This is a genomic window from Cypionkella sp. PAMC25878, from assembly GCF_058135695.1.
Window position 1 is genome coordinate 1,493,404 of the sequence record NZ_CM176871.1, and the last position, 54,230, is coordinate 1,547,633.

A 54,230-nucleotide genomic window follows, 5' to 3' on the forward strand; every position below is an offset into this window, starting at 1 on the left:
GCATTGGGGTGAACCACGCACGGAAAGCTGAAACACGCAGGACAGCTGCTTTCCTGCGCTGCGATTTCATGCCAATCTTCTCCGATGACCGATATGTTCGAAGACACACCCGCGCCCTCCAATTCCCCCGAATTCACCGTCTCGGAACTCTCCGGTGCGGTCAAAAAGGTGATTGAGGGTGAATTCGGCCTTGTCCGCGTGCGCGGCGAGGTTGGCCGGGTCAGTCGCCCCGCCTCGGGCCATCTGTATTTCGCGCTGAAAGATGACCGCGCCTCCCTCGACGCCGTGTCGTGGAAGGGCCAAGTCGCCAAAATGCAGGTCCGCCCCGAGGAAGGCATGGAGGTGATCGCCACCGGGCGGATGACCACCTTCCCCGGCCAGTCAAAATACCAACTGATCGTTGATGATGTGGCCCCGGCAGGTGCTGGCGCTTTGATGGCGATGCTGGAAAAACGCAAGGCCGCCCTCAGCGCTGAAGGCCTGTTCGACCCTGCCCGCAAAAAGCCGATCCCCTACCTGCCGGAAGTGATCGGCGTTATCACCTCGCCAAGCGGCGCGGTGATCCGCGACATCCTGCACCGCCTGCGTGATCGTTTTCCCCGCCATGTGCTGATCTGGCCCGTCGCCGTGCAAGGCCAGAACTGTGCCACCGAAGTCGCAGCCGCCATCAAAGGCTTCAACGCCATCGCGCCCGGCGGCCCGATCCCGCGCCCCGACCTGATCATTGTCGCGCGTGGCGGCGGCAGCCTCGAAGACCTCTGGGGTTTCAACGAGGAAATCGTCGTCCGGGCAGCGGCAGCGTCAGAAATCCCCCTGATCTCGGCCGTCGGCCATGAAACCGACACCACCCTGATCGACTACGCGTCAGATCTGCGCGCGCCCACCCCCACCGCCGCCGCTGAACTCGCGGTGCCCGTGCGCCTAGACCTGATCGCCAGCCTCGATGCCCTCACCGCCCGCCAATCTCGCGGCGTCGCCCAAACCCTGCAACGCCGCGACCAACGCCTGCGCGACCTAACCCGCGCGCTGCCACGCTTGGAGAGCCTGCTCGCCACCCCCCGCCAACGCCTTGATACGGCTGGACAACGCCTCGGTGGCGCGCTGGGCATCGCCGCCGCCAAGAAACGCGGCACCTATGCCACCATTGCCTCACGCCTACGCCCCGAAGCCCTGCTGGCCCTGATCGCCCGCCGCGCCGAGGCACTCAGCAACGCGGATCTGCGCCTGAACGACCGCACCGCTCGGGCACAAGAACGCAAACACGCCAGCTTCGACAAATGGGCCTCGCGCCTCGCCCCCGCGCTCACCCGACTGATCAGTGACGCCACCCGCAAAACCGCCGAAGGCCGCGCCAAACTGGCAGCCCTCGACACCCGCCTGCAAGTCGCCCCGACCCAACGCCTCGTCCGCCTGTCGCAACGTCTCGACGCGCTAGACCGCACCCGCACCACGCTGGGTTATGCTGAAACCCTCAAACGCGGCTACGCCGTGGTGCGCGGCGACGGCCATGTCGTCACCAGCAAAACCGTTGCTGAAAAAGCCCTGGCCCTAGAGATCGAATTCGCCGACGGCCGAGTCACCTTAGGCCCGCGCGCGGCGAAAAAATCCAAACCGGGTGGCCCAGAGCAAGGCAGTTTGTTTTAAGCATCGGCTCACCAGCCGAATTTCAAGCGCGAAATTCTAGCGCGGAGCCGTAGGGGCCCAAGTCTGAAATCAGAGGTATGGCTACGAGGTAGGACCCTCCGGGGGGAGTATTTCAAAAAGAGCAACTGCTTCAGGTTTGCTCTTTTTGAAATACTCGCGCCGCAGGCTTCTGCCGCTGCAACTCAAACCCAAGGTAGCCAATCATCCCCCGGCAGCGCCGCAGAGCGGGGCCTCGATGGCCCCCGAGGCGGCCTCACTGCTCAGATCAAACCCCGACCTGCGGCCCCATACAGCCCATCGGCCCGGCACTTTGCGCCACCTCGGACAGATCAGACCCCACACCATCCCCGATGAACTCGGCCTTCATCCCGGCGCTGCCCATGAAGAACAGCCAGCATTGCGGATCATTCGGATCTTCATAGACAAAGCAAATCTGCGGGCCCTTCTCGTACCAATAGCCCTCGCGGCATTCATCCTCGGTGAAGGCCCAAACCACCTTACGATCCGGTTTATACTGTTCAGTGCCGTACACCGTGCCGTCCAGCGCATAGGTCAAGGTTTTTCCCGTCACATAGGCTTCAAACGCCGCTGCGGTCATGGGGGGGTTAGGCGGGACAACCCTGGGTGGGGGGGGCGTTTCGGCCAAAACCGGGGCGGCAAACGCGAGGAAGGCGAGGGCGAGGCAATGGCGCATGGTAATCTCCGTTGCAGTGATCCTGCCCGCAGCCCAGCGAGAAATCCAGTGACAGCTTCGTGTCCGCTACTGCCAGTGCTTCAGATGCGGACGGATCGCGCGCTTCCAGAGCGGAGGACACAGCGCGATCATACAGGCCAGCGGCAGCGGCCATGGCAAATGCGGCGCGTCCGCAGCCCTCTGCAGTCGCAAGGCAGGGTAGGGGCGGGCGGGATGCGCATGGTGATCGGAATGGCGCGGCGCGTTCAGCATGAAGGCCGAGGAAAACCAATGCGGCGCGTTCCAACTGTGCCGGGCTGAGACCGGCTCCAACCGCCCAGCCGCCTTGACCGCTCGCGTCAGCCCATAATGCTGCACATAATCCGACAGCATCAACTGGCTTTGCGCATGTGCCGCCAGCGCCGCCCAAGCCAATGCCCCCCAAGCCCCGGCAATCGTGAAACCCAAGGCCAGACACAGCCCGGCCACCCCAATATAAACCGCATAAGGATGCAGCCCGTTCTTTTGCAGACTGGCCTTGCCGCGCCCGCGCAGGGCATCCTCCGCCGCCCAGCCGTGCCGAAAACTGCCCCCCCAGGCCCGCACAAGAAACGCATAATAGCCCTCACCCGATCGTGCGGTGTTCGGGTCTTGCGCTGACGCCGCATGGCGATGATGCACCAAACGGTGCGCCGAGGTGTGATGGCCGAACAGCAGCCAGCAATACACCAGCGCCCCCAGACGAAACAGCCCGCGCCCGGGCCGATGGATCAACTCATGCGCCGCCGGGTTCGCGACTTGGCCCAGCCACAGCCCCGCGCCGACAAACACCGCCACCCGCGCGCCAGCCGAAAGCCCGCTCTGCCCCGCCACCGCCCAGACGGCGGCAGGCATCAACCCCAGCGCCCCCACAGCCAGCACCACCAACAACGCATCCGCCGCCGGAAACTCCGCCCCCTCCGGCGCGTCGCCCAGAAACCAACCGCTGATCTGGTCCAAACATGCGGCAAATCCGGTCATATAGACCAGCCCCGCCATGCACCACCACGCCCCCCACACCACACCTGCGCCCAACAGCACCAAAGGCAGCAGCGAGGCCAGCGCGAACAGCACCATTGGCAGGGGACGTGAGGTTACGGCTTGCATAGCCCGCAATCTAACAGGAGAAATCACGGGGGCCAGAGCCAACAACGGCCAGAGCCAAGGAGCCGCAGATGCCAGACGACCCGCGCCTGTTGCTCATCCTGTTGGCCTTTGTCTGTTTCCTGACCTATTGGGTCATCTGGGCCGCCCGCGACGGCATCGGCGGCCCCGGTCCACAGGTCAAAACTGCATCGACTGGCCTGCTCGCCGTCGTCGCCTTCACCCATCCGGCGAGTTCCTTCCAGTTGATCGCCCTCGGCCTCGCTTTCGGCGCGCTGGGCGATTTCGCCCTGACCCGGCGCAGCCAGACCGCGTTTCTGCTCGGAATGGCCGCCTTTGCCGCAGGCCATCTCGCCTATATCGCCGCATTCTGGCTGCGCGCTCAAAGCGTTGCCGACGCCGTACCACCCGCCGCTCCGTCCGGTCTGAGCCTCGCTGCCCTGATCGCTCTTGCTCTGCTGCTTCTGTCCACCGAACTCTGGCTGGCCCCCCGCACTGGCGCGTTGCGTTGGCCCGTGCGCGGCTATGTCATTGTGATCGGTCTGATGGGCCTGACATCCCTTCTGCTGGTGCCGCATCCCGAAACCGCCGGGGCGACATATTTGCAAATCGGGGCCGCCCTGTTCATCCTGTCCGACCTGCTGCTGGCACTACGGCTGTTCGTGTTCCCCACCGGAAAGACCGCGCAAAAGCTGTCGATTGCACTCTGGCCCGCCTATTGGTGCGGGCAACTGCTGATCCTGCTCGGCGCTGGTCTCTATTGGCTGCCTTTCGGTGGTTAACCCTGCAGCCGCCCTTTTCCCGACCCGATAAATCCCTTAGGTGAGGGGAAACCAGCCAAAGGCCCAAACCCCATGTCCTTCTTCAAAAAGCTGAAAGACCGGATGTTCCGCTCCTCCGACAAGATCGGTGAAGGGCTGGAGGCTTTGGTGGCCGAACCCGAAGCAACGCCGGAAGCCACGCCGGAAGCCAAACCCGGCCTGATCTCCCGCCTGATCGGCCGCAGCGATGAACCGCGTCGCCTGCTCGACGATGCCATGCTCGAAAGCCTTGAGGAACTCCTCATCACCGCCGATATGGGCGTCGACACCGCCACCCGCGTGACTGCCAATATCGCCGAGGGCCGCTTTGGCAAACGCATCTCCACCTCGGAACTCCGCGACGCCTTGGCCACGGAAATCGCCCGCATCATGACCCCCGTTGCCCGACCCCTGCCGCTCTACCCACAAAAGCCGCAGGTTGTGCTGGTGGTGGGAGTCAACGGCTCGGGTAAAACCACCACCATCGGCAAGCTTGCGTCGCAGTTCAAAGCTGCTGGCAAATCCGTGGTGATCGCCGCTGGCGACACCTTCCGCGCCGCAGCCGTGGAACAACTGCAAGTTTGGGGCACCCGCGCAGGCGTCCCCGTGCTGACCGCGCCGGAAGGCTCCGACCCCGCCTCGCTGGCTTTTGACGCGCTGACCAAAGCCCAGGCCGATGGTGCCGACCTTCTGCTGATCGACACCGCAGGCCGCTTGCAAAATCGTCAGGATCTGATGGAGGAGCTGTCGAAAATCGTCCGCGTTATCCGCAAGAAAGACCCGACCGCCCCGCATAACACCATCCTCGTGCTGGATGCCACAACCGGGCAAAATGCCATCAACCAAGTCGAAATCTTCCGCAAGATCGCCGATGTGAGCGGCCTTGTGATGACCAAACTCGACGGCACCGCCAAGGGCGGCGTCCTTGTCGCATTGGCCGATAAATTCGGCCTACCGATCCACGCCATCGGTATCGGCGAGCAAATCGACGACCTAGCCCCCTTCGACCCCGACGATTTCGCCCGCGCCTTGGTAGGCCAACCCGACTAGGTCATCCTCTGTGCTCAAATATCCCGGGGTCCGGGGCTGGCCCTGGCGGTTAACCCCAAGCGCAGCGTGAATAATGTCAAACTGGCTCGTCTCCATCGCAGGCACCCCCACCGGCCAGCACCTTGCCTTGGCCCTCGCCCTGCTAGCCGCCGTCCTGCACGCGCTTTTCGGCGCGCTGCAAAAGGGCAAGCACGACCCGTGGCTCTCGCGCGCCGTCATTGACCTCACCTATGGCGTGATCGCCGCCCCCTTCGCTTTGTTTGTCGTGCCGTGGCCCGAAGCGCATATGTGGGCGATCTTCGCCGGGGCCTTCGTGATCCACGCGGTCTACAAACTGCTTCAAGCCATGACCTACGACCGTGGCGCCTATACCGTGGTCTATCCCGTCGTCCGCGGCACTGGCCCACTTTTCACCGTCATTGGCGCAGGGTTGGTCTTCGGTGAGCACTACCACCCGCTGCAATGGTTCGGCGTCTGCCTGCTGGTCGCGGGTATCCTTGGCCTTGCCGTCTACAACCTGCGCCACCTCACCGCTGAACGTGATACCCTCGTCTCCGCCCTATGCTTCGCCGCAGCCACCGGGGCTTTCGTAGCGATCTACACCACCTATGACGCTTGGGGCATCCGCGCCACCGCCGACCCGTTCACCTTCCTCGCGTGGTTCTTCATGCTCGACGGCATCTTCATCCCCGCCCTGATGGCCCGCCGCATCGCCGCACTTACCAAAACCCAAGCCATCCCGCTGTTCAAACGCGGCCTGATTGGAGCCTTCGTCGCCTATTTCTCTTTTGGCTCGATCATGATCGCCACCCGTCTCGACCGCGTCGGCGAAGCCGCCGTCCTGCGTGAAACCTCCACCGTGTTTGCCGCTTTGATCGGCTGGTTGGTGCTGGGTGAAAAGGTCGGGCTTGTCCGCACTGGCCTGATGGCGCTGATTGCGTTAGGAGCAGTCGTGATGGAATGGGCGGGGTAAACCAATGGCCAACACGAAACTAAATCCAATGGTCAAGCTGGGCCTCGAACTTGGCCCGATCGTGCTGTTCTTCGCGGGCTTCCGGTTTTTCAAAGACAAAACCTTCCACATCCTCGGCACCGATTATTCCGGCTTCATCCTGATGACGGCGATTTTCGTGGTGCTGATCATCGCCACCACCGCGATCCTGTGGAAACTCACGGGCACGCTGTCGAAAATGCAGCTGATGACGCTGATCTTGGTGATCGTCATGGGCGGTCTGTCGGTCTGGCTGAAGGATGAGCGTTTCATCAAAATGAAACCGACGCTGCTCTATCTGGCCTTCGGCATCACGCTTGGCATCGGCCTTCTGCGCGGCGAGTCCTATCTAAAGCTGGTGATGGAAGAAGCCCTTCCGCTGCAACCCGAGGGTTGGATGATCCTGACCCGTCGCCTCACCGCCTTCTTCTTCGCGCTTGCCTTGGCCAATGAAGTGATCTGGCGGACGTTCACCACCGACACTTGGGTGACCTTCAAAACCTTCGGCCTGACAGCCGCGCTGTTCCTGTTCTTCATCAGCCAAAGCGGCGTGCTCAGCCGCTATGCGGTGGAACCGGACGCCACCCCCGATAACGAATAGCCCGCCATCAGCCCCGCCGTTTGGTTAACGGTCGCAACTTCTCCACAATCCAGCCCCACCCCGGCCCGATTGCGCCTTGAGAAACAGCGCAGGCAACCGGGGGGTGCGGAATGTTTGAAGCTACACTGGACAGCATCGCGCAGTTTTTCCGCAGCTTTCGCCGCACCACTCCGTTTCCGGTTGAAATCCTGCTGCCCGGCCTGTTGATCTTGTTCGCATGGCCCTTGCTGCGGATATGGCTCGACGATGCAAGCACCACCTTCATGGTCGCCTTCGTGCTGGGCATGGGTCTGCGACTGGCGATGAAATCCCGGCTGATGATCACCCGCACGCGGGCACATGTCTCCGCCCCCGTCACGGTCGCGCTGATCCTGCTGGCGGGCCCCGGCGTGCTGGCCCTGCTGATCTGGTCGGCAGAACCCTTGCTTTGCCAACGCTTCCTCAGCCTCTACTTCGTCTTTGCCGCAGCGCTTTACATCATCGACGTGGTGGACGGCTCTTACGCCATCAACCGCTTCCGCTGGCCGCAGCCGGAAATGCGTGGCACCGACGCCGTGATGACCCGGGTGATGGTGATCTATAACCTTGCGATGGTGCTGGCGAATGAGACGCTGATCCACCACGCCTCGCAAACCACATGGCTGCTCTACTTCGGCCTGTTGCCCTTGGTGTCCAACCTGATCCGCACTGCCTTGGTCCGCACGGTGCAGGAGGGCTACGCGTCGGCCTAAGCCCGCTGCATCCGGCCAACCAACGACCAAGGCCATCCCGCCAGCAAGCGTGACCAACGCGGATCGCGCCGCTCTGGCAGGGCAGACCGCAACACCCCAAGCGGCAAGGAGCCGTCCAAAATCGCCCGATACAGCCCCAACGCCCCTGGCCTCAGATAAGGTGACCAATGGCTGATCCGTGCCGGGGCCTCGGGCAAAGCATGGCCCAACCGCGCCAGTGCCGCCAAACTCGCGGGTTGATCCAACTGCAGATCCAGCCAATTCGCCGGAGTTTCCCGCAAGCCCTGCCCAATCGCGGTATCCAGACCCGCGCCCGCCAACCACTCAAACAGAAAATCAAACACATCATTCTCGCGCGTGGTGACATTGACCACCTGCACCGAGCGTCCCGCAACCGAGCCCATCGCCCGCATCGCCGGACGCCTTGTCTCTGCCGCCGCCAGCAAAATCAGCCGCCGCAGATCGCAGGGCTGCGCGTAGGGCAGGGCGGCCAGCGCCACCCTTGCCCCCAAACTATGCCCAATCACATCAAACGCCCGCCCCGGATCAAGCATCTGCACCAAAGCCGCCAACTCCGCCAAAGCCCGTCCGGCAATGCGTGCCCGTACACAAGCGCCGCGAAATCGCCCCCGCGCAGGCCAGCCAAAGCCAATCGCCAAAGCCCGCCCGCCGCTCAGGCCCAGATGCCGCGGCCAAGAGATCGCCGTCCAATCCTGCACCGGCGGCTGCATCGAGAAAATATGCGTATGCGGGCAATTCCCGCCCCGCGCCCCCGGCGCAAAGCGATAGCCGTGGATCATCACAACGACAGGCGCGCCCGCAGGCAAAGCCGCCAGTGCCACCGCCAAAGCGCTACCGTCCACCCGCAACCCTGCACGGCCCATATCGACTCGGAACACCGCCTGATCCGGCATGACACAGCCTCCTCATGACGCCCAAAAGCTGCCACAAGGCTGCAACAAAGCCATGAACGCGGAGTTACAGCTGCGTAACGGTTACTTTTTCTTCCAGAACTCCATCAGATCAAACTGGAACATGATCGTGGTCGGCTTCGTCCCGCTTTGCAAAAACTGCGACTCCGCCTCAACCGTCAGCCCCGGCACCGGCAGCGGCACCGTCACCCCCGCTCCCTCATCCAGCAGCTTGATCTTGTAGCCGTCCAAACCCGGCACCGGCAGCCATTTGTCCTTGATCAGCCCGAACGCCATCAACCGCGTATCGCGCACCGCCAAAATCGGCGCAATAAACGACCCTGCCACGATGACCGAGCTGGTGACGATCAGCGCTTTCTCTCCGGTTGGAGCCGCCTTCCACTCGCCCTTGAAAATCCCCCATTGCCGCTTGGCCTCGTCCTGCACGATGCCGACCTGCTTTTGCACGATCTCCAGCTTGTAGACCGCATCCAGCACGTCCTTGGCCTCGCCCGCGTGCGGGGTCGCAGGGCCCGGATTCGGCGCAGTCGGTCCTGCCCCAGCCGGAAGCGGCACCAGCCATGCGGCAGGCGCACCCGCCACCGGGCCCACCACCACCGGGCGCAACGTCGTAAGTTGCAGCGTGGGAATGAGATCGGCCCATTTCGGCGCCAGCATCGCCTCCATCCAGGCCCGCGCCGCCATCTTCGCCTCAATCTCGGCGATCATCGCTTGGGTTTCGGGCGACAGCGTCAGCTTGCCCGTCATTAAATTCAGCGGCTTAGGCTGATAGCCATATCCAGACATCGGAATCACCTCGCGGAAAAATGTGCGATAATCCGGTCAGCCTACGCCCTTTTCACCGCAATGCGCGCAAATTCTGCCGCTCACCGTTGACCTCGCCGTGGCGACAAGCTATCCAACCCGCGTGGTGCTTTATTCCGAATTGCGGGCCACGTTAAACATTCCGCTAAAGAGGGTCCGGGTCAGCAGCCCCGAAGCCCTTTGGTTTCGGGGTTTTTCTTTGGACCGGAGGGTCTTCGCCATGACCAAAGACTGGAAAATGCGCACCAAGCTGGTGCATGAGGGATCGCGACGCAGCCAATATGGCGAGATGGCCGAGGCGATCTACCTCACCCAAGGCTTCGTCTACCCCACCGCCGAATCCGCCGAGGAACGCTTTATCAAGGCCGGTGAAGACGAATTCATCTACGCTCGCTACGGCAACCCGACCACCCGGATGTTTGAAGAACGCATCGCGGCGCTGGAAGGCACCGAAGACGCCTTTGCCACCGCATCGGGCATGGCCGCGGTCAACGGCGCTTTGACCGCCATGCTGCGGGCGGGCGATCATGTGGTGTCGTCGAAAGCCCTGTTCGGCTCCTGCCTCTATATCCTCGAAGAAGTCCTCACCCGCTACGGCGTCAAGGTCACCTTTGTCGATGGTGCAGACCTGAGCCAATGGCGCGCCGCCTGCACCCCCGCCACCAAAGCGGTGTTCTTTGAGAGCATGTCGAACCCCACCCTAGAACTCGTCGACATCACCGAAGTCTCAAAAATCGCCCATGCCGTCGGCGCTTTGGTGATCGTCGATAACGTCTTCGCCACCCCGGTCTTCTCGCGCGCGGTCGAGCAAGGTGCCGATGTGGTGGTCTATTCGACCACCAAACACATCGACGGCCAAGGCCGGGCTTTGGGCGGCGTGATCTGTGGCACCAAAGACTTCATCCGCAAGGTGGCAGAGCCTTACCTGAAGCATACGGGTGCGGCGATGAGTCCGTTCACCGCTTGGATCATGCTGAACGGCATGGCCACTTTGGATCTGCGCTGCCGTGCAATGGCGGACTCTGCGCTAAAAATCGCCGAAGTGCTGTCCACCGATGACCGCATCTCCAAGGTGATCTTCCCGGCGCTCACCTCGCATCCGCAACACGCATTGGCGATGGCACAGATGGGCTCGGGCGGCACTTTGGTGACCTTCGATATCAAAGGTGGCAAAGAAGCCGCGTTCAAATTCTGCAACGCTTTAGAAATCATCAAGATTTCCAATAACTTGGGCGATGCCAAATCCATCGCCACCCATCCCGCCACCACCACCCACCAGCGCCTGCCACAGCCGCAAAAAGACGCTTTGGGCATCACGCCGGGGCTGATCAGGCTCTCGGTCGGGCTTGAGGATGTCGATGATCTGATCAGCGATCTGCAAACCGCGTTGAGCGCGATCTGACCGAAACGGCGGGGCGCGCAGCCCCGCCGAACCAGCCAAATCCGGCATTGTTGTTAATCCAATGTCGCCTTTCGCGCGTATTGCTTCGGACAGGCTTGGGAAATTGGGAAAAATCCCCTATATCCTGACTCTGCGACCAATTTGGGGAGCGCTGCCATGAACATTCACATGATCGGCCTTGAAGAAAAATCAGGCCTTGATCAACGCCCCGGTCGAGCCGAGGCCGAAGCCGCTTTGGCGACCCTGCGCGCTTGGGCGCAGCGGGCCTCTGATGCCGAAATCGCAGGCCTTGCGCCGGGTGCAGGCGCACTTGTGGGTGAAACCTATCCAGTGCTGTCGCGCGAATATCCCGCCGATTTCGTGGTGTCCGACGCCTATAAAGACTCGATGCCCGATCTGCAAAATGGCCCCGCCAGCCTGATTGTCGGCGCGAAACAAGTGATCCAGCACGTCGGGATTTCCAACTTCCGCCTGCCGATCCGCTACCGCACCCGTGATAACGGCCCGCTGACGCTGGAAACTTCGGTGACCGGCACCGTGTCGCTGGAAGCCGAGAAAAAAGGCATCAACATGAGCCGCATCATGCGCTCGTTCTATGCCCATTCCGAGCGGGATTTCTCGTATCAGGTGATCGAACACGCGCTGGAAGATTATCTGAAAGATCTGGGCAGCTTTGACGCCCGCATCCAGATGCGGTTTTCCTTCCCGGTGAAGGTGGAAAGCCTGCGCTCCGGCCTGTCGGGCTGGCAGTACTATGACATTGCGCTGGAATTGGTCGATAAAGCGGGCGTGCGCAAACGCCTGATGCACCTCGATTTCGTCTATTCCAGCACTTGCCCGTGCTCGCTGGAGTTGTCTGAACACGCCCGCCAAACCCGTGGGCAAATGGCGACGCCGCACTCGCAACGTTCTGTCGCGCGCATCTCGGTGGAACTGACCGGCGACAAATGCCTGTGGTTTGAAGACCTGATCGAGATCGCCCGCGCAGCCGTGCCGACAGAGACGCAAGTGATGGTGAAGCGCGAAGACGAGCAGGCCTTTGCCGAGTTGAACGCCGCTAACCCGATCTTCGTCGAAGACGCCGCGCGCAGCTTCTGCCAAGCGTTGCAGCAAGACAGCCGCATCGGCGATTTCCGCATTGTGGCAAGCCATCAGGAAAGCCTGCACAGCCACGACGCCGTGTCGGTGCTGACCGAGGGCGCGACCTTTGCCGCCGACAGCCTGGACCCCAAACTGTTCGCGAGTCTTTATCACGTTGGGTAAGGAACGGTGCGTGAAACACGCACCCTACGAAACCAAAAGCGATGCCGCAAACTGGAAAGCCCAGTTTGCGGCATCGGCGTTTTCAAAGCTGAGTATTTCTCAAAGAGCAACTCAAGAACCGTCGCGCTTAGGTCATCCTCTGCGTAAAAACATCCCCGCCGGAGGCATCTACAGCGTCACAAACACTCAGGTGCAAAAGTTAAAATTCTGCTAATGCCCACCCCGTAACCCATTGAAAATCCATGCGCGCAGCCCCTGTCCACGCGTGGACCACGCCCATCATTCCCAGCAAGACACCAGAACCGTCATCCCCAGCCCCGCCGCATTCAAAGCGTCAGGTGTGGCCAAATCCGTCGAAGTGGCCGGGCTCACAACCACCCCCGCTGCCGTCAAAGCCTGCCCAATCACCCCGGCTTGCGCGGCAAAAGCCACCCCATCGGGCAGCAGTTTCGCCCCCTTCACCGCAGGCGGCAACAGCATCCCCAGCACCGCCCCGGTGCCGTCCAAAACCGGCCCGCCCGCATCACCGGGCAGCACAGGGACGGCCAGTCGAGACAATCCCGCCTCGCCATTCAGCCCCTTTTCTTCCTCCAGCGTGCCGAAGGTCAGCACCGGGGCAGGCAGCTTATCCTCATAAGAATACCCCGCCACCGCGATCTCCGACCCCAACCGAACCGCCCCACTCGCAAATCGCGCGAAAGCCTGCGGCGCCAGTGGCGTGATCGGCCGCAGGATTGCCACCCCCGTGGCCTGATCCTGCGCCACCACCCGCGCATCGGTCGCGTGATCAATTGTCACGCGGCCACATTGCGCGACGGCCTCAGTGGTCGTCACAACTGTTCCCGCCGCATCGACAAAGAACCCCGAGCGCGACAGTTTCGGCAGCTTTACTTCCATCCCCGCCAGCAATCCCGACCGCGTCGCTTCATCCATCGGCACCAAACCGGGGTCCAAGGCCTTATCGCCCACGCCCCGGAAACTGGCTTTCAACGCGGGCAAAATCCGGCTCATCCGCTCCGCATCGGCTGGATTCCAGACCACCAGATAGCCCTTCACCATGCCATTCTTGACCTCGGCATAGGCAAAGCTTTGCACGCTGCTCGATGCCGCATTGATGGTGAAGCTTTTCTCCGACTTGCTGCGCTCGCCCTCGGCAGGCACCACCTCCAAGGTTTGCAGGATATCATACAGCCCCGACAGGCTGTCCTGATTGCCCGGTTCGGAAATCAGGATCACCTTCAACCTGGAACCCGCCTTCTCATTGTAATGCACGAACGGCGGCTCGTAATGGTCGAACTGCAGCAAGGCCATCGGCAGGGTAATCTCAATCCCCGCCTCCGGCTCCGACACAGAAGCAAAGCCAAACTCCGCTTGATCCGCCTGATAATTCGCCACCAAAGCCGTGCGCTGCTTGGTCGTCAGCACCCCGGTCGCCTCAAAGCCATTCGCCTCTTGCCACGCCGCCATCGAATTGCGGGTGCCGGGGCCAAACGCGCCGTCGATGCCGCCCTCGTAGAAGCCATACCAAGTCATCGCGGTTTGCAAGGCCTTGCGGCCTCCGGCATCCAACGCCGCCTCCGAAGTCTTCGCCTCACGCACGGTTTCTTCGGCGGGCATCACCTCGACCACCGGGGCCACCGTATCCAGCGCCGGATCAACCACCACCGGATCGGCCGGGGCCAGCCCCGCAATCGCCCCCACTGGCCAGAATTGCTGACGATGCGTGCCGCCGTCCGTTACAAAACTGTCGCGTGGGATCGCGCCGTCGCTGCGCAGATCGGCCAGAGCGCCCGCAGCGGCTTCCGGCGCATAGGGCCCCAGTACGATCGCATACCAGCCTGACGAAATCTGGTATCCCGCCACATTCGGAAACTCGGCGGCATAGTCGCGTGCACGCGCCTCTGCCTCGGTCAAACTGGGCTGGGCTTCAACCTGCACCCAAGCTTGCTGTTGCGCCAAAGCCATCGGGCTGAACCCAAGCACCGCCAGCAGCGCCAGCAAAACCATCCGAAGTCTCATAGAACCGTCCAATCTTCTTCTATCGCAAAGCTTACACATTTCGGCGAACCTAGCAGAGCACCCCGTAGATGCACGCGGTTTCCACCCTCAACACACGCCTTGCATTGACCCTTGGCTGCCTCTTGCCTATGGAGTGGCAACATTTCAAGAGGTCCGTCATGGCTGATGCCCCCAAAGCCCCCCGCAGCTTTCAGGAAATCATCCTGCGTTTGCAGAATTACTGGGCCGCACAAGGCTGCGCGGTGCTGCAACCCTATGATATGGAGGTGGGGGCTGGCACCTTCCACCCGGCCACCACCCTGCGTTCTTTGGGATCGAAGCCTTGGGCCGCTGCCTATGTGCAACCCTCACGCCGCCCAACTGACGGTCGGTATGGCGAGAACCCGAACCGCCTGCAGCACTATTATCAATATCAGGTGATCATCAAACCTTCGCCGCCCGACCTGCAAGACCTTTACCTTGGGTCACTCAAAGCCATCGGCATTGATGCGTCTTTACACGACATCCGCTTTGTCGAGGATGATTGGGAAAGCCCAACCCTCGGCGCTTGGGGCTTGGGCTGGGAGATCTGGTGCGACGGCATGGAAGTGTCGCAGTTCACCTATTTCCAGCAGGTCGGCGGCCATGATTGCCGTCCGGTTTCGGGCGAGTTGACCTACGGCCTTGAGCGTCTTGCGATGTATGTCTTGGGCGTCGATCACGTCATGGACATGCCGTTCAACGATCCGCAATCGCCCATCCCGCTGAGCTATGGCGACATCTTTCGGCAGACCGAGGAAGAATACTCGCGCCACAACTTCGACGGCGCCGATACCGCGCAACTGCTGCGGCATTTTGAGGATGCCGAGGCCGAATGCCAGCGCCTGCTGGACTTCCCGCCGCTCGATCCGAAATCCGGCAAGACCATCATCATGGCCCACCCGGCCTATGACCAGACCATCAAGGCCAGCCATCTGTTCAACCTGCTCGATGCGCGTGGGGTAATCTCGGTCACCGAACGTCAAGCCTATATTGGCCGCGTCCGCGCGCTGGCGAAGAAATGCGCCGACGCCTTCCGGCTGACTCCGGCAGGCCAAGATGCAGAGGTTGCACTGTGAATGGAAAATACGTCGCAGGTTTCATCGTGATCACCGCCGCCATCGCAGGCATCGCCATGTATTGGAAGCTGCAAGAGAGCACCCACTACACCCCGGCGAGCTTCCAGAAGGGTGCCGAGATCGAACTTACCCTGATCGAATCCGGGCAACCCGAGCCCATCCTTGTCGATCAGATCGAAGGCATCACGGCGGAAGCCTCGCCCTTGGGCTACCGCGCCTGTTTCCACACACCACTGTCGCAAGCCATGCTGACCGAAACCTATAAGGTCTACGAAAAGCCCACCCCGCTGATCGCGCCGTCATGGTTTGGCTGCTTTGACGCCGATGCGATTGGTGAGGCGCTGGAAAAGGGCGATGCCATTGCCTTTCTGTCTAAGGCCAATGTGAGCCCGGTCGATCCCACCAAGCCAGCCGCCCCCGAAATCGACCGTGTCGTCGCGGTTTTCCCCGATGGCCGCGCCTATGCGTGGCACCAGCTTTCTCCTGTAGCGGAGCAATAAATGTCCGACCTGCTGATCGAACTCTTCTCCGAGGAAATCCCCGCCCGGATGCAAGCCCGCGCCCGTGACGATCTGAAATCCATCATGACCAATGGCTTGGTCGAGGCTGGCCTGACCTATGCTTCGGCGGGTGCGTTTTCCACCCCGCGCCGTCTGGTGCTGTCGATCGAAGGGCTTTCCGCCGAAAGCAAACCCGTGCGCGAGGAACGCAAAGGCCCCAGCGCCAGCGCGCCTCCGGCTGCGATTGAGGGCTTTTTGCGCTCCACCGGCCTGACGCTGGATCAGCTTGAACGCCGCGCCGATAAAAAGGGCGAAACCCTCTATGCCGTGGTCGAAAAGCCGGGCCGCTCCGCAGCCGCGATTATTGCCGAAATCCTAGAATCCACCATCCGCAGCTTCCCATGGCCAAAATCCATGCGCTGGGGCAGCGGCAACTTGCGCTGGGTCCGCCCGCTGCACTCTATCCTCTGCCTGCTGTCGGATGAGGCGGGCGCTGAAGTCGTCGCCTTGAACATCGACGGCATCCAATCCGGCAACACCACCGCAGGTCACCGCTTTCTCGCCCCCGCCCGCTTCCCGGTCACTGGCTTTGACGACTATGTGGTGAAGCTAAAACGCGCCCATGTCGTGCTGGATTCCGCCGAACGCGAAGCCGCCATCTGGCAGGGTGCGCAAAACCTCGCCTTTGCCGCAGGCATGGAAGTGGTTGAGGACAAAGGCCTTCTGACCGAAGTCGCGGGCCTTGTCGAATGGCCCGTCCCGCTGATGGGCCGCATAGCCGAGACTTTCCTCGCTCTGCCGCCCGAGGTTCTGCAAACCTCCATGAAGGAACACCAGAAGTTCTTCTCGGTCCGCAACCCGAAAACCGGCCGGATCGAAGGTTTCATCACAGTCGCCAATACCGAAACCGCCGACCACGGCGAGACGATCCTCAAAGGCAACCAAAAGGTGCTTTCCGCCCGCCTGTCGGATGCGAAATTCTTCTGGGAAAACGACCTGCGCGTAGCCAAAGCCGGGATGCAGGAATGGCTAGACGGTCTGAAATCCGTCACCTTCCACAACAAACTCGGCTCCCAAGCCGACCGCATCGCCCGCATCGCCGCACTGGCGCGTGAAATCGCCCCCTTGGTCGGTGCCGATCCCGCTCTGGCCGAACAAGCCGCAAACCTCGCCAAAGCCGACCTCCGTTCCGCCATGGTCGGCGAATTCCCCGAACTGCAAGGCCTGATGGGCATGTACTACGCCCGCGCGGCTGGCCTGCCCGAAGCGGTGGCCCTCGCCGCCCGCGACCATTACTCCCCCCTCGGCCCCACCGACAAAGTGCCCAGCGACCCGGTTTCCGTCGCCGTGGCGCTGGCCGACAAGATCGACACGCTGACCGGCTTCTGGGCCATCGACGAGAAACCCACAGGCAGCAAAGACCCCTTCGCCCTGCGCCGCTCTGCATTGGGGGTTATTCGGTTGGTCTTGGGAAATCAGATTAGAGGTCGGATGGCAGGCATGCTTCTGGTCGCAATAATGTCGAATGAAGTTCGCATTATGCAGTTGAGGCTCGAGCGAACTGATGAGAAATTGTTTGACGCACTGAAAGAACAATCAAAATACTTGGATGCTGCAGCAGTAATAGCGTCATCTGCCGCTCACGGTGTTTTGTATCGGCAAGCCAAAGAAAACGAAGCAAAAATTGGCAATTCTGAAGCTGACGCCATTCGCGCAAAGAACATCGCACATTGGACGGTTTTGATAAACGACCTCCTCGCCTTCTTCCACGACCGCCTGAAAGTCTTCCTGAAAGACCAAGGCATCCGCCACGACGTGATCGACGCCTGCCTTGCCATGCCCGGCAATGATGACCTTACCCTGCTGGTCAAACGCGCCGAAGCCCTCGCCGCCTTCCTGAAAACCGATGACGGCCCCAACATGTTGGCCGGCTTCAAACGCGCCAACACCATCCTAAGCCAAGCCGAGGCCAAAGACGGCGTAGAATACTCCTACGGTGCCGATCCGAAATTCGCCGAAACCGACGAAGAACGCGCGCTGTTCGCCGCCCTCGACACTGCCGAAGCCCAGATCACCCCCGCCATGCGCACCGAAGATTTCGCCGCCGCCATGGCCGCGATGGCCAAGCTTCGCGCGCCGATCGACGCCTTTTTCACCGCCGTTCAGGTCAATTCGGATAACCCGATCATCCGCCGCAACCGCCTGAATCTGCTGCACCGTATTCGCGCCATCTGCTCGGGCGTGGCTGATCTGACCAAGATCGACGGCTAACGCTTTCATCTTGGCATAAATATCCTTGGGGGTGTGGGGGCTAGCCCCCACCCTTCACACATCGCCCAATAAGCTTGCACCACGCCGCACCAAGTGTATCCTGCGCCCGCAAAGTAAAGGTGCCGCAGTGCAGAAAATCGCCGAGTTCGCAGAGATCACCCCCAGTGCCGATATCCGCACCGCAGCCCATGGGTGGCGCGCAAAATGCCTGCAACGGCTGGTCAGGCTTGAACTTCCCGTGCCAGAAACAGTGGCTCTGCCCGCCCAAACCGTGCGCGCGATTGCGGCGGGCCATCCGGTGGACGTCAAAGCGATCCTGACGCATTTTGGCGCGATGCCTTTGATTTCCGTGCGGCCTTCGCCGGAGAATCCCGATTGGGGTGGCCCTGGCACTGTGCTGAATATCGGCATGAACGCCGCCCAGCATGACCGCTTGGTGGAAACCAACGGCCGCGAAGCCGCTGACGCGCTCTACCTGCGGTTTGTGCAAGCCTATGCCACCCATGTCGCCCGCCTCGACCCCGATATGTTCGATTCCGGCAAGCCCAATGCGGATAGCCTCCGCGATGCTTTGCGGCACTATGAGCGGGAAATGGAAGAACCTTTCCCGGAAGATCCCGCCCAGCAACTGTCGGAAGTGCTGCGTTCGATGGCCCGCGCATGGGAAGGCACCTCCGCCCGCTTGCTACGTCAAGCCAAGGGTGCGCCAGTTGAAGCCGCTTTGGGCCTTGTGGTGCAAGAAATGGCGCAGGGGATAGGGCAGGGGATTTCCGGCTCGGGTGTGATGCAATTCATTGATCCTGTTACAGGATTGGCTTTGGTGAAGGGCCGCTATCTGGGACAATCTCAAGGCCGCGATGCGCTGAAAAAGACCGAAGCGATCTACCTCACCCGTGACAAACGCGGGCCGTCTTTGGAAGACATTGCGCCCGAGATTTTCGCCGATCTGATCCGCCACGGCGCGGTCTGTCGGCAAAAACTGCGTGAAGAAATGCAGATCGAGTTTACCATAGAGGACGGCAAACTCTCGGTCCTCGACGCGATCAAAGTACAACGCTCGGCCCGCGCGGGGCTGAAAATCGCGGTGGCTTTGGCCGATGACGGTGTGATCAGCCGCGAGGAAGCCGTGCTGCGGGTGGAACCCCGCGCGCTGTCTGAGCTGCTGCACCCGCAAGTCGATATGCGCGCCGCCCGCGACGTGTTCGCCAAGGGCATCGCCGCAAGTCCCGGCGCGGCTGTGGGGCGTATCGTGTTCTCATCCCAAGCCGCGCAAGCCTCGGCGGCGCGCGGCGAGCCCTGCATCATGGTGCGCCGCGAAACCGCGCCTGAGGATATTCGTGGCATGCACGCGGCGGTTGGCGTCGTCACCGAACGCGGTGGCGTGACCTCTCATGCCGCCGTGATTGCGCGCGGTTTGGGCGTGCCTTGCGTGGTGGGCGCGTCCGGTCTGCGTTTGGACCCGAAGGAAAAACGCCTTGTCGCAGCCGATGGTCGCATCTTCAGCGAAGGCGATCTGATCACCGTCGATGGCACTACGGGTGACGTGCTGGCGGGCGCTGCCGAGATGCTTGCTCCCGCGCTGGACGATGCCTTCCGCAAGCTCTTGGGATGGGCCGACAGCTTCCGAGATATTGGCATCCGCGCCAATGCCGACACCCCCGCCGATGCCATTACAGCGCGGCAGTTCGAAGCGCAGGGCATTGGCCTCTGTCGCACCGAGCATATGTTCTTCGAGGAAGACCGGCTTGTGGTGATGCGCGAGATGATCTTCGCCGACACCTCGAAAGACCGCGCCGCTGCCCTTGCCCGCCTGCTACCGATGCAGCGCGCCGATTTTGTGCAACTGTTCGAGATCATGGCGGGCCTGCCGGTTTGCATCCGGCTGTTCGACCCGCCGTTGCACGAATTCCTGCCGCACTCGCGTGAAGGCTTGCGCGAATTGGCCGAGGCGCTGGACAAGCCCTTGTCCGATGTGGTCCGCCGCGCCGAGGCTTTGGCCGAGTTCAACCCGATGCTGGGGATGCGTGGCGTCCGCTTGGGCGTGGTGCTGCCGGAAATCTACGCCATGCAGGCGCAGGCGATTTTTGAAGCCACCGTCGTGCTGGCCCGTAAAGGCACGCCCGTGGTGCCGGAAATCATGATCCCGCTGGTCTCAGCCCGGCGCGAGGTGGAACTGGTCAAGACCCATATCGACGCGGTGGCTGCCTCAGTTCGGGTGAAATCTGGCGTGGCGTTTGCCTTCAAACTTGGCGTCATGGTGGAAACCCCGCGCGCCGCTTTGCGCGCCGGAGAGATCGCGCAGCACGCCGATTTCCTGTCGTTCGGCACCAATGACCTCACGCAGATGACCTATGGCCTGTCGCGCGACGACGCGGGCCGCTTCATGAGCACCTATGTTCAGCAGGGGGTTTTCCCTGAAGATCCGTTCCACATTTTGGATGTCGATGGCGTCGGAGAACTGCTGTTGATCGGCTGTGAACGCGGGCGCGCGACGCGGCCAGACCTGACGGTTTCGATCTGCGGCGAGCATGGTGGTAACCCCGAATCGATTGGGTTTTGCCGCAAGGCGGGCTTCGACTATGTGTCTTGCAGCCCCTACCGCGTGCCTTTGGCGCGTCTGGCGGCGGCACATCTGGCATTGGCTGATCGTGTGGATACCCAGAAAACCACCACAATATCATGAATTTGCAAGTCGAAGTGAATGTAACGCTTTAAGAGTTTGCGCGGAAATCCGCTCAAATGTACGAAAATCCCGTGGTAATTTTGCCACGCGGGTGGACCGATGCAGATTCGTTCTCTAGGCCAGTTCCTCGTCGCTTGAGGCTGCTCTCATCCGGCGTTGCTGAAACAGACCGGGATACTGATATATGCGCTTCCACCAAGCCTGGACGAGTGCCGCTGCGGCGCTTTGCGTCCTCAGCGGGGCGGCCTTTGCCGATGTGACGGTAAGCCATTCCAACGACCCCACCTTGCTGATGGGCTCGCAAATGGCGTCCTTGTTTGGGGCGGAACACAAGGCGTTCGATGCGCTGCCAGAGGGCAAACTGACGGCGATGGCGGTGGGGCCGAAAGCGGTCGTCCCCGAGGCGCAGAAGCCCGTCAAGGCGGCGAAGGCTGACAAGAAGACCGAACTGCAAAACCCGGTTCTGATCAGCTACACTGCCGATTGGCTGATGGCGCAACCCGCGCCTATCGGCGACGCGCAATGGCAATGTCTGAAAACCGCGATCTACTTCGAGAGCCGTGGCGAAACCCTGCAAGGTCAGTTCGCGGTGGCCGAAGTCGTGCTGAACCGTGTCGACAGCCCGCGCTATCCCAAAACCATCTGCGGCGTCGTGCAGCAGCGCGGCAGTGGGTCTTGCGCGTTTTCCTATTCCTGCGATGGCAACAAAGACGTGATGACCGAACCCGGTCCCGCCGATGTGGCTGGCCGCATCGCCCGCGTGATGCTGGATGGTGCCCCGCGTCAGCTGACCGCTGGGGCCACCTATTTCCACACCCGCGCCGTCAGCCCGTCGTGGTCGCGCCAGTTTGCTCGCACCGCCGCCATCGGCTCGCATCTGTTTTATCGCCAGCCGTAAGCTGGACTTCACGGATCCATAAGTCGCGCCCCTTGCGCTTCCTGTCGGGTTCGGACTAGGCGCTGTGCGGGGCAGGCTATAGCTTGCCCTGAACGCGTTTCGCCTTTCGGGGGCCCCATGACCAGCGACATTGACCAAGCCTTCGCCCACCCAGAGGAGCGTTCCATCGCCTCGGCCACCGCCGATCCGCGTGATCGCATCAGCCTGCGCGATCATATCGTCGAGGTGGATATTGGTGCGTTTCAGAAAGAACGTGGCCACACCCAGCGTGTGCTGTTCAACATCGTGGTCGAGGTCCGTCCGGCGGTGGAGCCGCTGAACGACGACGTTGATCTGATCCTGTCCTATGACACGCTGACCGAAGCGATTGCGGCGGAACTCGCCGCTGAACGTCTGAATCTGCTGGAAACCCTCGCCGAACGCCTTGCCGAACGCATCCTCGCCGAGCCGCAAGCGATGCGCGTCTTCGTGCGGATCGAAAAGCTGGATGTCGGCCCCTATAAACTCGGTGTGGAAATCGTGCGCAGCCGCGCCGAGACCGCCGTCAAGGTGATGGGGCAGGATGGCGAAGAAGCCGCCGTGCATCCGTTGGTGGTCTTCCTCGACAATGCCGCGATCATGGCGGCTGATCTGGAAACCCGGTTGGATCATTGGCAGGCGCAAGGCCGCCCGGTGATCCTGACCGTGGGCCTGCCAGATATGGCGCGCCCGCAAACCGGGCATAAGCCGACGCAGCGCCGCGTTGACTTGTTGGCCATTGAGCAGAACGCGTGGGTTCTGGCCGCCCGCGATCCGCGCTGTGTGGTGATGGCGACGCGCACCGAAATCGACTGGGCGATCAAGCGCGGGCAGATGGTGGTGTGGGCACCGTCGAAACTGGTGCTGGACGCCGTTGATGGCCCGCACAGCCGCGAGCCGGTGGCGCTAGCACTGTGGCTGGCGGAATTGATGGCGGCGGATCGTTTGGTGGTTCACGGCGATGTTGCACTTCCGGCGGGAAGCCGCGTGCGGGTGGAACAGGCCTGAAGCTTCCCCCTTGCGACACAAGGTTCAGAGTTTTACCACAGGGTCATGACCTATATCCGCCCTATCCCGATGACCGACCCCGCCCGCCCCGCTGACGCTTTGCCGATTGCAGGCGGTTGGTGCTGGTTTTCGCATGTTGAAGTGATCGACCGGGACGCGCTGCCGATGCTGGTGCCGGTGTCGGATCTGGATGATGAGACCCGGCGCAGGCTTTCCGCCAAGCGCCCCGATTTCGGCGGCTTGTCGATGGACCGCCCGCGTATCATGGGCATCCTGAACGTCACTCCCGACAGTTTCTCTGATGGCGGGTTGTTCCTGCGCCCGGAAGCGGCGCTGATGCAGGCGCGCAAGATGGCGGCAGGGGCGGATATTCTCGACATCGGCGGCGAAAGCACCCGCCCCGGCGCAGTTGAAGTTTTGGCCGATGAAGAAACTGCCCGCACGGCTCCCGTCATTGCGGCGTTGCGCGACGGTGGCCTTGATGTGGCAATCTCTATCGACACCCGTAAGGCATCCGTTGCCAAGGCGGCTTTCGCGGCTGGGGCGACGATCCTGAACGATGTGACGGCACTGCAATTCGATCCTGCGATGGCGGCGGTCGCGGCGGCCTCGGGCCGCCCGGTGATCCTGATGCACTCCATCGCCACGCCGGACAGGATGCAAATTGACCCGCATTATGACGATGTGCTGCTGGACGTGTACGACGCCCTCGCCGCCCGTCTGGCAGAGGCTGAAGCGGCAGGTATCCCGCGTGATAAGCTGGCGATTGACCCCGGCATCGGCTTTGGCAAAACCCTGCAGCATAACCTGACCCTGCTGTCGCGGCTGTCGCTGTTTCACAATCTGGGCGTCCCGGTCTTGCTGGGGGCCTCGCGCAAACGTTTCATCGGCACGATCAGCGCCGAGGCCGATGCGCAAAAACGCCTGCCCGGCAGTCTGGCCGTGGCCCTCGCCGGGGTGGCGCAGGGGATGCAGATGATCCGCGTGCATGATGTGGCCGAAACCCGGCAGGCGCTATCCCTATGGCAAGCCGCAACAACAGGAGGAGCAGCATGACCCGCAAACTTTTCGGCACCGACGGCGTGCGTGGCACCGCCAACACCTATCCGATGACCGCTGAGATGGCCTTGAAACTGGGAGCCGCAGCGGGCCAGTTTTTCCGCCGCGATGGATCTACGGCCCATCGGGTGGTGATCGGCAAGGACACCCGGTTGTCAGGTTATATGCTGGAGAACGCTTTGACTGCGGGCCTGACCTCTACCGGCATGAACGTGCTGCTGCTCGGCCCGGTGCCTACCCCCGCGGTGGGCTTCCTGACCCGTTCAATGCGGGCTGACCTCGGCGTGATGATCAGCGCCAGCCACAACCCACATTATGACAACGGCATCAAGTTCTTTGGCCCGGATGGCTTCAAGCTGTCCGACGCCGCCGAGGTCGAGATTGAAGCGATGGTTGAGGCCGATCCGAAACTTGCCCCACCCGAGAATATTGGCCGCGCCAAACGGATCGACGATGCGGTGGGGCGCTATCAGGAGTTCGTCAAGACCACCTTCCCCGGTGGGCTGCGCTTGGACGGCTTGAAAGTGGTGATCGACTGCGCCAACGGGGCTGCCTACAAAGCAGCACCGGAAGTGCTGTGGGAACTGGGCGCCGAGGTGATCCCGGTTGGGGTCAGCCCGAACGGCAAGAATATCAACGAGCGCTGTGGCTCGACGTATACCCAAACGGCGGCAGAGGCTGTGGTGGCACATGGCGCGCATGTTGGGATTTCGCTGGACGGCGATGCTGACCGGGTGATGATCTTGGACGAGATGGGCCGGGTGGCTGACGGCGATCAGATTATGGCGCTGCTGGCGGGGCGCTGGGCGGATGAGGGGCGGTTGCAGGGCGGCACTCTGGTTGCCACCGTGATGTCCAATCTGGGGCTGGAGCGGTTCATGACTGGACGCGGCCTGCGGTTGGAGCGGACCTCCGTTGGGGACCGGTATGTGGTTGAGGCGATGCGGCGCGGCGGGTTCAATCTTGGCGGTGAGCAGTCGGGGCATATCGTGATGACCGATTATGCGACGACTGGCGATGGCTTGATCGCGGGCTTGCAGTTTCTGGCCGAGATGGCGCGGTCGGGGTTGGCGGCCAGCGCATTGGTGCGGCAGTTTGAAACTGTGCCGCAGATGTTGAAAAATGTCCGCTATGCGCCGGGGTTGGAGCCTTTGAAGGCAGCGGGCGTCAAGGCGGTGATTGCGGCGAAGGAAGCCGAGATCAAGGGCAAGGGGCGGATTTTGATCCGCAAATCCGGCACCGAACCGCTGATCCGGGTGATGGCGGAATGTGAGGATGAGGCGATGCTGCGTTGCGTGGTCGATGAGATTGTCAGCGCGGTTCAGGCTGCGGTGTAAGGGTGGTCCCGAGTTGGGACCGTTTGTAAAATATAGTAATATCAATCGCTTGATGATCTGCGTTAACTCCATCTTCATCAGTGTTAATCCGATCTTAGAGCGGTTTGCGTTGATCTTGGATCACAATTCGCGCCAAGACCTGCGCGAATTGTGATCCTCCTTCGGTCAGATAAATCGCAAGCCGTTTTAAACATTCGGCTCATGCAAGATGCGTGAATCCGTCGGAGCTTCAACTCGGTTCATCAAGCCATAGTCGCGCTGCACTTCGGCCACGCGCAGGCGGTAATCGGCGAAGATGCCAGCGCGGCCCTCGGTTTGGGATTGGCGATGCTGCGGCAGGGCACGCCAGCGGGCGACGGCGGCTTCGTCGGCGAAGAACGACAGCGACAGCAGTTTGTCGAGGTTTGTCAGGCTGCGAAACCGCTCAACGCTGAGAAAGCCTGCATCAGCCTCCAACAACGGGCGCAACAGAGCGGCATGGGCGAGGTAATCGGCCTCGCGGTCCTCGGCCAGTTCCACCTCAAAAATCACCGCGATCATGCTACGGCTCCATGCGGGGTGGAAACGCAGCGCAGGAAGCTGCGGTCTTCGCGCAGCAGGAATTTCTCGGATTGGGCAAATTCATAGTTGGCGCGGCCCAACGGATCGTCGGCCAACCGCGCCCGATAGGCCTCATAAGCGGCAAGCGAGGCAATGTTGTAGATGCCATAGGCGAGGGTCGATGAGCCTTCATGCGGGGCATAGTAGCCGATCAGATCGGCACCGCAGCGCGGAATGGCTTGGCCCCAGTTGCGGGCATATTCGGCGAATTGCGGCTTCTTGGTCGGGTCGATGTGATAGCGGATGATACAGGTCAGCATTGTGGTCTCCTTCTTACGCTTTCCTAGCATATTGACGCACGCGAATGCTTCGGCCAAAATCAAACTATGAAGGAAGGTCCAGACATATCCCGCATCGCGGCGCTGATCGGCGATCCCGGCCGCGCCAATATCCTGACCGCTTTGATGGCGGGCAAGGCGCTGACGGCGAGCGAATTGGCAGAGGAGGCCGGGGTCAGCCTGCCCACCGCCTCGGGCCATTTGGCGAAACTGGCTGACGGCGGGCTGATCGCGGGCGACAAGCAGGGGCGGCACCGCTATTTTCGGCTGGCTGGACCAGAGGCGGCGCAGTTGCTGGAGGCGCTGATGGGCTTTGCCTCGGGTCAAGGCTTGTTGCGGCTGCGCACCGGGCCGAAGGATCAAGCGCTGCGCGAGGCACGGGTGTGCTACAACCATCTGGCCGGGCGGCGCGGGGTGCAGATGTTTGATTTCCTGCGCACATCCGGCTTTGTTACCGAGGGCGAGACAGTGGCGCTGACCGCAGCGGGCGCGGAATTTGTGGCTGGGTTTGGCGTTGATCTGACGCGCTTGCAGCTGGGGCGAGGGGCTGTCTGCCTGTGTTGTCTGGATTGGTCAGAACGTCGCAGCCATCTGGCGGGCAGCTTGGGGCGGGCCTTGCTTGCAGCAATGGAGGCGAAAAGCTGGCTGAAGCGCGAACCTGCGGGCCGCGCGGTGGTGTTTAATCCGGCGGGGGTGGAGAGGTTTGAGGCGGTATTTGGGGTTTAGCGCTGCGCTGTAAACGCAAAAGGCCGAAGCAATGCTCCGGCCTTTGTCATTATCGTAGGGCTGGGCTCTACCCCGTCGCCCGATCAGTTCCGTGCGCGGTCGACCATCTTGCCTTTGGAAATCCACGGCATCATGTCGCGCAGTTTTTTGCCGACCAGTTCGATCTGATGCTCGTCGTTGGAACGACGCGACGCTTTGATCGTCGGCTGGCCAACAGCGTTTTCCAGCATGAAGTCGCGGACGAATTTGCCGGATTGGATGTCGGACAGCACGGCTTTCATGCGGGCCTTGGTCTCGTCATACGGCAGGATGCGCGGGCCGGAGACGTATTGGCCGTATTCTGCGGTGTTCGAGATCGAGTAGTCCATGTTGGCGATGCCGCCTTCATAGATCAGGTCGACGATCAGTTTCACTTCGTGCAGGCATTCGAAATAGGCCATTTCCGGCTCGTAGCCAGCTTCGACCAGGGTTTCAAAGCCCATACGGATCAGTTCAACCAAACCACCGCAGAGAACGGCTTGTTCGCCGAACAGGTCGGTTTCGCATTCTTGGCGGAAGTTGGTCTCGATGATGCCGGAACGACCGCCACCGATGCCCGAGCAATAGGACAGGCCCAGCTCCATCGCCTTGCCGGTTGCGTCGGTGTGTACGGCCACCAAACAAGGCACGCCGCCGCCTTTGGTGTATTCGCCGCGCACGGTGTGGCCGGGGCCTTTGGGGGCCATCATGATGATGTCGACGCCCTTTTTCGGCTCGATCAGGCCGAAATGGATGTTCAAGCCGTGGGCGAAAGCAATAGCCGCACCTTCACGGATGTTGTCGTGGACGTATTTCTTGTAGGTTTCAGCCTGCAATTCGTCGGGCATGGTGAACATGATCAGATCGGCCCAAGCGGCGGCTTCTGCGATGCCCATGACCTTCAGGCCTTCGCCTTCGGCTTTTTTGGCGGAAGGCGAGCCTTCGCGGAGTGCCACGACAAGGTTCTTCGCACCCGAATCGCGCAGGTTCAGCGCATGGGCATGGCCTTGGCTGCCGTAGCCGAGGATGGCGACTTTTTTGTCCTTGATGATGTTCACATCGCAGTCACGGTCGTAATAAACGCGCATTTGGGCGCTCCTTCTTGGTTGATGGGGCGGAGCATAGGGATTTTTGCGGTGTTTCGCGTGCATTGTTTGACTAATTTTGCAGTTTAGTGGATGGATCATGCGTCATATTTCGAATTGGTGATGAAATCATGCAGCTTGACGAGGCCGACCGCAGGATTTTGCGTCATCACCTGAGCGAGCCTACGTTAACGCGCAGCGCGTTGGCAGATCGGGCCGGGGTGACGCAGGCCACCTTGTCGCGCCGGCTGGAACGGTTGGCTTTGGCGGGCGTGATCGGGGTTGCGCAGGCGCGGATTGACTGGCGCAAGCTGGGCTATGAGGTGGAGGTTTCGCTGCGCTTTACGCTGGATAAGACCAATCCCCGGGCGTTTGACGAGTTTATCGCCGCCGCGCGTGAGGTGCCGGAGGTGGTGGCGATAGAAACCTTCTTAGGCCGGGTCGATGTGCGGCTGAACGTGATCGCGCGGGATATGGCGCAGTATCAGGCGGTGTATCGGCAGCGGATTCTGGCTTTGCCGCATATCGCCGAGGTCGATGCGCTGATGCTGATTGCGACGATTAAAGATAGCGAGGGGTTGCCGCTGTGATCGACCTTGATGACTTGGACCGGGCGATTTTGCGTGCTTTGGCGTTGGATGCCGGGGTGTCGGCGGGTGAATTGGGCCGACGATTTGGGCTGTCACAGCCAGCGACGTGGCGACGGGTGAAGCGGCTGGAGGCGGCGGGGGTGATCGCAGGCGCGCGGGTGGATGCGGATCGCGCGGCTTTGGGCTTTGGCGTGACGGTGTTTCTGGGGGTGAAGCTGGCGACCAAGGGACGGGTATCCTTGGAGGATTTTGAGCGGGCGGTGATGGCGATCCCTGAAGTGCAGGTGGTGCAGCATGTGCTGGGCCTGTTCGATTACCGATTGCGGGTGGTGGCGCGGGACATTGCGGATTTTGAGCGGGTTTTGCGTCGTAGGATCATGACTCTGCCGGGGGTGGGGCAGGTCGAGGCGAATGTGTTGTTGACCGAGGAGCGCAGGCCGGGGCCGTTGGGGTAGCGCATTGTCGCGATTTTCAGCAAACTGCCTTCGGTCAAAAGCGAAAGAATGCTGTCGGTTTTCATACCGCTTTGGCGGAAATTGGCGCTAGATTGCGCTTAAAGCTTTGCAAGGAGTGCCGCGATGAAACTGCCACATGCTCATGTCGACCCGGATGGTTTGGAAGAATTCTCGGTGGTGTTCACCGACCGCAGTCTGAACCACATGTCGGCGAAGTTTCAGGGCGTGATGCGCGAGGTTTCGGGGCTATTGCGCGAGGTCTATAACGGGACGGCGGTGGCTTTGGTGCCGGGCGGCGGCACCTATGCGATGGAGTCGGTGGCGCGGCAGTTCGGGCAGGGCTCTGCTTTGATCGTGCGGAATGGCTGGTTTTCGTATCGCTGGAGTCAGATTTTTGAGGCGGGTGGGTTTTCGGAGCCGACGGTGGTGATGGCGCGGGCCTCGGGGAATGGGGCGCAGGCGGCTTTTGCACCGCCGCCGGTGGAGGAGGTCTGTGCGAAGATCCGCGAGACGAAGCCCGATGCGGTATTTGCGCCGCATGTCGAGACCTCTTCGGGGATCATTCTGCCGGATGATTATATCGCTGCCATGGCGGCGGTGGCGCATGAGGTGGGGGCGCTGATGGTGCTGGATTGCATCGCCTCGGGCTGCGTTTGGGTGGATATGGAAGCGACTGGCGTGGATGTGTTGATTTCCGCGCCGCAGAAGGGGTGGTCGGCTTCGCCTGCCGTGGGGATTGTGGTGATGAGCGCGCTTGCGGAGGCTCGGCTGGCGGAGACGAACTCGAACAGTTTTGCGCTGGATTTGAAGAAGTGGCGGTCGATCATGGCGGCTTATGAGGGCGGTGGCCACGCCTATCATGCCACGATGCCGACGGATGCCATCGTTGGGTTTCGCGATGCGATGCTGGAAACGCGGGAGATGGGGTTTGCGGAGGCAAAGGTGGCCCAGTGGGAATTGGGGAGCGCTGTGCGGGCGATGTTGGCCGAGAAGGGCGTGGCTTCGGTGGCAGCGGCGGGATTTCAGGCTCCGGGTGTGGTGGTGAGTTTCACCGAGGATCCGGCGGTGCAGAATGGATCAAAATTCCGGGCTTTGGGGATGCAGATTGCCGCCGGGGTGCCGTTGCAGGTGGGGGAGGGGGCTGAGTTCCGCACCTTCCGGCTGGGGTTGTTTGGGCTGGATAAACTAGCGGACGTGGCGGCGACGGTGGCGCGGTTGCGGCGCGGGGTGGACGCGGTTTTGTGAGTGTCCACGCGTGGACAGAGGTGGGGTTTGTTATGAATCAAGGAGTTAATGGGGGAGCGTTAACGCTTTGGTAAGTATTCGGCTGCCACGGCGCCGATTTTCGGGAAGGCCGAAAATCGTGGTCTTGTGGTGCGGGTCTGCGGGGTTCTGGGCCGTTGTTTCGGATGCGGCGGCGGGAGTGCTCCGCACGGGAGTATTTCGAAAAGAGCAAGTCCGGGGGTGGTGCCCAAGTGGACAGGCCGCGTGCTGCGGCCTGCTGGATGTGTGGAGCGTTTGGGCCGGGCCACGATTTTCGTGTTGAAAATCGTCCTGGAGGCCGCCTCAGGTTTGCGAGCCGCCGATTGTCAGGCCGCCGATCAGCAGGGTGGGTTGGCCGACGCCGACAGGCACCCATTGGCCGGCTTTGCCGCAGTTGCCGATGCCGGGATCTAGTTTCAGGTCGTTGCCGATGGCGCGGATTTGCTTGAGGGCGGTGGCGCCGTCGCCGATCAGGGTGGCCCCTTTCACCGCTTCGCCGATCACGCCATTGCGGACGCGGTAGGCTTCGGTGCAACTGAACACGAATTTGCCGTTGGTGATGTCGACTTGGCCGCCGCCGAAGCCGACAGCGTAGATGCCGTCTTTGAGCGACGCCACGATGCCTGCGGGGTCGTCTTTGCCCGACAGCATATAGGTGTTGGTCATCCGGGGCATAGGGATATGGGCGTAGCTTTCGCGGCGTCCGTTTCCGGTGGCGGCAACCCCCATCAGGCGGGCGTTTTGGCGATCTTGCATGAAGCCGACCAAGCGGCCGTCTTCGATCAGGGTGTTTTTCTGCGAGGGTGTGCCTTCGTCATCGACAGAAATGGAGCCGCGACGGTTGGGGATGGTGCCGTCATCCAGCACCGTCACACCGGGGGCTGCGATCATTTGGCCCATCAGGCCTGCGAACGCAGAGGTTTTCTTGCGGTTGAAATCGCCTTCAAGGCCATGGCCGATGGCTTCGTGCAGCAGGATACCGGGCCAGCCGGGGCCGAGGACCACGTCCATCATGCCAGCGGGGGCGGGGACGGCATCGAGGTTCACAAGCGCAATACGCAGGGCTTCTTTCAGCATCGGCTGCCAGTGGCTGGGTTCCATCAGGCCTGCGAGGCCGTAGCGGCCACCGCCGCCGGTGCCGCCTTGCTCGCGTTTGCCGTTGGATTCGATGATCACCGAGACATTCATCCGGGCCATTGGGCGCACATCGGTATAGCGCAGGCCTTCGGGGCGCAGAATTTCGACCTCTTGCAGACCAGCGGCGATGGTGGCCGAGACTTGCACGACGCGGGGATCAAGCGCGCGGGCGTAGGCGTCGATCTCTTTCAGGAGGTCGATTTTCACGGCGAAGACCGCGTCGGCCATCGGGTCGGCGTCGCTGTAGAGTTTGATATTGGTGCGTTTTGGGGCATCAGCGAGGGTGCCGCCGCCATCACCTACGGCAAGGCGGGCGGTTTCCGAGGCGCGTTTCAGCGCGGACTCGGAGATCTCAGTCGAATGGGCGTAGCCTGCAACTTCGCCGCGCACGGCGCGCAACCCAAAACCTTCGGAGGCGTCGTAGCTGGCGTTTTTGATGCGGCCATCGTCGAGCACGATGGCTTCGGAGCGGCGGCGTTCAAAGAACAGCTCGCCATCATCCGCGCCTGCGGTGGCTTCGCGCAGGGTGGCGAGGGCGGTGGCTTCATCGAGATGAGATTCAAACGGGCGGAACGGGGCGTCGGTTGTGGCGGTGGACATCAGGACAGGGCCTTTCAGGGCGCGATTTGGCCCGGTTGAAACGAACTTAGGCGGCGGGCAGGGGCATCGCAAGGCGGGGTTTGGGGTTTTCGTAGCGCGCCCCGCGCGGATGGCCAGCGCCAAGCCGTGGGATTTTTGCTTTGATCTTGGTCAACTGGCGCGGTTTTGCCGCAGCTTACTCTTGTCGGGAAGCGGCTAATATGGTTTCACAGGCCAGAGATAACGGGATTCTGCCCCCTGTTTGGGCATGGTCAAAAAGGTGGCGTGAAAGCTGCCCTTGGATACGGGAAATGAACATGCGTCTTAAGTCGACTTTCAACGCTGTTGCGGCTGCCAGCCTTGGTCTGCTTATGCAGCCTAGCTTCGCCTTGGCGCAAGCATTGGAAACCGTGGGGGCTCCGGTTCCGTATGGCACCGAGCATCAGCCAGCGGCGACCAACATCGCCCGCGATCTGCAGTGGCTGGATCACATGATCTTGGTCATCATCACGGTGATCGTGGCGTTTGTGACCCTGCTGTTGGTCTACATCATGATCCGCTTCAACCGGAAGCGGAACCCGGTGCCTGCGACCTTCACGCATAACTCGCCGTTGGAAGTGGCATGGACGATCATTCCGATCCTGATTCTGGTGTTCATCGGCTCGTTCTCGCTGCCCGCGCTGTTCACGCAGCAGGAAATTCCGGTGGCGGACATCACCATCAAAGCGACGGGCAACCAATGGTATTGGTCGTATGAATACCCGGATGTGAAGGTGGGTGAGGCGGATACGCTGAAGTTTGATGCCTTCCGCATTGATGGCGCAATGAAGATTGACGACGCGGCAGCGGGCTGGGGCGATGATCAGCCGATGTCGACCGCGGGCGTGATGAGCGATGTGGCGGTGAAGAAGCTGGCTTACTACGGCTACACCAAAGAAGATTTCCTGTTGGCCACCGACAATGCCGTGGTGATTCCTGTGGGCAAGACCGTGGTGATGCAGGTGACGGGTGCGGATGTGATCCACGCTTGGGCGATGCCTGCGTTTGGTGTGATGCAATCGGCGGTTCCCGGTCGATTGGGCCAGTTGTGGTTCAAGGCGGATCGTGAGGGCATCTACTTTGGCCAATGCACCACTTTGTGCGGCAAAGACCATGCCTATATGCCGATCACGGTGAAAGTGGTCAGCCAAGCGGCGTATGATGCGTGGATCGCGCAAGCCACCACGACGGGCAATCTGCGGCTCGCGTCGAACTGAGACCCAAGCTACGGCACAGCGGGCCTCCGGTTTTGGGGGCCCGCGTTAGACCAGAAAGCCAGGACGTTATGACCGATATCCGGTCTTTTGAGGCCCCGAAAGAAGCGGGATTTGGCGATTTCGTGCAGCTGTTGAAGCCGCGCGTGATGTCGCTTGTGGTGTTCACTGCGATGGTGGGGCTGTTGGTGGCGCCTGTGCATCTGCATCCGGTGGTCAGCTTTACCGCGATCCTGTTCATTGCTTTGGGCGCGGGCGCGTCTGGGGCGCTGAATATGTGGTGGGATGCCGATATTGACGCGATCATGCGGCGCACCAAGGGGCGTCCGGTGCCTGCGGGTCTGGTGCAGCCTGGGGAAGCTTTGGCGATTGGGCTGGCGTTGTCGGGTATCTCGGTGGTGATGCTGGCGCTGGCGACAAATATTCTGGCGGGCGCGCTGTTGGCGTTCACGATTTTCTTTTATGCCGTGGTCTATTCGATGTGGCTGAAACGTTCGACGCCGCAGAATATCGTGATTGGCGGGGCGGCTGGCGCGTTTCCTCCGATGATCGGCTGGGTGGCGGCAACGGGTTCGATCTCGGTTGAGGCAGGCCTGATGTTCATGCTGATCTTCATGTGGACGCCGCCGCATTTCTGGGCTTTGGCTTTGTTCATGAACGAGGATTATTCCAAGGCGGGTGTGCCGATGCTGACGGTGACGCATGGCAAGAAAGTGACCCGCAATCATGTGCTGGTCTATACTTTGGCGCTGATCCCGTTCGCGCTGGGCTTGGGCTTCACCTCAATCGGCGGGCCGGTCTATCTGGCGGTGTCGGTGTTGCTGAACGCCGAGTTCCTGCGCGGGGCGTATCGGATCTGGAAGCGGGATGAGGTTATGGCTGAGGCGGATAGCTATAAGGTGGAGAAAGCGGTATTCCGCTTTTCGCTGCTATATCTGTTCCTGCATTTTACCGCACTTTTGGTAGAGGTTGTGCTGCACAGCTCTGGCATGGGGGGCTGGTGATGGCGTTTCCGGCACCGGAACATGAGATTCACCGCAGGCGGTTTTCGCGCAATCTGGGCGTTGGGCTGACGCTGGTCTGCTTTGTCGCGCTGGTGTTTGCGCTGACCGTGGTGAAAGTGACCAACGGCGATCTGGGCCATGCCAATGACGCGCCGGGGATGCTGGGATCGACCCAGCCGATTGCGCCGGAATTGCCTGCGCCTGCGCCTGCCGCTCCAGCGGTGAGCCCATGAGAAAGTCTGTCGACGCGCAAAAGAAAACCGCCGCCCTGCTGGCAGGGGTTGCGGTGGTGATGCTGTCTTTGTCCTTCGCGGCGGTGCCGTTTTACAACTGGTTCTGCCGGGTGACGGGCTATGCGGGCACGACTTCGGTGGCAGCAACGGGCGCGGATGAAATTCTGGATCAAACGGTGAAAATCCGCTTTGACGCTTCGCTCGAAGCCGGGATGCCTTGGCAGTTCCGCGCGGTGCAGCCGTCGATGGAACTGCGCATCGGTGAGACGGGCCTTGCGTTCTTTGAGGCCTATAACCCGACTGACAAAGCGGTGGGCGGGCAGGCCAGCTATAATGTCACGCCAGATCAATCGGGCGGCTATTTCACCAAGATTGAGTGTTTCTGCTTCACCGAGCAGATTTTGCAACCCGGTGAGCGGGTGCAGATGCCGGTGAGTTTCTACGTCGATCCGTCGATTGTGAAAGACCCGGAAGCCAGTCTGATCAAAGAGATCACACTGTCTTACACCTTCCACGTCGCCGATATTCCGCAAAAGCAGGCTGCCAATACGGTGGCCCCGGCTCTTGCCGAGACGCCTACCAAGCTTATAGAATAAAGACAAGAAAACCGAGGGAACCCGACCATGGCCCACGCCAAGAACCACGATTACCACATTCTTCCGCCGTCGATCTGGCCGTTTTTCGGGGCTGCCAGCGCGTTTGTCATGCTGTTTGGCTTCGTGCTGTGGATGCACGGCTCGCACCCATTCGTGGGGTTGATCGGCCTCGCGGGCGTGCTTTACACCATGTATGCGTGGTGGTCGGAAGTGGTGCATGAGGGCCAGACTGGCGATCACACGCCCGTCGTACGGATCGGCCTGCGCTATGGCTTTATCCTGTTCATCATGTCGGAAGTGATGTTCTTCTCGGCGTGGTTCTGGACCTTCTTCAAACACGCGATGTATCCGATGGGGCCGCTGTCGCCGCTGAAAGATGGCGTTTGGCCGCCAGAAGGCATCGTGATGTTCGACCCGTGGCATCTGCCGCTGATCAACACGCTGATCCTGCTCTGCTCGGGTTGTGCCGCGACTTGGGCGCACCACGCTTTGGTGCATGAGAACAACAACCGCGCGGCGATGAAGCAGGGCTTGATCCTGGCGATTGTGCTGGGGATGCTGTTTACCTTCTTCCAAGCTTATGAATACAGCCATGCGGCTTTTGGCTTTGCGGGCAATATCTATGGCGCGTCGTTCTTCATGGCGACCGGGTTCCATGGTTTCCATGTGGTGATCGGCACGATCTTTTTGACGGTCTGCCTGATCCGCACCTACAAGGGCCATTTCACCCCGGAACAGCATGTCGGCTTTGAAGCCGCGGCTTGGTACTGGCACTTCGTCGATGTGGTCTGGTTGTTCCTGTTCGCCGCTGTCTACATCTGGGGCAGCGCATAACGATCTAAGACTATGCGCGGGCCCCGGTGGCCCGCGCAGCTTTTTCAGGGTTTGCTGATGAAATTCCGTCTGATGTCTGCGCTGTTGCTGGGTTTGGCTGGCGTGGGATTTCTGTGCAGCCTTGGCCTCTGGCAAGTGCAGCGCATGTATGAAAAGCGCGCGCAACTCGATGAGATGACGGCGGGGATTTCCGAGCCTGCGGTTCCGGTACCTGCGGTGTTGGACCCAGAGCGGGATCGCTATCGGCCCGTGCTGGCGGCGGGGCGGTTTACCGGCGAGACGCTTTATGTTCTGTCTGGCCAGCCGATGATCGGCGCCGGGGTGCAGGTGATCTCGGTTTTGCAGATGGCAGACGGGCGGCGTTTGCTGGTGGATCGCGGGTTTTTGCCGGATGAGGCCAAGCACAAGGCATTGCACGTGACCGATCTGACGGTGCAGGGCAATCTGATGTGGCCGCGCGACAGCAATCAATATACCCCGCCCCCCGACGCCAAGACCGGCATGTGGTTTGCCCGCGATGCGGTGGCGATGGCGGCGGTTTTGCACACAGAGCCGACATTTATTGTCGCGCGCGCGCCAACGGGTGACGGGATCGAGGCGATGCCGGTGGATACTTCGTCTATTCCCAATGACCATTGGGGCTATGCGATCACCTGGTTTTCGCTGGCCTTGGTGTGGGCGATGATGACAGCGGGGCTGGTCTGGCGTATCAGGCGGCAAATCTAGGGGGGACGGATGCGGTATATCTCGACGCGGGGACAGGCTCCGGTTTTGAATTTCAGCGAAGCGATGATGACGGGGCTGGCGCGCGATGGCGGGCTGTATGTGCCCGAGGTCGTGCCTGCTTTGTCGAAGGCGGAAATCGCGGCGATGGCGGGGCTGTCCTATGAGGAGATCGCGTTTCGGGTGATGCGGCCGTATTTGGGGTCCACGTTTACCGATGCTGAGTTCAAGGGGCTGCTGGCGAAGGCTTACGCTGGCTTTGGCCATGCCGCGCGCGCGCCTTTGGTGCAGTTGGGGCCGAACCATTTCCTGCTGGAGCTGTTCCACGGCCCAACCTTGGCGTTCAAAGACTTCGCCATGCAGTTGATCGGGCAGATGATGCAGGCGGCACTGGCCAAGACCGGTGAGCGGATTACGATTGTTGGGGCGACTTCTGGCGATACCGGGTCGGCGGCGATGGAGGCGTTTCGGGGGTTGGCGAATGTCGATCTGTTTATTCTCTATCCGCATGGGCGGGTGTCGGATGTGCAGCGGCGGCAGATGACCACCCCTTCTGAGGCGAATGTTTACGCCTTGGCGATGGACGGAGATTTTGACGATTGCCAAGCCCGTGTGAAGGATATGTTCAACGATTTCGCCTTCCGCGATGGCGTGCGGCTGGCGGGGGTGAATTCGATCAACTGGGCGCGGGTGTTGGCGCAGGTGGTGTATTATTTCAGCGCGGCGGTGTCGTTGGGCGCGCCGGATCGGGCGGTGAGCTTCACTGTGCCGACGGGCAATTTCGGTGACATTTTCGCGGGCTATATCGCGCGGAAAATGGGGCTGCCGATTGATCAACTGGTGATCGCGACCAATCAGAATGACATTCTGGATCGGGCGATGAAGACCGGGGATTATGTGCAGAATGGGGTGACGGCCTCGATCTCACCGTCGATGGATATTCAGGTGTCGTCCAACTTTGAGCGGGCGTTGTTTGACGCTTATGGCCGCGATGGCGCGGCGGTTTCGGCTTTGATGGAGGAGTTGAAATCGGGCGGTTTCCACATTTCGCAAGGGGCGATGGGGATGCTGCGCGAGACCTTTGCTTCGGGGCGATGTTCGGAGGAGGAGACCACGGCGACGATCCAGCGCGCCTTTGCGCAGACCGGGGAAATCCTTTGCCCACATTCCGCCGTGGGCGTGAAGGTGGCAGAGGAGCATCTTGGGGAAGCGCCGATGATCACCCTCGCCACGGCGCACCCGGCGAAGTTCCCAGATGCGGTGGAAGCGGCGATGGGCACACGGCCCCAGCTTCCGCCACGCATGGCGGACTTGTTCACGCGCCCGGAACGTGTCACCCGTGTTCCGAATGATCTGGGCGCTTTGCAGGCGCTGATCCGCGAAAGGATTGCCCGTTGAGCCACGCATCTGCCGGTCTGCGCCTGACCACTCTGCCGAACGGCTTCCGCATCGTCACCGAACATATGCCGGGGCTGCTGTCTGCCAGCGCCGGGATTTGGGTGATGGCGGGTGGGCGGCACGAGAAGCCAACGCAGAACGGCATCGCGCATTTTCTGGAGCATATGGCGTTTAAGGGCACCAAGCGGCGCACGTCTTTGCAAATTGCCGAGGAAATTGAGGATGTTGGCGGCTATATCAATGCCTATACCTCTCGGGAAATGACCGCTTATTATGCGCGGGTGTTGCAGGCTGATGTGGGACTCGCCCTCGACGTGATTGGCGATATTGTGCTGAACCCGGCCTTTGATAAGAAGGAAATTGAGGTTGAGCGGCATGTGATCTTGCAGGAGATCGGTCAGGCTTTGGATACGCCCGATGATATCGTGTTCGATTGGCTGCAAGAGGCGTCTTACCCGGATCAAGCGTTCGGGCGGACGATTCTGGGGCCGGAGGAGCGGGTTTCTTCCTTTACCCGCAAGGATTTGCAGGGCTTTGTGGCGGAACACTACGGGCCGGGGCAGATGATTTTGGCGGCGGCTGGCGCTGTCGATCACGATGCGATTGTGAAGCAAGCCGAGGCGATGTTTGGCAGCATGAAGGCCAAGCCCGCGACCACGTTTCAGGCGGCGACGTTCAAAGGGTCGGAACGCCGTGAGGTGAAGGATCTGGAGCAGGTGCATTTCGCCATGGCGTTTGACGCGCCGGGTTATCGGCATCCGGACGTCTATACCGCGCAGGTTTATGCGATGACGATGGGCGGCGGCATGTCGTCCCGTCTGTTCCAGAAGGTGCGGGAAGAGCGGGGCCTCTGCTATTCGATCTTCGCCCAGTCGGGGGCTTATGAGGATGCCGGGCAGATCACTTTGTATGCGGGCACTAGCGCTGAGGAAATCGGCGAGCTGACCCAGATCACCATGGATGAGTTGAAGCGCGCGGCGGATGATATGTCTGAGGCCGAAGTGGCCCGCGCGCGGACGCAGATCAAGGCCGGAATGTTGATGGGGCTGGAAAGCCCGTCGTCTCGGGCCGAACGCATCGCGCGTCTGCTGGCGATTTATGATCGGGTGCCGGGGGTGGATGAGGCGGTGGAGCGGATTGATGCGGTGACGGTGGCGGATGTGCGGCGTTATGCGGGCGAACTGGCAGAGGCGGATTCGGCTTTGGCTTTGTATGGCCCGGTTGCGGATGCCCCCTCGCTGGAAGATATTCGCAAGCGTTTGGCGGCGTAATGCTATCCTTCCGCCGCAGGCCCACGGTTGAAACCGAGCGGATGACTTTGCGGTTGCCTGCGCACAGCGATTACAGAGCTTGGGCAGGCTTGCGCGAGGCTTCTGTGGCGCATCTTACCCCGTGGGAGCCAGTTTGGGCGCATGATCATTTGTCGCGCAAAGCCTTTACCAACCGGGTGTATTGGGCGGGGCGGGCCGAGGCCACGGGCACGGCACTGCCGATGCTGATGTTCCGACGCGAGGATCGGCAGTTGTTGGGCGCGGTGACGCTGGACAATATCCGCCGTGGCCCGGTGCAGGCGGGCACGATGGGCTATTGGATTGGTGCGCCCTTCGCGCGGCGTGGTTATATGAAGGAAGCGGTGCAGGCTTTGGTGCATTTTTCCTTCGCGCAACTGGATATTTCCCGGATTGAAAGCGCCTGTCTGCCGGAAAACGTCGCATCGCGTGGCGTGCTGGAGAAATCTGGCTTTAAATATGAGGGCGTGGCGCAATCTTATTTGCAAATCAACGGGCGCTGGCGGAACCATGTGTTATACGCCAACTTACGGAACGACCGACGTGGTCGCACGGACGTGGGTTAAGTCGCTGCTTTGCAGGCGGCAGCCCTACGCCGGAGCGGGTGGGGTCTTGTCTGGAGAGCCCAATGAGTGAAGTCAAAGTCCTGCTGTTGCGCGGCGTGAACGTGTCGGGCGCCAATCGCCTGCCGATGCCGGAGTTTCGGCAAATGCTGCTGGAACAAGGGCTTCAGCAAATCCACACCCATCTGCAAAGCGGCAATGCGGTGTATCTTGATCCGGGCGTCGCCGGGGTTGAGGCGAAAATCACCACAGCGATGAAAGAGCGTTTCGGCTTTGCGCCGCCGATGTTCGTGATGACGCTGAAAGAATACGATGCGATTTTGGCGACGAACCCGTTCAAAAAGCAGGGCGCGGCTGATGGCGCTGGTGTGCATATCTATTTCCTCGCCAGCCCAGCGGCGGCCACGGCGGTGCAGGCTTTGTCGGCCCATGCGGCAAATGGTGAGCAGATCTTGTTTTCTGACAAGGCGGCTTATCTGCTAGCTCCGAACGGAATCGGACGATCTGTGCTGGCGACCAAACTGGAGGCGGGTTTGAGCATGGTGAAGACCGCGCGCAACCAAACCTCTGCCACGGCGATTGCAGCTTTGGCGCGCACGATCACTGTGTGAACCGCGGCTTTGAGCCTTGAGTGAGACGATAAGATGCTGAACCCTGCCGATCCTGCGTTTGTTGAAATGCTGCGTGGGCTGCTGCCCGAGGGCGCTTTGCACGCAGCCGAGCCGCGCTATCTGGAAGAACCGCGCGGGCGCTGGCAGGGTTTGGCGGGGGTGGTGGCGCTGCCTCGGACGGTTTCTGAGGTGTCGGTGGTGGTGCGGGCTTGTGCGCAGGCGCGTGTCGGCATCGTGCCTTGGGGCGGCGGCACCGGGCTGGTCGGCGGGCAGTTGATGTCCGAGGGCCCCGTGCCCGTGGTGCTGTCGCTGGAGCGGATGGCAGCCTTGCGCGGCAGCTATGCTGAGGAAAATGTGCTGGTGGTCGAGGCCGGGATGATCCTCGCCGATGTGCAGCGCCATGCCGGCGATCTGGGCCGGGTGTTTCCGCTGGCTTTGGCGTCGGAGGGGACGTGCCGGATTGGTGGGAATCTTTCCACCAACGCAGGGGGCTTGAACGTGCTGCGCTATGGCAATGCGCGGGATTTGTGTTTGGGCGTCGAGGCGGTTTTGCCGGATGGAAGCGTTTTCAATGGCTTGAAGCGCTTGCGCAAGGATAACACCGGCTATGATCTGCGGCATTTGCTGATCGGGGCCGAGGGCACTTTGGGCGTGATCACCGCCGCCAGTCTGCGGCTGTATCCGGTGCCGGGGGTGGTTGGCACGGCTTTGCTGGCGGTGGAGAGCCCGGCGGCTGCGTTGAAACTGCTGTCGCTGGCGCAAGAGCGGCTGTCGGGGATGGTCTCGGCATTTGAGTTGATCGGGCGGATGGGGTTGGAGTTTTTGGCCGAACGCATCCCCGAGGTGAAGCTGCCGCTCGGGATGCCGGAGTGGATGGTGCTGATCGAGATCGGTCTGCCTGCGGGGTTCGGTTTGGCCGAAGATCACTTGGGTGGGCTGTTTGAGGCGGGACTGGCGGACGGGTTGGTGTCAGACGGGGTGATTGCGGCCTCGGAAGCGCAGCGGGCGGGGCTGTGGCGGATCCGCGAGGCGATCCCGGAAGCCAACCGGATGATCGGGGCGGTCAGCAGCCATGATATTTCGGTGCCGCTGGGATTGGTGGCGGAGTTTATCGCCAAAGCCGGGCCTCGGTTGGCGAAGCTGGGCGATTTCCGGGTGAATTGCTTTGGCCATTTGGGCGATGGCAACCTGCATTACAACGTGTTCCCGGCGTTTGGGCGCAGCCGGAAAGACTATGAACACCTGCGCGATGCGGTGAAAACCTGCGTGCATGATCTGGTCGATGAACTGGGTGGTTCGATGTCGGCCGAGCATGGTTTGGGGCGGTTGAAGGTGGAGGATCTGGAACGCTACGGCGATCCGGGCAAGCTGGCCGCAATGCGGGCGATCAAGGCGGCGCTGGACCCGTTGGGGATTATGAATCCGGGTGCTGTGCTGCGGGGATAATCGGCGCGTCGGCGGAAATTGGTTCATCTGCGGGCGAATCGGGGAATGGATCGCGGGTTTTGCGGTTGGTCTGGTATCATCCCGAAACAGGAGGACCCATCATGAGCTATATTCAAGGGTTTCTGATCGCAGTGCCGAAGGCCAAAAAGCAGGCCTATATCGACTCGGCGCGGGCGGCGGCACCGATCTTTAAGGAATACGGCGCGCTGCGCGTGGTCGAGACGTGGAGCGAGACGATTGCCGATGGCAAAGTCACCGACTTTAAACGCGCGGTTCTGGCGACGGCTGATGAGGCGGTGGTGTTTTCATGGATCGAGTGGCCGGATCAGCAGACGTATGAGACGGCCTCCGCGAAAATGCAGACCGATGCGCGTTGGAAAGACATGCCTGAGATGCCGTTTGACGGTCAGCGCATGGTCTGGGGCGGGTTTGAGCCGATCTTTGACACCCAGAGCGAGCAATCGGCTGGGGCAGGTTTTGCAAGTTCATCCTGATTATAAGAAACGCCCTGCCGGAAAACCGACAGGGCGCTGGGGTTGGGTGGGTCACGTGTTGCAAGCAGCGTCACCCTAAGGCTGGGTTGGCCTTAGTAAGTCTGGTGTAGGTTGATTCGGTAAACAGGCCGTTAACGGTGATGCGGATTTGGCGTTTAGGCTGCTGAAATGCGCCTGAACCCTGAGGCCCCGGCTCAAGGCTGGGGCAGCGTGGGATGTTTGGACGGCGGGTTAAAGCCCTTCAAAGGCGCAGAGGGCGTGGACTTCCATGCCCATGCTTTCCAGCTTTTTGCGCCCGCCCAAGTCTGGCAGATCAACGACGAAAGCGCAGCCGATCACCTGTGCGCCGAGACGTTCGATCAGTTTGATGCCCGCCTCGGCGGTGCCTCCGGTCGCCAGCAGATCATCGACCAGCAGGACTTTCTCGCCCGGCTGCATCGCGTCTTCATGCACCTCGACCACCGCCTCGCCATATTCCAGCGTATAGGCTTGGCTGATGGTCTGGCCCGGCAATTTGCCCTTTTTGCGGATCGGCACAAAGCCGGTCGAAAGCTGATGCGCGACAGCCCCACCCAGAATGAAACCGCGCGCCTCCAGCCCGACCACCTTATCAATCCGCATCCCGGCATAGGGGGCGAGCAGTTGGTCGACGCACATCCGAAAGCCGCGCGGATCGGCGAACAGGGTGGTGACATCACGGAAGAAGATGCCTTCATGCGGGAAATCAACGATGGTGCGGATGTAGTCTTTGACGGTTTTCTTGGCAGAGGACATCAGCGAGCCTTTCAGAAGTCGGGTCTGTTTACCATCAGCCAGAACACCGCGACAAGGGCGGCGAAAGCGGGGACGCCAAGGGCGAGCCAGATCCGGTAGAGTTTTCGGGCCTTTGCCGGGAGCGGGGTGCCTGCGGTGAGGGCTTCGGCGGCAAGGTCTCGTATGTGCAGTTGCAGGATGACGACGGGGGCCCAGCACAGGAAGGCGAGGATGTAGAGGGCATAGGCTATCAGCAGCCACGGCTCGGTCAGCGAGTAGCCTGCGCGGTGGATCAGCCAGAGGCCGGTGAGGGGCTGAATGATGCCGGCGGGGGTGGTGAAGATCCAGTCGGCGATCACCACGCCAGAGGCTGTGGAATGGATGGTTTCGAGTTTTCCGGTGCGCATCGCTCAGACCATCTGAAACGCGGTGCCTATGCCGGTGCCGAACAGCACGGTCGAGCACAAGATGTGCAGCCAGCGGGCGATCAGATACCGGTCCATCAGCGTTCCTCGGTCAGGGCTAGGTGGGTCAGCAGCAAGGCGAGGATGGGCAGGTTTTTTAGGAGGCCGCCAAACGGATCAAGCCAGAGGGCCGGGGCGATCAGGGTCAGGCCAAGCGTGTAGCCCAGCACCATCAGGATTTGCAGAATGGCGGTGGTTTTGGGCCGCCAGTTTTTCAGCAGGGCAATGCCGAGGGCGGCGTCAGCCAAGCCTCCGGCTTTGGCAAGGATCAGCGCGAGGGTGGCGGGCAGGGCGATCTGGGGCAGGTAAATCTCGGGTGGGGCGAGCAGGCCGAGGGTGGCGGAGGTGAGCCAGAGCACGGCGAGTGTCAGGCGGATCAGCGGTTTCAGCAGATAAAGCCGGGCTTGCCACAGGTCTTGCGTGCCAGCGGGGCGGGATTGCAGGAACTGGGTGAAGGCGCGCGCGCTGCGGTGGAATTGTTGCAGCGATGGCGCCGGGTTGGCCTGCGCAACTTGCGGGGGCAGGGCATCAGCGGGTCGGGTTTGCGGGATTTGCGCCACGGCGCAGAGGTGTTCCAGCAACGCTGCGGGGGCGGCCAGTACGCCTTGCTCCAGTTGCGCGACCGAGGTGGCCGAGATCGGGCCTATGCTGAGGGCATCCCCGATCTGTCCCAAGCGGCGGGCGAGCGGAAGCGGGATGTGGAGCAGGGGGTGGTGCGGCAGGCCGAGCCAGCTTTGGGTGGCGCGCAGGATGCCGGTTTGGCTGACAGTTTGCGGCCCGCCGATTTCCCATCTGCCGGGGGCGGGGTTTTGCAAGCATTCGAGGGCTATGGCGGCAAGATCGCTGGCGTGGATCGGGTTGAAGGGTTGCTCGCCTGTGCCGATCACCGGGGTGAAGAACGGCAAGGCGGCAAACGCGCGGATCAAGGATGAGCCGCCGTAGGAGGTGTCGGCGAGGACAAGGCCTGCGCGTAAGATGATGGCCTCGGTTGTGGTGGCGGCGGCTTCGCCTCTGCGGCGCCAGTGGGCGAAGGCGGTGTCGGCCTCTATCCCCACGGCCGAAATCAGCAGGGCATGGGTGCCGGGGTGTCTTGCGGCATAGGCGGCGGCGGGGGCTTTGACGTGGACGGCCTCGAAGATGCCCGCGGTGCCGGTCAGCAGGCCAGCGGCGTTGATGATATGGGTGTTTTGGTCGAGATGCGGTTGCCAGAAGGCGGGGGCATGGGTGGCGCGGGCGGTTAAATCGGCCTGCAGGGTCGCAAAGCCCATACGGTGCAGGCGGGCGGGGGTGCGGGCTTGGGCGGTGACTTGGACGCCTTGCTCGCGCAGATAGAAGGCGATGTGGCGGCCGATGAACCCATCCGCCCCCAGCAACAGCACTTTCATTTTCAGTTCGGGCATTTCAACACGCGCCCCGCCACGGCGTCGAGTTTGGCCAGCAATTCGGGGTCACGTTTGTCCGGCGCGGTCATCAGGGCATGGGTCAGCGCGTGGTCGCAGCCGTGCGGGCAGGTGGGATGATCGGGCAGCAGAGCAGGCAGGTTGGCGACCAGGTTGCGGGCGGCGCTGGCGTTGGCGGTGAGGGTTTGGATCACCGCCGCCACGTCGACCGCGCCGTGATCCTCGTGCCAGCAGTCGAAGTCGGTGATCATGGCGAGGGAAGCGTAGCAGAGTTCAGCTTCGCGGGCGAGTTTGGCCTCGGGCATGCCGGTCATGCCGATCACATCGGCGCCCCAGCTGCGGTAGAGGCGGGATTCCGCTAGGGTGGAGAACTGCGGGCCCTCCATGGCAAGGTAGGTGGCGGTGGGGTGGGTTTTGATCCCAGCTTGTTGGGCCGCTTGCAGGCAGGCTTGGCCGAGGCGGGGGCAGGTGGGGTGGGCGAGGGAGACGTGGCCGACGCAGCCCTCACCGAAGAAGGATTTCTCGCGGGCGAAGGTGCGGTCGATATATTGGTCCACCAGCACGAAATCGCCGGGGTGGTAATCGGGGCGCAGGCTTCCCACCGCTGAAACAGCGAGAATATCGGTGCAGCCGAGGCGTTTCAGGGCGTCGATATTGGCGCGGTAGGGGACGGAGGAGGGTGAGTGGACGTGGCCGCGACCGTGGCGGGGCAGGAAGGCCATCGGGGTGCCGTTCAGGCGGCCGACGAGGATTTCATCCGAGGGTTTGCCCCAGGGGGTGGGGACTTTGACCCAGGATCCGCCTTCGAGGCCGTCGATCTGATAGACGCCGGAGCCGCCGATTACGCCGATCATGGGGGGCATTTTGGGGTCCGTTCATTGGGGTTTGGAAGAGTTTAGGGTGGGAAGCGGGGAAGGGGAAGGGGGTGTTTGGGGAGGGTCCCGACTCGGGACCATTGTTTTTATGGAGGAATTTTAGGGGGGTGGGAGGTATGGTTAATCGGAGGTTAAGATTGGGGTGCAGGCAAGAGGTTGCACCGGGTTGCAAGCGGTACGGGCGCACCTCAATGTGGGGATACGGGGTTTCGGAGTAAGGGCTGGATGGATCGGCTGCTGGAGTTGGTGAGACGGGCGTTTGCGCCAGTGCCGGAGGCGGCGGCATTTTTGGCGGATTGGCCCGCTGCGGGTGAACGACGCGAGAATGTGGCGGGAGCTTTGCCGGTTTGCGACTGGATGCCGGAGTTGCAGGCAGGGTTCAGCCCGGTCGATACGGCGGCGGTGGTGGGAGAGTTGCAGCGGGTGGCGGAGGGTTTGGCGTGGCGGCAGACCTATGGTGCGAGCGATTTTGGCGCGGATTTTTTGCGCGGCTATGGTTGGAGCGAGTTTATCGGCTTGCGTGGTCCTGTGCCCAGTGCGCGGATCGCTTGCGGCGTGTTGCTGCTGGCACCGGGGATCAGCTATCCGTCGCACGCCCATGCGGCAGAGGAGGTTTATCTGCCGATTGCCGGGGTGGCGGAATGGCAAAAGGGCGCGGGGGATTATGCCGCCGTGCCTGTGGGGCAGGCGATACATCATCCAAGCTGGACGCCGCATGCGATGCGGACGGGGGATCAACCGCTGGCGGCGCTGTATTTGTGGCGCGGCGGGGATTTGGCTGCGAAATCGGTGATTTTGTAGGCATAGCCGGGGAGCGCTCCGCGCGGGAGTATTTGCGAAAGAGCAATTTGGGGGGCGTGGTGGAGTGGATATTCACCCCGCGACAGGACGCGCCGATGACTTGCTGTTAGCGCGCAATGTCGAGGAGGGAGGTTTTGGCCAGTTGCTTCAAACGCTCCAGCCTGTGTCGCTTGTTTTGATCTGTCAGGTTGCGCCCCTCCAAGCCTGACCATCCGTTCAAAGCCGAAAACTTTTGAAAGAACTCAAACACCACGGGCGGCGTTGCATGGTCGGCGTATCCGGCCAAAAAGGCAGCGGCGGCGGTTTGAAAGCCTTCAAACGCCGTGGCGTTCACCGGCCATTTTATCGCAAAATCGAACAGGAATGAGATGACGTCCCGCAGCGCGTCATCTTCTTTTTTGTTTTCAAAATCTATGCCATAGACCGCACCTTTGCGGCCAAACAGCACATTGCCGAGATGAAAGTCTTTGTGCGTCACGCAGCGGGTGGATGGCAGTGCTTGGGCCTCGGATGCGCATTGTTCAAGCTGGTGAAACTCCACCATGAAGGCGTCGTAGTCAGGAATAACGATCAGCTTTTCGTCGTGCCGCTGGAGTTTTTTCAACAGCCAGTTCATGTGCGGTTTAGTGTCGAATGCGGCAGGTTTCATCGTTGCTTGTTGGAAACCGGAAATCCAGCGGCCTGCGTTTTGCAGATGGGTGCTGGCATCGGCGATATTGGAAAACTGCGGCAGGAGCTGTTGCAGCGATTCAGCCTTCACATGCTCCATGATCAGGGCGCAGTCTTTTTCCACAAAGGCCAGTGCTTGCGGTGTGGTTAAAAGCGGGTGTTTTAAAGCGGCATTGGTCGATTTCAGCCGTTCGTATTGGTTTAAGATTTTTGCACGACCTGCCGCGTCTGGTGTGCTGAGTTTGCAGACGAATGTGGAGTTCTTGCCGCGTATTTTGCAGCGAAACACCCATGTGTCATACAGTTTTGTGGGGTCTTTGAGCGAGGCCAGCGCGAATTCTTCTTCTGGTAAAAACACGCGCAAGGCACGTCGTGCAGCTTTTACGCTATAGTCTGCATCGAGCATAATTCCCAAATTCCAACGGGTGATAGAGTGGTTTGTGGAGTATCTATCTGAAACTTGGGCGAATTGTGTTGGGCAGGCAAGCGGTATTCGGGGTGCGGACTGGTCTGGGGTTGCTGCGAAGGGGGGCGCTGAAGCGCACCCTACGTTCGGCCTAAGTGGTGGGGTGAACCCCGCCCTACTTGCGGCATCTGGCCTTGGCGGGTAAACGGGGCCAATTCATTTGCGGAGAGACCCCATGTCCATCGACATCGACACCGCGCGCAAGGTGGCTAAGCTGGCGCGTATCCGGGTGGAGGAAGCGGCTTTGCCGAAGCTCGCCGAGCAGTTGTCTGGCATCCTTGGGTTCATGGAGCAGCTGAATGAGGTCGATGTGACGGGCATCGAGCCGATGGTTTCGGTGACGCCGATGCGGCTGGCGCGCCGGGCGGATGTGGTGACGGATGGCAACCAGCAACGGGCGATTCTGGCCAATGCGCCGGATGCGCGGGAAGGGTTTTTTGCAGTGCCGAAGGTGGTGGAATGAGCGCGCTTATGTCTGGTGGTGCAAACACTTGGACCATTGCGGCGGCGCGGGATGCGCTGCGCAAGGGGGAGATTTCGGCGGTTGATCTGACGATGTCTTGTTTGACGGCGATCGACGCGGGCGATGCGCTGAACGCGTTTGTGCATAAGACGCCGGAGATGGCGTTGGCGCAGGCGCGGGCGGCTGATCTGCGGATTGCTGCGGGGAATGCACCGGATATGTGCGGGATTCCGTTGGGGATCAAGGATGTGTTCTGTACCAAGGGGGTGCCTTCGCAAGCCGCGTCGCACATCCTGAAGGGGTTTGTGCCGGAATATGAGTCGACGGTGACTTCGAAGCTGTTTGGCGCGGGGGCGGTGATGCTCGGCAAGCTGAACATGGATGAGTTTGCGATGGGGTCCTCGACGGAAAGCAGTTGCTATGGGCCTGCGGTCAATCCGTGGAAGGTCGACGAGGTGTTGCGCACTCCGGGTGGGTCTTCGGGCGGCTCGGCGGCAGCGGTGGCGGCGGATTTGTGTTTGGGCGCGACCGGGACGGATACCGGGGGCTCGATCCGGCAGCCTGCGGCGTTTACCGGCACGACGGGGATCAAGCCGACTTATGGCCGGGTCAGCCGCTGGGGGATTGTGGCTTATGCCTCAAGCTTGGATCAGGCCGGGCCGATGACGAAATCGGTGCGCGATGCGGCGATTTTCCTGCAGGCGATGGCGGGGCATGATCCGAAGGATTCCACCAGCGCGAATATGGCGGTGCCGGATTTTGAAGCGGCACTGACCGGGGATATTCGCGGCAAGAAGATCGGTATCCCGCGCGAGTACCGGATTGAGGGCATCCCGGCAGAGATTGATGCGCTCTGGGCGCAAGGCCGCGAGATGCTGCGCGATGCGGGGGCGGAGATTGTCGATATCTCGCTGCCGCATGCGAAGTATGCTTTGCCTGCGTATTATGTGATTGCGCCTGCGGAGGCGTCATCGAACCTCGCGCGTTATGATGGGGTGCGCTATGGCCACCGGGCGGCTTTGGCTGCGGGTGATGGCATCACCGAGATGTATGAGAAAACGCGGGCGGAGGGCTTTGGGCCGGAAACTCAGCGGCGGATCATGGTCGGGACCTATGTGCTGTCGGCCGGGTTCTATGACGCCTATTACAACCGCGCGCGCAAGGTGCGGGCGTTGATCAAGCGCGACTTTGAGCAGGCGTTTGCGGCGGGGATTGAGGCTATTCTCGCGCCCGCGACACCGACCTCGGCCTTTGGCTTGGGCGAGATGGACAAGGCGACCCCGGTTGAGGTCTATCTCAACGACGTGTTCACCGTGACGGCGAACCTCGCCGGATTGCCGGGGGTGGCGGTGCCGATGGGCCTCGACAGCAAAGGCCTGCCGATGGGGCTGCAACTGCTAGGGCGACCTTGGGATGAGGCGGGTCTGCTCAATCACGCTTATGTTTTGGAGCGGGCTGCGGGCTTTGTGGCCAAGCCAGATAAATGGTGGTAAGCGCCAATATCAGAATAAACCGCCGAGGCAGAGACGATGCGTAGCGCTGTGATGATTTTGGCCGCCCTCGGGCTGGCTGGGTGTGGAACCGCTGTACCCGATTCGGGTGCGGGCGTCGGGTTTCAGGATTATAATGCCTATAACGCGCCTGCCCCGGTGGCTGCGGCACCTGCCGCTGGCTTCACGCCGGGCGGGGCGCTGGCTGCGATTGACAAGGCCGAGGGCAAGAATACCGATACCGCGCTGACGCCGACCAATGTGCCGCTCAGCACGCAGGCGGCGGCCTCGCCCTATGCCGCCCCAGCAGCACAACCTTATGGCCAACCGCAGGGTGCGGTGATTGGTGGCGGTGAGCGCGCGCGCGGCAATGCGCCGGCGGGGATTGCTGAGACCACCTCCGAGATGGCGAATGTACCGGGGTCGGCGGCCAATGTTGGCACCGTCTCGGATGAGCAGGACTTTCAGGCGGTGACCAAGCGCGAATCCATCGAGAGTGACAAGGCCCGGATTGAGCGTAACCGCGCGCAGTATCAGGTCGATCAGCCGACGGCTTTGCCGCAGCGCTCTGGCAGCGACGCGCCCAATATCGTGCAATTTGCGATCTCGACCAATCATCCCAAGGGCACGCAGATGTACAAGCGTGGCGGGCTGCGGCTGAACAGCTATAACGCGGCGTGTGGCAAGTTCCCCTCGCCGGACCTTGCGCAAGAGGCGTTCTTGGCGGCAGGCGGGCCGGATCGCGACCGCAAGGGCCTCGACCCGGATGGCGACGGCTATGCCTGCGCTTGGGATCCGACGCCGTTCCGGGCTGCCGTTCAGAATTGAGCTTGGTGACGACCCCGCCGCCTTGGCCCTCGCCCAATTTTGGCGAAAGGCGGGGTGGCGTTTTGCCATCTATTATCGTGATCCATTACACCGCTATGGCGTCTTGCGCCGAGGCGCGGGCGCGGCTGTGCGATCCGGCGTTTGAGGTTTCGGCGCATTGGCTGGTGTCGGAGACCGGGGTGGTTGAGGGCTTGGTGCCAGAGGTATCAAGGGCTTGGCACGCGGGGGCGGGGGAGTGGGCGGGGATCACCGATGTGAACTCGGCCTCGATCGGCATTGAACTGGCGAACACCGGGCTTCAGCCGTTTGCGGAACCGCAGATGGCGGCGCTGGAAGACTTGCTCAGAGGTATCGTGCAGCGCTGGGCGATTCCGGCACATCGGGTGATTGCACATTCGGATATGGCACCGATGCGCAAGCGCGATCCAGGGGCGCGGTTTGATTGGCGGCGGTTGGCGTTGCAGGGGCTGTCGGTGTGGCCGGAAAATGTTGAGCCAGACGCATCACTTGACCAAATGGAAGTGTTTATGCTGAACGCCAAGCGTTTTGGCTATCCGCCGGACGCATCTCCACTTTTTGTGATTGATGCGTTTCGTACGAGATTTAGACCCGCTTATACCAAGGGTCGTGCCAATGCGGACGCCCCAATCGGGATGGACGGCGCGATGATGGCAAACCTCGCCGCGCGCTTCCCGGTTGACGTCGCAGATGGCGAAGGGTAAGCCGCCCCTCGCGCGGATGGCTGGATGACCGCGGGGCGCAAGCTCCGAGGAAAGTCCGGACTCCATGAAGGAAGGGTGCCGGGTAACGCCCGGCGGGGGCAACCCCAGGGAAAGCGCCACAGAGAAAAGACTGCCGTGGTGTTCAGGGCTTGCCTTGGACGGATCTGCGGCGATGGTGAAACGGTGGGGTAAGAGCCCACCACGGTCTTGGTAACAAGAACGGTATGGCAAGCCCCACCCGGAGCAATGCCGAATAGGGGCCTCGCGTGGTAAGGTCCGCGACTGTCAAAGGTGCTGAGCCTGCGGCGATAGCGGAGACCACCACAGGGAACTTTCAGCCCAGAGGCCCGGGTTGGCAGCTTGACTGCCCGTGGTAACACGGGTGGCAGAGGAATGGTCATCCAAGGGGGCAACCCTGGGACAAAATCCGGCTTATAGGCCATCCGCGCAAATTCTCGGCCTCAGTGATCGGCAAAAGCATCTTGCGGTGTAAAACCTGCACCGGCTCTGGATTGCTCTTTGCTAAATACTCAAAATCTAAGGCTTGTGGCAGGTCCTACGCCTAAAACCGGGCCGTCCCGCCGCCCCAAGAACCCACCGCGCGTCAGCGCTAAAGACTCTTGCGCGGCACGCGCGCAATTAGATCACCGCAAGATCGCAGAACTTGCGGTTTGGCTGTTGACTCTGCCGCCTTGATCCGTAAAAGGCAGGCTTCAAGAGATTTCGCAGGGCAACGGTGTTGCCTTGATGCAGGAGAGACGACTATGGCCAAACCGGCGACGATCAAGATCCGTCTGAACTCGACGGCTGGCACCGGGCACTTCTATGTGACCAAGAAGAATGCTCGGACCATGACCGAGAAAATGACGGTCAACAAGTATGACCCCGTCAAGCGTCAGCACGTTGAATACAAAGAAGGCAAGATCAAGTAAGATCTTCCCCTTCGCTGTGCGGAAGTGCCGCGCCCTTTGGGCGCGGTTTTTCGTTTTGCGCGGGGCAGGTTCTATGCCTTAAGCGGGACGTATCGGTCGGGCACAGAGGTGATCATGGAACGCAGCCACTACGAAGAACATTATGTCGCGCGGGTCGGTTGGCTGCGCGCAGCTGTGCTCGGGGCGAATGACGGTATCATCTCGACAGCATCGCTGATCATGGGGGTGGCAGCGGCCTCTGGGCGGACCGAGGTGCTGGTGGCGGGGATGGCGGGATTGGTCGCCGGAGCGCTGTCGATGGCGGCGGGGGAATATGTTTCCGTCTCCTCGCAAGCTGATACCGAGAAAGCCGATACCGCGCGTGAGCGGGCGGAGATTGCGGCTGACCCTGCCGAGGAGTTGCGCGCGCTGGCGGGGATCTATGAGGATCGCGGCTTAACCCCGGCACTGGCGTTGGAGGTTGCAACGGCCCTGCATGCGAAAGATCCGCTGGCAGCGCATTTGCGCGATGAATTGGGTTTTTCCGAACATACCGAGGCGAAGCCTTTGGTGGCGGCAGGGGCTTCGGCTGCGAGTTTCGCGGTGGGGGCCGCTTTGCCGATGGCGACGGCGGCGCTGGTGCCCGCGGCGGGGATCAGCCTGTGGGTGACGGTGTTGTCGCTGATTTTTCTGGCCGTGCTTGGGGCGATTGGTGCCAAGGCGGGCGGCGCGCCGATGGGGCGGGCGGTGGTGCGGGTGACATTCTGGGGGGCTGTGGCGATGGGCGTGACGGCAGTGGTCGGCATGGTGTTTGGCGCAGTGGTTTAGACGGCCGCTTGCTCGGGCCAAAGGCCGGGGCTGGTGTCCGTCGTTTGAAAGAAGGAGGTTGCCGCCCCCCGGCGCGAAGGGCGCCTCCCCCTGCGAGTATTTCCAAAAGAGCAACGCAAAATTTTAGATAAGTTTTAGGCAGTTTGCGCAAAGCGAAAGGCCGGGGATTTTCCCGGCCCTGCTGTTCAGCTTTTATTCGCCGCCATTGGTGGCGCGGTCGTTCTGGCGGGCTTTGCGGTCTCCGGCTTCGCGGTTTTGGCCACCGGCGTTCGGCTCGGTGTTGCCGGGGATTTTATGCGCGTGCTTGGTGGCTGCCGCGTCCATCTTGTGCTTTTGCGCCTCGGCTTGCACGGTGAACTTGGTATCGGCGGCTTGTTTGGTGTGTTCGAGTTTGCTCATGTTGCGTCCTCCTGTGGTAAGTTAACGCACAGGACGCGCAAGGGTTCCGGGCAAAGAAAAACCCTGCCAGCGCGCGGCTGGCAGGGTCTGACCGTTTAGCGCTGTTGTTGGGGCTTAGCGGCGGTCGCCCAAGAATTGCAGCAGGAACATGAACATGTTGATGAAGTCGAGATACAGGTTCAACGCGCCCATGATCGCCGATTTGCCCAGCCAGTCGCTGTCACCGCTCTCTGCGTGTTGCAGGTAGGTATTTTTGATCGACTGGGTGTCATAGGCGGTCAGGCCTGCGAAGATCAAAACACCGATCGCCGAAATTGCGAAGGCCAGAGCCGACGAAGCCAAGAAGATGTTGATGATCGACGCCACGACCAAGCCGATCACGCCCATCATCAAGAACGTACCCATCGCCGACAGGTCTTTCTTGGTGGTGTAGCCGTAAAGCGACAGCGAGGCGAAGGCGATGGCGGTCACGAGGAAGGTCGTCACAACCGAAGCGCCTGTGAACACCAGAAGGATCGAGCTGAGCGAAATGCCCATCGCCGCCGCGAAGACGTAGAAGAACAGCTGTGCGCCCGCGACCGACAGGCGCGGGATCAGCGCGCCGAACGCAAACACCATCACCAGCGGTGCGAACATCAGCACCCATTTCAGTGGCGACATGTAGATCGCCGAGCCGAAGCTGGTGAGATAGGTGTGATCGCCAATCTGGGCGACGGCTTGCGAAGGCACATCTGTGACAGCAAGGCCAGCGACCGCCCATGCGGCAAGGGCGGTGATCAGCATCGCCACGGACATCAGCCCGTAGACTTTATTCATATGTGCCCGCAAACCTGCGTCGATGTCGGCGCTCCGCGCACCAACGCCGGCGGTCTGGCCCGAGGGGCGGATCGTCTGATAGTCAGCCATGGAAGCCTCCGATTATGGACTGAAGGTCAGGCGCGGATGTCCGCGCTGCCTAATGCTGTCAATATCGGCACTGTTGGCGGTGATTTCAAGGATTTCCGCTGCGGGAAATCCTTGAGGCGTAAATCTTGCAATAACCAGAGGTTAGCGCAGCCCGAT

Annotated in this window: 59 protein-coding genes, 1 other RNA gene and 1 riboswitch (2 of these 61 only partly in view); of the genes, 42 read left to right on the forward strand and 18 right to left on the reverse strand. The window is 61.4% G+C overall.

The genetic code is table 11. The features are described 5' to 3' along the window. Positions 1-31: the final stretch of a hypothetical protein gene (locus tag ACS5RD_RS06980; protein ID WP_489930575.1), read on the forward strand. The gene continues 554 nt to the left of window position 1, outside the view; 31 of the gene's 585 nt are visible here — the last part of the coding sequence; its start codon lies beyond the left edge, outside the window; its stop codon occupies positions 29-31. A 53-nt stretch (positions 32-84) separates the two neighbouring features. Next, positions 85-1,644 (forward strand): exodeoxyribonuclease VII large subunit, encoded by a 1,560-nt coding sequence (gene xseA / locus ACS5RD_RS06985; protein ID WP_489930576.1) that lies wholly within the window; start codon positions 85-87, stop codon positions 1,642-1,644. Between the two features lie 265 nt (positions 1,645-1,909). On the opposite strand, the gene ACS5RD_RS06990 is transcribed toward xseA, so the two are convergent. Both ACS5RD_RS06990 and ACS5RD_RS06995 read right to left on the reverse strand, forming a co-directional pair. After that, the gene (locus ACS5RD_RS06990) at positions 1,910-2,338 is read right to left on the reverse strand and encodes a hypothetical protein (protein ID WP_489930577.1); all 429 of its coding nucleotides are present in this window, start codon (positions 2,336-2,338) and stop codon (positions 1,910-1,912) included. Between the two features lie 66 nt (positions 2,339-2,404). Then, a complete protein-coding gene (locus tag ACS5RD_RS06995) occupies positions 2,405-3,463 on the reverse strand; it encodes an alkane 1-monooxygenase (RefSeq protein ID WP_489930578.1) in 1,059 nt (352 codons plus the stop codon). A 68-nt stretch (positions 3,464-3,531) separates the two neighbouring features. Here ACS5RD_RS06995 and ACS5RD_RS07000 point away from each other — a divergent pair, with 68 nt between their 5' ends. The 5 genes from ACS5RD_RS07000 to ACS5RD_RS07020 all read left to right on the forward strand — a co-directional run bounded on the left by ACS5RD_RS07000 (position 3,532) and on the right by ACS5RD_RS07020 (position 7,633). After that, on the forward strand, positions 3,532-4,242 hold the full coding sequence (locus tag ACS5RD_RS07000) for a lysoplasmalogenase family protein (protein ID WP_489930579.1): 711 nt from the start codon (positions 3,532-3,534) through the stop codon (positions 4,240-4,242). Positions 4,243-4,314: 72 nt separating this feature from the next. Continuing rightward, on the forward strand, positions 4,315-5,310 hold the full coding sequence (gene ftsY / locus ACS5RD_RS07005) for a signal recognition particle-docking protein FtsY (RefSeq protein ID WP_054005666.1): 996 nt from the start codon (positions 4,315-4,317) through the stop codon (positions 5,308-5,310). Between the two features lie 73 nt (positions 5,311-5,383). After that, on the forward strand, positions 5,384-6,283 hold the full coding sequence (locus ACS5RD_RS07010; protein WP_489930580.1) for an EamA family transporter: 900 nt from the start codon (positions 5,384-5,386) through the stop codon (positions 6,281-6,283). Positions 6,284-6,287: 4 nt separating this feature from the next. Continuing rightward, positions 6,288-6,902, forward strand: coding sequence for an inner membrane-spanning protein YciB (locus tag ACS5RD_RS07015; protein ID WP_489930581.1), 615 nt, complete (start codon positions 6,288-6,290; stop codon positions 6,900-6,902). A gap of 110 nt (positions 6,903-7,012) precedes the next feature. Continuing rightward, positions 7,013-7,633 carry a hypothetical protein gene (locus tag ACS5RD_RS07020; protein ID WP_489930582.1) on the forward strand — a complete coding sequence of 207 codons (621 nt, stop codon included), beginning with the start codon at positions 7,013-7,015 and terminating at the stop codon, positions 7,631-7,633. On the opposite strand, the gene ACS5RD_RS07025 is transcribed toward ACS5RD_RS07020, so the two are convergent. Next, on the reverse strand, positions 7,630-8,547 hold the full coding sequence (locus tag ACS5RD_RS07025; RefSeq protein WP_489930583.1) for an alpha/beta hydrolase family protein: 918 nt from the start codon (positions 8,545-8,547) through the stop codon (positions 7,630-7,632). The genes ACS5RD_RS07020 and ACS5RD_RS07025 overlap by 4 nt on opposite strands. Positions 8,548-8,628: 81 nt before the next feature. Beyond that, the gene (locus ACS5RD_RS07030) at positions 8,629-9,351 is read right to left on the reverse strand and encodes a hypothetical protein (protein WP_489930584.1); all 723 of its coding nucleotides are present in this window, start codon (positions 9,349-9,351) and stop codon (positions 8,629-8,631) included. A 111-nt stretch (positions 9,352-9,462) separates the two neighbouring features. Next, a riboswitch (SAM riboswitch) is annotated at positions 9,463-9,539 on the forward strand. A gap of 50 nt (positions 9,540-9,589) precedes the next feature. On the opposite strand from ACS5RD_RS07030, the gene metZ reads away from it, so the two are divergent. The 3 genes from metZ (at position 9,590) to ACS5RD_RS07045 (ending at position 12,248) form a co-directional block, all read left to right on the forward strand. Further along, entirely contained in the window at positions 9,590-10,771 is a 1,182-nt protein-coding gene (gene metZ / locus ACS5RD_RS07035) for an O-succinylhomoserine sulfhydrylase (RefSeq protein WP_489930585.1), read from the forward strand. Positions 10,772-10,927: 156 nt separating this feature from the next. Next, positions 10,928-12,034, forward strand: coding sequence for a GTP cyclohydrolase FolE2 (gene folE2 / locus ACS5RD_RS07040; RefSeq protein ID WP_489930586.1), 1,107 nt, complete (start codon positions 10,928-10,930; stop codon positions 12,032-12,034). Positions 12,035-12,044: 10 nt separating this feature from the next. Next, the gene (locus ACS5RD_RS07045) at positions 12,045-12,248 is read left to right on the forward strand and encodes a hypothetical protein (RefSeq protein ID WP_489930587.1); all 204 of its coding nucleotides are present in this window, start codon (positions 12,045-12,047) and stop codon (positions 12,246-12,248) included. A 65-nt stretch (positions 12,249-12,313) separates the two neighbouring features. Here the strand turns inward: ACS5RD_RS07045 and ACS5RD_RS07050 are convergent, their stop codons facing one another. After that, a complete protein-coding gene (locus tag ACS5RD_RS07050) occupies positions 12,314-14,053 on the reverse strand; it encodes a serine protease (RefSeq protein ID WP_489930588.1) in 1,740 nt (579 codons plus the stop codon). 158 nt (positions 14,054-14,211) lie between these two features. On the opposite strand from ACS5RD_RS07050, the gene ACS5RD_RS07055 reads away from it, so the two are divergent. The 8 genes from ACS5RD_RS07055 to glmM all read left to right on the forward strand — a co-directional run bounded on the left by ACS5RD_RS07055 (position 14,212) and on the right by glmM (position 24,924). Further along, on the forward strand, positions 14,212-15,150 hold the full coding sequence (locus ACS5RD_RS07055; RefSeq protein ID WP_489930589.1) for a glycine--tRNA ligase subunit alpha: 939 nt from the start codon (positions 14,212-14,214) through the stop codon (positions 15,148-15,150). Further along, complete coding sequence (locus ACS5RD_RS07060; RefSeq protein WP_489930590.1) at positions 15,147-15,650, forward strand: DUF6446 family protein; 504 nt, start codon at positions 15,147-15,149, stop codon at positions 15,648-15,650. Before ACS5RD_RS07055 ends, ACS5RD_RS07060 begins: the two co-directional genes overlap by 4 nt. Continuing rightward, positions 15,651-17,921 carry a glycine--tRNA ligase subunit beta gene (glyS, locus tag ACS5RD_RS07065; RefSeq protein WP_489930591.1) on the forward strand — a complete coding sequence of 757 codons (2,271 nt, stop codon included), beginning with the start codon at positions 15,651-15,653 and terminating at the stop codon, positions 17,919-17,921. Between the two features lie 127 nt (positions 17,922-18,048). Beyond that, complete coding sequence (locus tag ACS5RD_RS07070) at positions 18,049-20,604, forward strand: putative PEP-binding protein (RefSeq protein ID WP_489930592.1); 2,556 nt, start codon at positions 18,049-18,051, stop codon at positions 20,602-20,604. A gap of 184 nt (positions 20,605-20,788) precedes the next feature. Further along, positions 20,789-21,502, forward strand: a complete 714-nt coding sequence (locus tag ACS5RD_RS07075; protein ID WP_054005678.1) for a cell wall hydrolase — start codon at positions 20,789-20,791, stop codon at positions 21,500-21,502. Positions 21,503-21,619: 117 nt separating this feature from the next. Then, on the forward strand, positions 21,620-22,528 hold the full coding sequence (locus tag ACS5RD_RS07080) for a dihydroneopterin aldolase (protein ID WP_054005679.1): 909 nt from the start codon (positions 21,620-21,622) through the stop codon (positions 22,526-22,528). Positions 22,529-22,573: 45 nt separating this feature from the next. After that, entirely contained in the window at positions 22,574-23,584 is a 1,011-nt protein-coding gene (gene folP / locus ACS5RD_RS07085) for a dihydropteroate synthase (RefSeq protein ID WP_489930593.1), read from the forward strand. Beyond that, entirely contained in the window at positions 23,581-24,924 is a 1,344-nt protein-coding gene (glmM, locus tag ACS5RD_RS07090; protein ID WP_489930594.1) for a phosphoglucosamine mutase, read from the forward strand. The genes folP and glmM overlap by 4 nt, the downstream gene beginning before the upstream one ends. A gap of 186 nt (positions 24,925-25,110) precedes the next feature. Here the strand turns inward: glmM and ACS5RD_RS07095 are convergent, their stop codons facing one another. Together ACS5RD_RS07095 and ACS5RD_RS07100 are read right to left on the reverse strand one after the other, a co-directional pair. Further along, a complete protein-coding gene (locus ACS5RD_RS07095) occupies positions 25,111-25,464 on the reverse strand; it encodes an antibiotic biosynthesis monooxygenase family protein (protein WP_489930595.1) in 354 nt (117 codons plus the stop codon). Then, positions 25,461-25,784, reverse strand: a complete 324-nt coding sequence (locus tag ACS5RD_RS07100) for an NIPSNAP family protein (protein WP_489930596.1) — start codon at positions 25,782-25,784, stop codon at positions 25,461-25,463. Before ACS5RD_RS07100 ends, ACS5RD_RS07095 begins: the two co-directional genes overlap by 4 nt. A 66-nt stretch (positions 25,785-25,850) precedes the next feature. On the opposite strand from ACS5RD_RS07100, the gene ACS5RD_RS07105 reads away from it, so the two are divergent. After that, positions 25,851-26,528 (forward strand): ArsR/SmtB family transcription factor, encoded by a 678-nt coding sequence (locus ACS5RD_RS07105; RefSeq protein WP_489930597.1) that lies wholly within the window; start codon positions 25,851-25,853, stop codon positions 26,526-26,528. An 83-nt stretch (positions 26,529-26,611) separates the two neighbouring features. Here ACS5RD_RS07105 and ilvC read toward each other — a convergent pair whose 3' ends face one another. Next, positions 26,612-27,634, reverse strand: coding sequence for a ketol-acid reductoisomerase (ilvC, locus tag ACS5RD_RS07110; protein WP_054005685.1), 1,023 nt, complete (start codon positions 27,632-27,634; stop codon positions 26,612-26,614). Positions 27,635-27,762: 128 nt separating this feature from the next. Here ilvC and ACS5RD_RS07115 point away from each other — a divergent pair, with 128 nt between their 5' ends. From ACS5RD_RS07115 to ACS5RD_RS07125, 3 genes are all read left to right on the forward strand, one after another. After that, positions 27,763-28,221 (forward strand): Lrp/AsnC family transcriptional regulator, encoded by a 459-nt coding sequence (locus ACS5RD_RS07115; RefSeq protein WP_054005686.1) that lies wholly within the window; start codon positions 27,763-27,765, stop codon positions 28,219-28,221. Further along, on the forward strand, positions 28,218-28,676 hold the full coding sequence (locus tag ACS5RD_RS07120; RefSeq protein ID WP_489930598.1) for an Lrp/AsnC family transcriptional regulator: 459 nt from the start codon (positions 28,218-28,220) through the stop codon (positions 28,674-28,676). Before ACS5RD_RS07115 ends, ACS5RD_RS07120 begins: the two co-directional genes overlap by 4 nt. Before the next feature lie 123 nt (positions 28,677-28,799). Next, on the forward strand, positions 28,800-29,921 hold the full coding sequence (locus tag ACS5RD_RS07125; protein WP_489930599.1) for an aminotransferase class V-fold PLP-dependent enzyme: 1,122 nt from the start codon (positions 28,800-28,802) through the stop codon (positions 29,919-29,921). 321 nt (positions 29,922-30,242) lie between these two features. Here the strand turns inward: ACS5RD_RS07125 and tldD are convergent, their stop codons facing one another. Next, a complete protein-coding gene (gene tldD / locus ACS5RD_RS07130; protein WP_489930600.1) occupies positions 30,243-31,676 on the reverse strand; it encodes a metalloprotease TldD in 1,434 nt (477 codons plus the stop codon). 296 nt (positions 31,677-31,972) lie between these two features. Here tldD and coxB point away from each other — a divergent pair, with 296 nt between their 5' ends. The 12 genes from coxB (at position 31,973) to ACS5RD_RS07190 (ending at position 42,099) form a co-directional block, all read left to right on the forward strand. Next, positions 31,973-32,911: a cytochrome c oxidase subunit II gene (coxB, locus tag ACS5RD_RS07135; RefSeq protein ID WP_489931347.1), complete on the forward strand. Its 939-nt coding sequence runs from the start codon at positions 31,973-31,975 to the stop codon at positions 32,909-32,911. A 68-nt stretch (positions 32,912-32,979) separates the two neighbouring features. Next, positions 32,980-33,912: a heme o synthase gene (cyoE, locus tag ACS5RD_RS07140; RefSeq protein ID WP_489930601.1), complete on the forward strand. Its 933-nt coding sequence runs from the start codon at positions 32,980-32,982 to the stop codon at positions 33,910-33,912. Next, positions 33,912-34,145, forward strand: coding sequence for a hypothetical protein (locus tag ACS5RD_RS07145; protein WP_489930602.1), 234 nt, complete (start codon positions 33,912-33,914; stop codon positions 34,143-34,145). The genes cyoE and ACS5RD_RS07145 overlap by 1 nt, the downstream gene beginning before the upstream one ends. Continuing rightward, positions 34,142-34,741, forward strand: a complete 600-nt coding sequence (locus tag ACS5RD_RS07150; protein ID WP_489930603.1) for a cytochrome c oxidase assembly protein — start codon at positions 34,142-34,144, stop codon at positions 34,739-34,741. The genes ACS5RD_RS07145 and ACS5RD_RS07150 overlap by 4 nt, the downstream gene beginning before the upstream one ends. A gap of 27 nt (positions 34,742-34,768) precedes the next feature. Then, complete coding sequence (locus ACS5RD_RS07155; protein WP_054005693.1) at positions 34,769-35,575, forward strand: cytochrome c oxidase subunit 3; 807 nt, start codon at positions 34,769-34,771, stop codon at positions 35,573-35,575. Between the two features lie 57 nt (positions 35,576-35,632). Next, a complete protein-coding gene (locus tag ACS5RD_RS07160; RefSeq protein ID WP_489930604.1) occupies positions 35,633-36,301 on the forward strand; it encodes an SURF1 family protein in 669 nt (222 codons plus the stop codon). Between the two features lie 9 nt (positions 36,302-36,310). Continuing rightward, a complete protein-coding gene (gene thrC, locus ACS5RD_RS07165) occupies positions 36,311-37,696 on the forward strand; it encodes a threonine synthase (protein ID WP_489930605.1) in 1,386 nt (461 codons plus the stop codon). Further along, the gene (locus ACS5RD_RS07170) at positions 37,693-38,967 is read left to right on the forward strand and encodes a M16 family metallopeptidase (protein WP_489930606.1); all 1,275 of its coding nucleotides are present in this window, start codon (positions 37,693-37,695) and stop codon (positions 38,965-38,967) included. Before thrC ends, ACS5RD_RS07170 begins: the two co-directional genes overlap by 4 nt. After that, positions 38,967-39,551 carry a GNAT family N-acetyltransferase gene (locus ACS5RD_RS07175; RefSeq protein ID WP_489930607.1) on the forward strand — a complete coding sequence of 195 codons (585 nt, stop codon included), beginning with the start codon at positions 38,967-38,969 and terminating at the stop codon, positions 39,549-39,551. Before ACS5RD_RS07170 ends, ACS5RD_RS07175 begins: the two co-directional genes overlap by 1 nt. Positions 39,552-39,613: 62 nt before the next feature. Continuing rightward, the gene (locus tag ACS5RD_RS07180; protein ID WP_489930608.1) at positions 39,614-40,159 is read left to right on the forward strand and encodes a DUF1697 domain-containing protein; all 546 of its coding nucleotides are present in this window, start codon (positions 39,614-39,616) and stop codon (positions 40,157-40,159) included. A 33-nt stretch (positions 40,160-40,192) separates the two neighbouring features. After that, positions 40,193-41,605 carry an FAD-binding oxidoreductase gene (locus tag ACS5RD_RS07185; RefSeq protein WP_489930609.1) on the forward strand — a complete coding sequence of 471 codons (1,413 nt, stop codon included), beginning with the start codon at positions 40,193-40,195 and terminating at the stop codon, positions 41,603-41,605. Between the two features lie 101 nt (positions 41,606-41,706). Beyond that, a complete protein-coding gene (locus ACS5RD_RS07190) occupies positions 41,707-42,099 on the forward strand; it encodes a DUF1428 domain-containing protein (RefSeq protein WP_489930610.1) in 393 nt (130 codons plus the stop codon). A 231-nt stretch (positions 42,100-42,330) separates the two neighbouring features. Here the strand turns inward: ACS5RD_RS07190 and ACS5RD_RS07195 are convergent, their stop codons facing one another. Genes ACS5RD_RS07195 through ACS5RD_RS07215 form a run of 5 tightly spaced genes read right to left on the reverse strand, consistent with a single transcriptional unit; the run spans position 42,331 to position 45,579 of the window. Further along, a complete protein-coding gene (locus ACS5RD_RS07195; protein ID WP_054005699.1) occupies positions 42,331-42,873 on the reverse strand; it encodes an adenine phosphoribosyltransferase in 543 nt (180 codons plus the stop codon). Positions 42,874-42,884: 11 nt separating this feature from the next. Beyond that, entirely contained in the window at positions 42,885-43,259 is a 375-nt protein-coding gene (locus ACS5RD_RS07200; protein ID WP_489930611.1) for a DUF2269 family protein, read from the reverse strand. Between the two features lie 3 nt (positions 43,260-43,262). Beyond that, complete coding sequence (locus tag ACS5RD_RS07205) at positions 43,263-43,355, reverse strand: DUF2269 family protein (RefSeq protein WP_489930612.1); 93 nt, start codon at positions 43,353-43,355, stop codon at positions 43,263-43,265. Continuing rightward, positions 43,355-44,716, reverse strand: a complete 1,362-nt coding sequence (locus ACS5RD_RS07210; RefSeq protein WP_489930613.1) for an SDR family oxidoreductase — start codon at positions 44,714-44,716, stop codon at positions 43,355-43,357. Before ACS5RD_RS07210 ends, ACS5RD_RS07205 begins: the two co-directional genes overlap by 1 nt. Then, positions 44,704-45,579: an S-methyl-5'-thioadenosine phosphorylase gene (locus ACS5RD_RS07215; RefSeq protein WP_489930614.1), complete on the reverse strand. Its 876-nt coding sequence runs from the start codon at positions 45,577-45,579 to the stop codon at positions 44,704-44,706. The genes ACS5RD_RS07210 and ACS5RD_RS07215 overlap by 13 nt, the downstream gene beginning before the upstream one ends. 237 nt (positions 45,580-45,816) lie before the next feature. On the opposite strand from ACS5RD_RS07215, the gene ACS5RD_RS07220 reads away from it, so the two are divergent. Continuing rightward, positions 45,817-46,392: a dimethylsulfonioproprionate lyase family protein gene (locus tag ACS5RD_RS07220; protein WP_489930615.1), complete on the forward strand. Its 576-nt coding sequence runs from the start codon at positions 45,817-45,819 to the stop codon at positions 46,390-46,392. A 106-nt stretch (positions 46,393-46,498) separates the two neighbouring features. Here ACS5RD_RS07220 and ACS5RD_RS07225 read toward each other — a convergent pair whose 3' ends face one another. After that, positions 46,499-47,467: a phosphotransferase gene (locus ACS5RD_RS07225; protein WP_489930616.1), complete on the reverse strand. Its 969-nt coding sequence runs from the start codon at positions 47,465-47,467 to the stop codon at positions 46,499-46,501. Between the two features lie 235 nt (positions 47,468-47,702). Here ACS5RD_RS07225 and gatC point away from each other — a divergent pair, with 235 nt between their 5' ends. The 7 genes from gatC to ACS5RD_RS07260 all read left to right on the forward strand — a co-directional run bounded on the left by gatC (position 47,703) and on the right by ACS5RD_RS07260 (position 52,769). Then, a complete protein-coding gene (gene gatC / locus ACS5RD_RS07230) occupies positions 47,703-47,990 on the forward strand; it encodes an Asp-tRNA(Asn)/Glu-tRNA(Gln) amidotransferase subunit GatC (RefSeq protein ID WP_054005705.1) in 288 nt (95 codons plus the stop codon). Further along, positions 47,987-49,483: an Asp-tRNA(Asn)/Glu-tRNA(Gln) amidotransferase subunit GatA gene (gene gatA / locus ACS5RD_RS07235; protein WP_489930617.1), complete on the forward strand. Its 1,497-nt coding sequence runs from the start codon at positions 47,987-47,989 to the stop codon at positions 49,481-49,483. The genes gatC and gatA overlap by 4 nt, the downstream gene beginning before the upstream one ends. Before the next feature lie 36 nt (positions 49,484-49,519). Beyond that, the gene (locus ACS5RD_RS07240) at positions 49,520-50,308 is read left to right on the forward strand and encodes a hypothetical protein (RefSeq protein ID WP_489930618.1); all 789 of its coding nucleotides are present in this window, start codon (positions 49,520-49,522) and stop codon (positions 50,306-50,308) included. 62 nt (positions 50,309-50,370) lie between these two features. Beyond that, the gene (locus ACS5RD_RS07245; RefSeq protein ID WP_489930619.1) at positions 50,371-51,030 is read left to right on the forward strand and encodes an N-acetylmuramoyl-L-alanine amidase; all 660 of its coding nucleotides are present in this window, start codon (positions 50,371-50,373) and stop codon (positions 51,028-51,030) included. A gap of 12 nt (positions 51,031-51,042) precedes the next feature. Continuing rightward, positions 51,043-51,481: RNase P RNA component class A (rnpB, locus tag ACS5RD_RS07250), an RNA gene on the forward strand. 313 nt (positions 51,482-51,794) lie between these two features. Next, a complete protein-coding gene (rpmG, locus tag ACS5RD_RS07255) occupies positions 51,795-51,962 on the forward strand; it encodes a 50S ribosomal protein L33 (protein ID WP_054005708.1) in 168 nt (55 codons plus the stop codon). A 114-nt stretch (positions 51,963-52,076) separates the two neighbouring features. Beyond that, a complete protein-coding gene (locus tag ACS5RD_RS07260; RefSeq protein WP_054005709.1) occupies positions 52,077-52,769 on the forward strand; it encodes a VIT1/CCC1 transporter family protein in 693 nt (230 codons plus the stop codon). A 192-nt stretch (positions 52,770-52,961) separates the two neighbouring features. On the opposite strand, the gene ACS5RD_RS07265 is transcribed toward ACS5RD_RS07260, so the two are convergent. The 3 genes from ACS5RD_RS07265 to ACS5RD_RS07275 all read right to left on the reverse strand — a co-directional run. Next, positions 52,962-53,168, reverse strand: a complete 207-nt coding sequence (locus ACS5RD_RS07265; RefSeq protein ID WP_054005710.1) for a hypothetical protein — start codon at positions 53,166-53,168, stop codon at positions 52,962-52,964. Between the two features lie 114 nt (positions 53,169-53,282). Then, positions 53,283-54,074 (reverse strand): Bax inhibitor-1/YccA family protein, encoded by a 792-nt coding sequence (locus ACS5RD_RS07270; RefSeq protein ID WP_489930620.1) that lies wholly within the window; start codon positions 54,072-54,074, stop codon positions 53,283-53,285. Between the two features lie 155 nt (positions 54,075-54,229). Next, position 54,230 carries a 1-nt sliver of a DUF1127 domain-containing protein gene (locus ACS5RD_RS07275; protein ID WP_054005712.1) on the reverse strand. 230 nt of this gene lie beyond the right edge of the window, so only 1 of the gene's 231 nt is visible here; its start codon lies off the right edge, out of view; the stop codon is cut by the window's right edge — 1 of its three bases falls inside, at position 54,230.

Excerpts from the sequence above, each read along its gene's own strand:
- xseA (WP_489930576.1), top strand. The coding sequence starts at position 85 with ATGACCGATATGTTCGAAGACACACCCGCGCCCTCCAATTCCCCCGAA.
- ACS5RD_RS06990 (WP_489930577.1), bottom strand. The coding sequence starts at position 2,338 with ATGCGCCATTGCCTCGCCCTCGCCTTCCTCGCGTTTGCCGCCCCGGTT.
- ACS5RD_RS06995 (WP_489930578.1), bottom strand. The coding sequence starts at position 3,463 with ATGCAAGCCGTAACCTCACGTCCCCTGCCAATGGTGCTGTTCGCGCTG.
- ACS5RD_RS07000 (WP_489930579.1), top strand. The coding sequence starts at position 3,532 with ATGCCAGACGACCCGCGCCTGTTGCTCATCCTGTTGGCCTTTGTCTGT.
- ftsY (WP_054005666.1), top strand. The coding sequence starts at position 4,315 with ATGTCCTTCTTCAAAAAGCTGAAAGACCGGATGTTCCGCTCCTCCGAC.
- ACS5RD_RS07010 (WP_489930580.1), top strand. The coding sequence starts at position 5,384 with ATGTCAAACTGGCTCGTCTCCATCGCAGGCACCCCCACCGGCCAGCAC.
- ACS5RD_RS07015 (WP_489930581.1), top strand. The coding sequence starts at position 6,288 with ATGGCCAACACGAAACTAAATCCAATGGTCAAGCTGGGCCTCGAACTT.
- ACS5RD_RS07020 (WP_489930582.1), top strand. The coding sequence starts at position 7,013 with ATGTTTGAAGCTACACTGGACAGCATCGCGCAGTTTTTCCGCAGCTTT.
- ACS5RD_RS07025 (WP_489930583.1), bottom strand. The coding sequence starts at position 8,547 with ATGCCGGATCAGGCGGTGTTCCGAGTCGATATGGGCCGTGCAGGGTTG.
- ACS5RD_RS07030 (WP_489930584.1), bottom strand. The coding sequence starts at position 9,351 with ATGTCTGGATATGGCTATCAGCCTAAGCCGCTGAATTTAATGACGGGC.
- metZ (WP_489930585.1), top strand. The coding sequence starts at position 9,590 with ATGACCAAAGACTGGAAAATGCGCACCAAGCTGGTGCATGAGGGATCG.
- folE2 (WP_489930586.1), top strand. The coding sequence starts at position 10,928 with ATGAACATTCACATGATCGGCCTTGAAGAAAAATCAGGCCTTGATCAA.
- ACS5RD_RS07050 (WP_489930588.1), bottom strand. The coding sequence starts at position 14,053 with ATGAGACTTCGGATGGTTTTGCTGGCGCTGCTGGCGGTGCTTGGGTTC.
- ACS5RD_RS07055 (WP_489930589.1), top strand. The coding sequence starts at position 14,212 with ATGGCTGATGCCCCCAAAGCCCCCCGCAGCTTTCAGGAAATCATCCTG.
- glyS (WP_489930591.1), top strand. The coding sequence starts at position 15,651 with ATGTCCGACCTGCTGATCGAACTCTTCTCCGAGGAAATCCCCGCCCGG.
- ACS5RD_RS07075 (WP_054005678.1), top strand. The coding sequence starts at position 20,789 with ATGCGCTTCCACCAAGCCTGGACGAGTGCCGCTGCGGCGCTTTGCGTC.
- ACS5RD_RS07080 (WP_054005679.1), top strand. The coding sequence starts at position 21,620 with ATGACCAGCGACATTGACCAAGCCTTCGCCCACCCAGAGGAGCGTTCC.
- folP (WP_489930593.1), top strand. The coding sequence starts at position 22,574 with ATGACCTATATCCGCCCTATCCCGATGACCGACCCCGCCCGCCCCGCT.
- glmM (WP_489930594.1), top strand. The coding sequence starts at position 23,581 with ATGACCCGCAAACTTTTCGGCACCGACGGCGTGCGTGGCACCGCCAAC.
- ACS5RD_RS07095 (WP_489930595.1), bottom strand. The coding sequence starts at position 25,464 with ATGATCGCGGTGATTTTTGAGGTGGAACTGGCCGAGGACCGCGAGGCC.
- ACS5RD_RS07100 (WP_489930596.1), bottom strand. The coding sequence starts at position 25,784 with ATGCTGACCTGTATCATCCGCTATCACATCGACCCGACCAAGAAGCCG.
- ACS5RD_RS07105 (WP_489930597.1), top strand. The coding sequence starts at position 25,851 with ATGAAGGAAGGTCCAGACATATCCCGCATCGCGGCGCTGATCGGCGAT.
- ilvC (WP_054005685.1), bottom strand. The coding sequence starts at position 27,634 with ATGCGCGTTTATTACGACCGTGACTGCGATGTGAACATCATCAAGGAC.
- ACS5RD_RS07115 (WP_054005686.1), top strand. The coding sequence starts at position 27,763 with ATGCAGCTTGACGAGGCCGACCGCAGGATTTTGCGTCATCACCTGAGC.
- ACS5RD_RS07125 (WP_489930599.1), top strand. The coding sequence starts at position 28,800 with ATGAAACTGCCACATGCTCATGTCGACCCGGATGGTTTGGAAGAATTC.
- tldD (WP_489930600.1), bottom strand. The coding sequence starts at position 31,676 with ATGTCCACCGCCACAACCGACGCCCCGTTCCGCCCGTTTGAATCTCAT.
- coxB (WP_489931347.1), top strand. The coding sequence starts at position 31,973 with ATGCGTCTTAAGTCGACTTTCAACGCTGTTGCGGCTGCCAGCCTTGGT.
- cyoE (WP_489930601.1), top strand. The coding sequence starts at position 32,980 with ATGACCGATATCCGGTCTTTTGAGGCCCCGAAAGAAGCGGGATTTGGC.
- ACS5RD_RS07145 (WP_489930602.1), top strand. The coding sequence starts at position 33,912 with ATGGCGTTTCCGGCACCGGAACATGAGATTCACCGCAGGCGGTTTTCG.
- ACS5RD_RS07150 (WP_489930603.1), top strand. The coding sequence starts at position 34,142 with ATGAGAAAGTCTGTCGACGCGCAAAAGAAAACCGCCGCCCTGCTGGCA.
- ACS5RD_RS07155 (WP_054005693.1), top strand. The coding sequence starts at position 34,769 with ATGGCCCACGCCAAGAACCACGATTACCACATTCTTCCGCCGTCGATC.
- ACS5RD_RS07160 (WP_489930604.1), top strand. The coding sequence starts at position 35,633 with ATGAAATTCCGTCTGATGTCTGCGCTGTTGCTGGGTTTGGCTGGCGTG.
- thrC (WP_489930605.1), top strand. The coding sequence starts at position 36,311 with ATGCGGTATATCTCGACGCGGGGACAGGCTCCGGTTTTGAATTTCAGC.
- ACS5RD_RS07175 (WP_489930607.1), top strand. The coding sequence starts at position 38,967 with ATGCTATCCTTCCGCCGCAGGCCCACGGTTGAAACCGAGCGGATGACT.
- ACS5RD_RS07180 (WP_489930608.1), top strand. The coding sequence starts at position 39,614 with ATGAGTGAAGTCAAAGTCCTGCTGTTGCGCGGCGTGAACGTGTCGGGC.
- ACS5RD_RS07185 (WP_489930609.1), top strand. The coding sequence starts at position 40,193 with ATGCTGAACCCTGCCGATCCTGCGTTTGTTGAAATGCTGCGTGGGCTG.
- ACS5RD_RS07190 (WP_489930610.1), top strand. The coding sequence starts at position 41,707 with ATGAGCTATATTCAAGGGTTTCTGATCGCAGTGCCGAAGGCCAAAAAG.
- ACS5RD_RS07195 (WP_054005699.1), bottom strand. The coding sequence starts at position 42,873 with ATGTCCTCTGCCAAGAAAACCGTCAAAGACTACATCCGCACCATCGTT.
- ACS5RD_RS07200 (WP_489930611.1), bottom strand. The coding sequence starts at position 43,259 with ATGCGCACCGGAAAACTCGAAACCATCCATTCCACAGCCTCTGGCGTG.
- ACS5RD_RS07205 (WP_489930612.1), bottom strand. The coding sequence starts at position 43,355 with ATGGACCGGTATCTGATCGCCCGCTGGCTGCACATCTTGTGCTCGACC.
- ACS5RD_RS07210 (WP_489930613.1), bottom strand. The coding sequence starts at position 44,716 with ATGCCCGAACTGAAAATGAAAGTGCTGTTGCTGGGGGCGGATGGGTTC.
- ACS5RD_RS07215 (WP_489930614.1), bottom strand. The coding sequence starts at position 45,579 with ATGCCCCCCATGATCGGCGTAATCGGCGGCTCCGGCGTCTATCAGATC.
- ACS5RD_RS07220 (WP_489930615.1), top strand. The coding sequence starts at position 45,817 with ATGGATCGGCTGCTGGAGTTGGTGAGACGGGCGTTTGCGCCAGTGCCG.
- ACS5RD_RS07225 (WP_489930616.1), bottom strand. The coding sequence starts at position 47,467 with ATGCTCGATGCAGACTATAGCGTAAAAGCTGCACGACGTGCCTTGCGC.
- gatC (WP_054005705.1), top strand. The coding sequence starts at position 47,703 with ATGTCCATCGACATCGACACCGCGCGCAAGGTGGCTAAGCTGGCGCGT.
- gatA (WP_489930617.1), top strand. The coding sequence starts at position 47,987 with ATGAGCGCGCTTATGTCTGGTGGTGCAAACACTTGGACCATTGCGGCG.
- ACS5RD_RS07240 (WP_489930618.1), top strand. The coding sequence starts at position 49,520 with ATGCGTAGCGCTGTGATGATTTTGGCCGCCCTCGGGCTGGCTGGGTGT.
- rpmG (WP_054005708.1), top strand. The coding sequence starts at position 51,795 with ATGGCCAAACCGGCGACGATCAAGATCCGTCTGAACTCGACGGCTGGC.
- ACS5RD_RS07260 (WP_054005709.1), top strand. The coding sequence starts at position 52,077 with ATGGAACGCAGCCACTACGAAGAACATTATGTCGCGCGGGTCGGTTGG.
- ACS5RD_RS07265 (WP_054005710.1), bottom strand. The coding sequence starts at position 53,168 with ATGAGCAAACTCGAACACACCAAACAAGCCGCCGATACCAAGTTCACC.
- ACS5RD_RS07270 (WP_489930620.1), bottom strand. The coding sequence starts at position 54,074 with ATGGCTGACTATCAGACGATCCGCCCCTCGGGCCAGACCGCCGGCGTT.